The following is a 57,671-nucleotide window of genomic DNA, read 5'->3' as shown; positions in this document are numbered from 1 at the left end:
CAGCTGCCCGTGAAAGGCGCCGACGCCTCGCAGGCCGGGCGGCGAAACCTGCTCTACGGCAAACCCGTCGTGGAAAGGTCGGGGGAGGTCAACGCCTCCGAGAGGGCCGAGTGCGCCACCGACGAGGACGTATCCACCAAGTGGTGCGATTACAGCGATGCTAAACCCAAGCTGCTGGGGGTGGATCTCGGACGGGAGACCACGATCCGGGGTTGGTATGTCATGCACGCTGCGCTCGAAGCCCTGGACTACATCACAAAGGAGTACTCCCTGCAGGTGCGCCGGAGCCCCGGCGAAGAGTGGAAAACGGTGGACACGGTTTACGACAACACGGCCCTCGAAACCGACAGGGTTCTTCCGCAGCCCGTAACCGCCCGATACGTGAGGCTCGTGGTCTCAAAACCTGACCAAAGCGAAGGAAATACCGCCAGAATCTATGAATTCGAGGTGTATTGAGAATCAAAACAAAACTACACTAGAAAGTTGATCAAAAACAAGTTCCGGGAACTTACCTGCCCGGCACCTCGACCTTCTGGCCGGAAAAACTTGAGTCACCTAATTATAAACCTTTTACTAACCACCAAATCAAAATGCCTATGTTCAAGAGATCTACCCAAAAGAGTGGGAGAACCGCTCTTTCCAGGTCTTTGCATTCCCTGATTGCACTGGGACTTACCAGTACAATGGGAATATCGGAAGCTTTTGCAAATGAAACCAACAAACAGTCTGCAGGCACTGCTACAGCTGTCCGAACCGACATCCAAAGCAAGAAAATGGTCAAAATCAGCGGTAACGTCATGTCGTCGGACAACCAGCCCCTGGTCGGTGTAACCGTCATCGTGGAAGGCACTGTCTTGGGCACCACCACAGGGCTCGACGGGGATTATACATTGAGTGTCCCTGCCGGGAGCGTCGTAACCTTCTCACTATTGGGCTACGAAACAAAAAAGTTCTCAGCCGATGCCCCAGCCCAACTGCGGTTCGTCACCCTCTATGAAGCAGCGACCAACATCGACGATGTAGTAGTAGTCGGATTCGGCACCCAAAAGAAAGAAAGTCTCGTGAGTTCCATCACCACCATCAGCCCTAAAGAACTGAAAGGCCCCACCAGCAATCTCACCACCATGCTCGCCGGCCGCATCCCGGGCATGATCTCCTACCAGCGCAGCGGCGAACCCGGCCAGGACAACGCACAGTTCTTCATCCGCGGTATCGGTTCATTCGGCACCGGTAAGGTCGACCCATTGATCCTGATTGACGGCATCGAATCGTCATCGACCGACTTGGCACGCCTGCAACCCGACGATATCGCCACATTCTCAATCCTCAAGGATGCCACCGCCGCCGCCGTATACGGAGCCCGCGGTGCCAATGGGGTAGTCCTCGTCAACACGAAGAGCGGCGAGGAGGGAGCTACGCGCTTCACCTTCCGCGCCGAAAACTCCATCTCGTCCAACACCCGCAATTTCAGGCTTGCAGATAACATCACCTACATGGAACTGGCCAACGAGGCTGCGTTCACCCGCAACCCCCTTTCGCCGCTGACCTATTCACTGAGCAAGATCGAAAACACCCGCAAAGGAGCAAACCCGATTCTTTATCCCAACAACAACTGGATCAAACAAATGATCAAGGATTACACGATGAACCAGCGTTTTAATGCCAGTCTGGCAGGCGGCGGTAAAGTCGCCAGGTATTACATATCGGGCACCTTCAACATCGACAATGGTGTACTCAGAAACAACGATGCCAACAACTTCAACAACAATGTCAAACTGAAGAATTACTCCATCCGCAGTAATACCGACATCAACCTCACGAAATCGACCGTAGCAAAGGTGCGCGTATACGGCCAGTTCGATGACTACACAGGGCCAATCGGAGGAGGATCCCAGATCTTCAACTCAGCCCTCCTAGCCAACCCCGTGGCTTTTCCTGCCTACTACCCGTCGAGCTATTCGCCCAACACCTCGCACATCATGTTCGGTAGCGCGCTAGTTCCCAATTCCACAAATACCCTCTATGTCAACCCTTATGCACAAATGATTTCCGGCTACCAAACATACAGTAGTTCGACGATTATGGCGCAGCTTGAGTTGGAACAGGATTTCAGTTTCCTGACCGAGGGTCTCTCGGCGCGGGTTATGGGCTACACCCAACGTTACAGCTATTTCTCCTCCAGCCGCCAATACAACCCGTTTTACTATCAGGCAACCGCCACCGACGACGGTGTCCAATTAAGGTGCCTCAACCCGGGCGGCGACGGATCCATCGGAACCACTGGCACCGAATACCTAAACTATACTCCGGGAGAGAAAAAACTGAACACGGTTTTTTATGGGGAAGCTGCAATCAACTACAACCGCACCTTCGCTGAAAAACACGCGGTTGGGGGCATGCTCATCGGTACGATACGACACTCCGTCACGGGCGACGCAGCCACATTGGAGGCTTCGCTGCCCTCACGTAACCTAGGCCTTTCCGGGCGCTTCTCCTATGCGTACGATTCGAGATACTTCTTGGAATTCAACTTCGGATACAACGGTTCGGAGCGTTTCGCCCAGCATAACCGCTGGGGCTTCTTCCCTTCGGTCGGGGCCGGCTGGACAATCTCCAACGAACCATTTTTCGAATCTGCCAAAGACATAGTGAGAAACCTCAAGATCAGGGCTTCCTACGGCCTGGTCGGCAACGATCAGATCGGCGATGTGAACGACCGCTTTTTCTACATGTCAAACGTGAATCTCAACGATTCGAACCGGGGACATTCTTTCGGCGACAATTCTCCTTACACGACTAAACCAGGCGTATCGATCTCACGTTACGCAAACTACAAGATCGGCTGGGAAGAATCGCGCCAGCTGAACGTCGGCCTGGACGTAGGGCTCTGGGATCTGACTCTTATGGTGGACGTCTACCAGCAAAAACGCTCGAACATCCTGCTCACGCGCTCCTATGTCCCCAGCACGATGGGTCTGCAAACCAACGGTTCGGCAAACGTAGGTAAAGCCGAGACCAAGGGCATCGACATTTCGCTTGATTACGCCAAATTCTTCAGTAACGGCTTTTGGACACAGGTAAGGGGCACCTTTACCTTCGCCACGAGCAAGATAACGAGATACGATGAACCCGCCTATGCAGCCAACGAGTACTACCGAAGCGTCGTGGGGCAACGCATCGGTCAGCCCTATGGCTATATTGCCGAGCGCCTCTTCATCGACGATGACGAGGTGGCCAACTCGCCGCTGCAAACTTTCGGAGAATACGAGGCTGGCGATATCAAATACCGCGACATCAACGGCGACGGACAAATCACCGAAGCTGACAAAGTACCTATCGGACACCCCACCACACCCGAAATCAACTATGGATTCGGTGCGACCATGGGGTACAAGGGATTCGATTTCAGTTTCTATTTCCAGGGATCCGGTCGCTCTTCGATCTTCATCGACGCAGATGCCTGCGCACCCTTCATCGACCGGGGCAATGGTCTGCAGAGCGGCCTGCTGAAAGTTATCGCCAACGACCATTGGTCCGAAGATAATCGCAATTCCTATGCATTCTGGCCACGCTTGAGTGATAAAACGCGGGCCAACAATAACCAAACCTCTACCTGGTGGATGAGAAACGGAGCATTCCTCCGTCTCAAATCAATTGAAATTGGCTACAATCTGCCCGATAAGGTTGCCCTCAAGATCGGCCTGAAAGGCCTGCGCGTATATGCAAACTGTTCGAACCTGTTTTCGATCAGCCAGTTCAAACTTTGGGATCCCGAAATGGGCGGAAGTGGCCTTGGCTACCCAGTACAGAGAACTTACAATATCGGTTTGAACATTACCCTTTAAGAATAAGTTAACCGTATCAAGATCAATCCGAATATGAAACAAATATCGAATATAAAAATTATTTCCATCACGGTTCTACTAACTGTAGGATCGCTGTTCTCGTCCTGTAATTATCTGGACATTGTGCCCGACGACGTAGCCACGATAGACCACGCTTTCGCGAGCGAGATCGAAGCGGAAAAATACCTGTATACCTGCTACTCCTTCCTGCCCGACCTTGCAAATCTGGCGGCCAACCCGTCCCTCGTAGCGGGCGACGAGATATGGATGGCATATCCCCGTTTACAACCCCAGGCATACACATGGGATTACATCGCACGCAACATGCAAAATTCCAACGACCCCATAGCCAACTATTGGGACGGATCGATGGAGGGACAACCCTACTTCATGGCGATTCGCGAATGCAACACTTTCCTCGAAAACGTGTCGGACATGAGCAAGGTCAAAGACTTAACGCTGGACAAGCGCAGTCGCTGGCTGGCTGAGGTTAAATTCCTGAAAGCCTACTATCACTTCTTCTTGTTGCGCATGTATGGCCCCATTCCCATCGTCGACAAGAACCTCCCCATCTCGGCCACGGCCGAAGAAATGCAGATCAAGCGCCAACCCGTCGACGAGTGTGTGCAATACATATCGGATCTACTCGACGAATCCTATGCAGACCTGCCGACCTCCATCCGCGTGAAGGGTGAGTATGGGCGAATCGACAAGGCAATCAACCGCGCATTAAAGGCAAAGTTATTACTGATGGCCGCAAGCCCGTTGTTCAACGGCAACCCGGACTACGCCAACTTCAAGGACGAAGAAGGTAATCCCTATTTCAATCCTGTCGAAGACGCCACAAAATGGGAAAAAGCAGCTGAAGCGGCCAAACAGGCCATCGACGATGCTACCAACGCTAGCCACGACTTATTCTACTTCGACCAGTCAATGTCTGGGTTCAAACTCTCAGAAACAAGCCTTATTCAGATGAGCATCCGGCATGCGGTCTGCGAAAGGTGGAACAAGGAGATCGTCTGGGGACTGTCCGACAGCCGTGCGACCACCATGCAGAATTATTGCATGCCGCGCCTGACAAATGAAATGACACTGACCCTCTGCTATGCGGCATTGGCCCCTACCCTCAAGATCGCCCAACAGTTTTACACCAAGAACGGCGTGCCCATCGAGGAGGACAAGACACTCGATTTTTCAACTATCAACGAACTGCGGACAGCCACCGACGACGAGGTTTACAATTTTGATGTACGTTTTGAAACAGCCCGTCTGAATTTCGACCGGGAAAACCGTTTCTATGCCTGCATGGGTTTCGACGGCGGCAAATGGCTGATGTCCGACATCGCATCCCGAAACGACGCCGAGGCCTATGTGGTCAAGGCAAAAAAGAACCAGCTTGCGGCAGGCAATCCCCTGGGACTCCACTCTGAGTCGGGCTATTTCATCAAGAAACTGGTACATTGGGACTCTTCATTCACCAACACGAACAATGCCATCAAAGAGTACCCGTGGCCAGCGATCCGCCTGGCCGACGTATACCTGATGTACGCCGAGGCGCTGAACGAATGGCAGGGCCCCGTAGACGACGTACACGAATACGTCAACCGTGTCCGCAAACGCGCCGGTCTGGAGTCCGTAGCCTATTCCTGGACGAACTTCTCCAAGAACCCGGCCAAGCCGACCACCAAAGAAGGCATGCGTGAGATTATCCGCCGCGAGCGTCTCAACGAGCTATGTTTCGAGGGCAGCCGCCTGTGGGATCTCCGGCGATGGAAAACCGCAGCGACTGAATTGAACAATCCGATCACCGGCTGGGACATCAACCAGACGGAGGCGATCGACTACTATCAAGTTCGCACCCTTTTCCAGCAGAAATTCGTCATTCCCCGCGACTACCTCTGGCCAATCAAAGATTACCAGCTGACCGTCAACCCCGCCTTGCGCCAGAATCCAGGATGGTAAAAAACATCAAAATACGTTTTATCATGAAAAAGATCATAACATACTGCATCATATTCCTTCTTCCCGCCTTCTTATCTGCCTGCGCAGACGACAAGACTGGGCCGATGGAAAACAACACGACCCAGCCGGGCGAGGTGAGCAACGTGCTGGTTGAGAACATGGCCGGCAAGGTCGCTATATCCTACACCCTGCCCAAAGACCAGGATCTGCTTTATGTCAAGGCCGTCTACCAGCTCCATTCGGGAGCCACACGCGAGGTCAAAGCCTCATACTACACCGACCGGATGGTACTTGACGGATTCCGGGATGCCAAGGAGTATGAAATACAGCTCTACGCCGTCAACCGGAGCGAAGTCGCTTCAAACCCCGTAACGGTAAAAGTTTATCCTCTCGAAAACCCGATTTGGGGCGTACGCCGGTCGATGGAGATCTCAGGCGACTTCTCCGGGGTCAATATCCAGGCCAACAATCCCGACCGGTATGAGGTGTCCATCGAACTGATCATCCAGGACACCACTGGCAAGTGGCGCCAACTCGAAAGCATCCACTCCTCCGCGGCCAAGATCAACCGCACGCAGCGAGGGCTGGATACATTGCAATACAAAGTAGGAGCCACCGTTCGAGATCGCTTCTTGAACTATACCGACACCTTGTATACCGACATCGTGCCGCTTTACGAGCAACTGCTCGATAAATCAAAATTCTCGGAACGTACAATGCCTGGCGATGCCGCCATCCAGGATCCACAAAACCTGCTCAATGTCGGCAAGATATGGGACGGCGACGCCAGCTATACCGCTCCGTACCGTCTAGTAACGCAGGCCAGCGACTCCCCACAATGGATTACGTTCGACATGGGGCAGACCGCCCGGCTAAGCCGTCTGAAACTCTGGAACTACGGCGCCGATCCCAACGGAGTGCGGTGGTTCTACTATCAGGGCCACATGCGTTATTTCCAGGTGTGGGGCACCCTCGAGCCCAACCCCGACGGCAGTTGGGATAACTGGACGTTACTCGGCGATTTCGAAGTCGTAAAACCCTCGGGGCTACCTGCGGGCGAGGAGTCGAACGAAGACTTTGAGGCCGGGGTTGCAGGCTTCGATTTTAACTTCGACTACGGCCCCCAAGTCAGGTACATTCGGATAAAGAACCTTGAGAACTGGGAAGGCACCTACTGGTTCGAGATCAAAGAGATTTCCCTATACGGCGATCCGCGTTGATTAATTAACTGACAAAAACGACCAATTAAAATGAAAATACATCTGATATACAAGCTATTATTTCTATCCGCGTTTACCATTATGGTATCGGCGGGCTGCACGGATATGAACGAATATACCAAATTCCTGGAAGGCGGTGAGATCGAATACACGGGTAAAATAGACACTGTAGCTGTGTTGGCCGGTGACGGACGTGTTGCCGTGACGGGCAGGTTTGGTTCCGACCCCAAGGTAGTGAATTGCCGCATATACTGGAACCTGCGTGCCGACTGGGTCGAGGTACCGGTCGATTTGAGCCAGAGCAACCAGCTATATAAAATAATCGAACTGCCAGAGAACAGTTACAGTTTCGAGATCATGACCTACGACAAGCTGGGCAATAGCTCCATCCCGGTAACTGCGACGGGCTCTTCCTACGGCGATTCCTACAAATCGAGCCTCTCTAACCGGCTGATCAATTCGGCCAAGGAGGAGGAGGCCGACGACGGTACGGTCAACGCCGTCATCGAATGGCGGGCCATCGACACATCCCGGGGCGTCTATGCGTCAGAGGTAACTTACACCGATACCGATGGCATCAGCCATACCGTCAGCGTTCCTGTAACAGAAACCACCACCACGCTTCCTCGCTATAAAAGCGGTACGGATATTACCCACATATCCCTCTACAAACCCACCACAGATTGCCTAGACATCTTTTATTCGCCGAGCACTACTTATGTGGCCGTAGCCCCTGAAGCAGAGCTGAAGGAACTGGACAAAACGATGTTCTCCGTCCTGACGCTACCCGGCGACGCCACACCGGCTGCCGGAGTTCTCGGCCTCGAAAAGATCTGGGACGGCATCACGCAGGAAGATTGGACGCAGCGTTTCGTCTCGAACGGCACCGACCCTGCAACACCACAGTGGGTAACCTTCGACACGGGACAAACGGTCAAACTGACCTCGCTCAAACTTTGGAATTACGGCGACGACGGCACGACGCCCGGCGTCCGATTACACTACGCCCCAATACACATGCAGCACTTCCAAATATGGGGTTCGCGCGAACCGAAGGCCGACGGCAGTTGGGACAGCTGGACGTTGCTTGGCGACTTTATAGTCACCAAGCCTTCGGGATCACCCGTTGGGGTCGAGACTGAGGAGGATCGAGCCAAGGGAGTAGCTGGATTCGACTTCGAGTTCACAGGCGAACAGCCCAAGGTACGCTACATCCGGATCAAGAACCTCGGTAACTGGGACGGTCAGACCTACACGTTTGACATTGAGGAGATCTCACTGACCGGCTGGGTATATTAAACGGCCCTTTCTATTTCAATGCATTCGAGCCGGCGGGTATTCCCTGTGAATATCCGCCGGTGCGAATCCGCACGACAAACCTTAATAAATTCCAATTACGCCATCTGCCTATGACTACCTACAAATTCGCCGCAACGCCTACCCGCCTGCAATCCGTAGGCGGACTCCTGAGAAAAGTTGCCCTGTTACTCCTCATTCTACCGCTAGGAGTCTTTCAGGGGTGCGAAAAGGACTCCGACACCCCGCCCGAAACCGATAAACCAACACCTCCTTCGGGGACATATTCGGTGAGAATCGGCGCATCGAACCAAAACCTGCCTGGCCCGGGAACGCTCACATTGGAATATTCCGATTTCCTTTCGGGAGGAGACCTTAATCGCGCCGTCGACAACAATCTCGGCACGAAGCTGATCCTTCCGCACGACAAGTTTTACATCTTGTGGAAAGGTGACAGCGGCTTTGTAGCCAACAGCTACTACCTGACTTCCGCCGACGATTCACCGCAAAGTGACCCCAAAACATGGACGCTCTCAGCCTCCATAGATGGCACCTCGTGGATCGTACTGGATACCCGAACAGATCAGACATTCACTGAAAGAAAAACCACGCTTGAATTCCCGATACCAGAGGATGATACGGCCTACATATACTACAAACTGGAAATAGTATCCAATAACGGGAGTGCTAACACCCAAATTGCCGAATGGGGCATCCGTTACTTGGCGGACATCAATAGCCCCACCAGCATTACCGTCAATTCGAACAAAAACATGCCTGGTTCAGGACAACTCTCCGTCGCTTATTCCGACGCCCCTGAAGCCCACAGCCTGGATAAGCTAATCGACGACATGAAATCGACCAGCTTCCTCACTTACCATGATGAATTCGACATCACATGGACGGGCGACGCGGAAACGGCGGTAACGGTTTACTCCCTGATGTCGTCAGTTAACAAACCGGAGAACGACCCCAAATCATGGACACTTTACGGTTCCATCGACGGCGAGGCGTGGACGGCACTCCATACCCAGAAGAATTACACATTCATCGCCCGGAAACAGAAAAAATGGTTCCGGCTAGACAACACGACCGCTTACAAATACTACAAGCTAAGCATCGAGGCAAACAACGGCGGAGGTTTCACCGAAATAGCTGAAATGCAACTTCTGAACATCGACATGGACATTTCATTGATCCTGGCGAAGGCTAAGGCCCATACCAGCGAAGGAGCGCTCACGGCGATGGGACATTTCTTCAATTTCCGAGCAAATACCCCCACCACCGCCGAAGAGCGGGCTTGGTTGGGCGACCCCGCACAGGAACCAACCGGTGAGCGATGCAACGTCCCGAACGACTACCCGCCCCTGATCAATTTCGAAGTCGACCTCTACCCATTCGGGAAACCGATGATGGCCGATGCCAACCAGCGTGGCATCGGTGACTGCTGCGCCATCGCAACCTTTTCGGCGCTGGCCTACTGCTATCCCGACTTCATTCAGAGCATCATCACTGACAATGGTGACGACACCTATACCGTAAAGATGTATGATCCCAACCGGGAGCGTATCGACGTATGTGTGAGCAATAAATTCTGGGCAGGCGACCCAAGCTACCTCTCCGCTGCAGCCGGCAAGGGAGCTACCCAAGCCACTTGGGCCACCGTGCTTGAAAAAGCACTGATGAAATACCGCGAAGTCTACTACGGCAACCCGAATCTGGGCGGCATCGGCACGCCCGATGTCGCACCTCCCTTCACGGGTTGTGGATATGGCTACGCCTACAATTTCAACTCGGCGGTGCTGACACCCGAAGACTGGCACAGGCTGGTTCAAGTATTGCTCATCGAGGGGCATTATTTGGTAGGCGGATTCTGGGTGCCCAACATTCCGCTGGGTGGTGGCGTATCGATAACCGGCCATGCATTCGCCTTCATGCACTCGACCGATCCTACCGCACTCTTCGCTATGCGCAATCCGTGGGGCAACGGTGATGCCGACGGACTACTAACTATGCCCTCCGGCAATACGGTGCTCACAGCACAAACCAACGTTTGGATATTCGAACCAGGCGAAGTAGTCTCGGAATTCGGCATCGGCGTCATCGACGGGTACAGCTACCCCTACGACCTGTAACACCAGTCAAACCAAGTCCGCAGGGAACAAACGCCCGTTTCTTGCGAACTTGGCTTGGCAAATTCCCTGTTTCCCTGTAACTTTATACCCTAAAATACAAATTCCGCATGAAGCAAAAAATGGCTCTCGTCTACTGTCTCCTGGCGTGCCTCATCCTGTCGGGCGCAGCCGAAGCTAAACAAACCAATTCCCCGGTCTACAAAGACCCCGGCCAGCCTATCGAAGAACGGATCAAAGACCTAATATCGCGCATGACCGTCGAAGAGAAAGTCTGGCAGTTGAGCCAATACCCTGTAGGAATCAACGACAACGACAACAATATTATCGACGTCGTAAAAAACATCCCGGCAGAACTGGGTGCCATTCTGTACCTAAACACCACTCCTGCCGTCCGCAACCGGATACAGCGCCGGGCAATGGAGGAGTCACGCCTCGGCATACCAATGATCTTCGGCTACGATGTCATACACGGATTCCGTACCATCTACCCGATTTCGCTGGCACAGGCATGTTCCTGGAACCCGACACTGGTCAGTCAAGCCTGCGCCATAGCCGCCCAGGAAGCCAGGATGTCGGGTGTCGACTGGACTTTTTCACCCATGATCGATGTGTCGCGCGACGGACGCTGGGGACGGGTAGCAGAAGGCTATGGTGAAGACCCTTACACTAACGCCATTTTTACCGTGGCATCGGTGCGAGGCTACCAAGGCGACAACATGGCCGACGGACATCAGATCGCCGCCTGCCTGAAGCACTATGTCGGGTATGGTGCCTCGGAGGGAGGCCGTGACTACGTCTATACCGAAATCTCGCCGCAGACCCTGTGGGATACCTACATGCCTCCTTACGAGGCCGGAGTAAAAGCGGGCGCCGCGACCCTGATGAGCTGCTTCAACAACGTCAGTGGAATCCCGGGCACAGGCAATCGTTATCTGCTGACCGACATCCTGAAAAAAAGGTGGGGCCACGACGGGTTCGTCGTTTCCGATTGGGCAGCCATCACGCAGTTGGTTCCGCAAGGCTACGCATCAGACAAAAAGGATGCAACCCTAAAAGCTTTTAATGCAGGCGTCGAGCTAGATCTCGGCAACAGTTGCTACGACAGCCATCTGCTCGAACTGATCAACGAAGGCAAAATCTCCATGCAACGGCTCAACGACGCAGTGGCACGTGTACTGCGCATAAAGTTCCGGCTTGGGTTGTTTGAAAACCCCTACATTCCCGTCACCACGGACGAAGAACGCTTTATGCTGCCCACAAGCCTAGCGACAGCAGAACGGCTGGCCGAGGAGTCAATGGTATTACTTAAAAATGAAGGCGAGATATTACCACTGCAAGATGCGGCACGAATCGCCGTCGTGGGGCCTATGGCTCGTGAAAAATGGGATTTGCTGGGCTCCTGGCCTGGCCACGGTTCTGGCGAGCACGTCGTAAGCATCTACGAAGGGCTTGAAAAGGAGTTTGCGGACAAGGCCGAACTGCTGTACGCACGAGGCTGCGATTTCGAGAACGGAGACACTTCAGGTTATGCCGAAGCTGTGGCACGTGCCTCTGAAGCAGACATCGTACTAGTCTGTCTCGGTGAGAAACGGCAGTGGAGCGGCGAAAACGCATCACGATCTTCGCTGGCGCTACCCTCCGTGCAGGAAGAACTCGTATCCGAGCTGGCAAAGACCGGCAAACCGATCGTACTGATACTCTCCAACGGCCGACCGCTCGAACTGCGCCGATTGGAACCCGCCTGCCAAGCCATTGTCGAGATGTGGCAACCAGGGCTGCGCGGAGGTAATGCCCTTGCCGGCATCCTTTCGGGACGGGTGAACCCTTCTGGCAAACTTGCCATGACCTTCCCTTACAGCACGGGGCAAATCCCGATCTATTACAACCGACGGCCAAGCGCGCGTCCCAACCAAGGGCAATACCAAGACATCCCTGCAGAGCCGCTTTACGCCTTCGGCCACGGGCTGAGTTATACAGAATTCACCTACAGCGAACCGACGATCCCCACAGGCCGCCACGCCGTAAAACGCACGGAGAAGTTGACCGTCGAGATCGAGGTTTCGAACACGGGCAGCCGCGACGGATACGAAACCGTACATTGGTTCATCATGGATCCCGTCTGTTCGGTCACGCGCCCAGTAAAAGAACTTAAATACTTCGACAAACAGCTGATCCGCACCGGGGAGACAAAAACCTTCCGTTTCGAGATTGACCCTCTGCGCGACCTGAGTTTCGTCGACGGGCAGGGCAACCAGTTCCTGGAATCAGGCGACTACTATGTGAAGGTAAAGGACAAACAGCTTAAAATAGAGATCACCGATTAATACCGTCCTTCCCATCGACATGCTCGACAGAAAGGCAGCGGCTTAACCAAACCACGCTATGAAAAAACATTTTTACGGGCTATGCCTGCTGGCGGCCATCACGATAGTACCTTGCACAACCTTTTCCCGGGGTTCTCTCACCGGCAAGAAGCTGTCCGCAGGCTTCCGGATACCGCCTCCTTCAATCCAAACAACGGTGTATTGGTACTGGGTCGCAGACCACATCTCAGAAGAAGGCATCATCAAAGATCTGTATGCCATGAAAAAGGCTGGGATCAACCGAGCTTTCATCGGTAACATCGGATATAAAGAGGTTCCGCTTCCGGGCGGACAAGTAAAATTCAGGACAGAAGCATGGTGGAAGGCGCTGCATACGGCGCTCAAAACTGCATCCAAACTCGACATCGAAATAGGTATCTTCAATGGGCCGGGTTGGAGCCAGGCCGGAGGCCCCTGGGTTATACCCGACGAGGCAATGCGTTATTTGGCTTCCGTCACCGCAAAAGTGACGGGAGGGAAAAGGGTCGAACTCGAACTGCCGAAACCGGGGGACAATTTCCGTGATGTGAAAGTAATCGCCTTCCCCGATCCGACCGACCGTGGCGAGCTACTGAATAGCACCAACTGCACGGTCACCGCCACCCCTGGGATAAGTGACGCTACGTACTTGATCGACGGGGATATGACCACCGAAGCTATGCTCGTCTCCGATGAGCAGCGGGAAGTCAGCATAAACTTTACAGCAGACAAGCCTTTCACAATCCGCTCCATAAAACTTTTTCCTGTACATCGGCACATGAACGTCCCAGTCCGAATCGAGGTGAAGGAAGGCGGCGATTACCGCCCGCTGGCCGAGACGCAGGTCGACCGTTACAACTCCGAGAACATCGTTGGGTTCGACCCATTCGCCCCCATAGCAATCGCTGTACCTGAAACAACCGCCACGGAATTCCGGATCGTGATTTCCCAAGCAAGTCCGAATGTCGGTTTCAAAGATATAGCCCTCTCATCAGTGCCCCTAGTGGAAAGGTACCCGGAAAAATCGCTAGCAAAAATGTACCAGCAACCCTTGCCCTACTGGCACGATTACATGTGGCGGGAACAGCCGTATGCCAAGGATTCAACCGCCTGCGTCCCAGCCAGTCAGGTTTTGGACATATCCGGCTGCTTGAACGGTGATAGGCTGGTCTGGAATGCCCCAGCGGGGAACTGGACGATCATGCGCACCGGCATGATGCCCACTGGGGTGAAAAACTCCGCATCCAGTCCCGAAGGCTCCGGGCTCGAAGTGGATAAGATGAGTAAGCAACATGTCGCCTCGCATTTCGAGTCTTACATGGCAGAAATACACCGACGCATTCCTGCCGAAGACCGGAAGACATGGAAAGTCATCGTACAAGACAGCTATGAAACCGGCGGGCAGAATTTCACCGACGAATTCATCGAAGAATTCAGGATGCGTTACGGCTACGATCCCGTACCATTCCTGCCGGTCTACCAAGGTATTGTCGTAGAAAACGAAGATATCTCTAACAGGTTCCTGTGGGATCTACGCCGACTCATTGCGGACAAAGTTGCTTACGATTACGTAGGCGGCATGCGTGAAATCAGCCACAAGTACGGATTGACCACCTGGCTCGAAAACTACGGACACTGGGGATTCCCTGCAGAATTTCTGCAATACGGCGGACAATCTGACGAAGTGGGCGGCGAGTTCTGGGCCGAAGGACATCTCGGCAGCATCGAGAACCGCGCCGCATCGTCGTGCGCCCATATATACGGTAAGACTAAGGTCTCATCAGAATCATTCACCTCGAGCTGGAATCCCTTTGCAAGACATCCGGCCGGCATCAAACGACGCGCAGACCGCTTCTTCTCCGAGGGTGTGAACAATTCCCTGCTACACGTCTATATCCACCAACCCTATGAGAAAAAACCCGGCCTCAATGCATGGTTCGGCACCGAATTCAACCGTAATAACATCTGGTTCTCGCATATGGATCTGTTCTCGGCTTATCTCAAGCGAGTGAATTTCATGCTCCAACAGGGAGTGAACATTGCTGACGTCGCCTATTTCATCGGCGAAGACACCCCAAAGATGACAGGCATAAACGAGCCAGAACTACCGACCGGATACCAGTTCGACTACATTAATGCCGAAGTTATCAAAACACGTCTGTCCGTACGAGACAATATGCTGACCTTGCCGGACGGCACGCAATACAAGATTCTCGTCCTGCCTCCGGTAAAGACCATGCGTCCAGAACTTCTTGCCAAGATCGCATCACTGGTAGAAGAGGGAGCCATCGTGTTAGGCCCTGCGCCCGAACGCTCGCCCAGCTACGAAAATTACCCACATGCCGACCACGAGGTCGCACAGCTTGCAGAGCGACTGTGGAGTGGCATCGACGGTAAAAATGTAAAATACAAACGTGTCGGCAAAGGAATGGTGATCAATGGCATGAGCCTCACCGAAGCCTTTGCGCTGACGGGTTGCCCCCCTGACTGCAAGATTGCAGACAGCGATCCTGTGCTGTACGGGCACCGCACGGCGGGACAAACGGAAATCTATTTCCTGACTAACCAAAGCGATCGGCAGATAACCATATCACCCGAGTTCCGAGTAAGGTCGAAGCAACCGGAATTGTGGGAACCTGTATCGGGAATCACCCGAAAACTCGCCGCCTACACCCAAACTGGTATCGGCACCATCGTTCCGCTGCAACTGGCTCCCAACGAAAGCGTTTTCATTGTTTTCCGTAATAAAACGACCAGAAACGGAGAGCAAAGAGTTGAGGCAAACTACCCGAAACTGCAGGCGATCGCCGAACCGGATATCCCGTGGACAGTACATTTCGAAAAGGAGCATCACGGGCCGGAGCAGCTGACCCTGAGAACACCAATCGATCTCTCCAAATCGCCGCACTCCGACGTACGCCACTATTCAGGCAAAATCACTTACCGTTCGGGGTTCAGCCTGAATAAAATACCTCCGGGTCGTATCTACCTCGACATACACGAAATACACGTCATGGCCAAGGTATGGATCAACGGCAAATATGCCGGTGGGGTTTGGACTCCGCCCTACCGCATAGACATAACCGACCTGATACACAAAGGTGTCAACAGGGTCGAAGTCGAAGTGGTCAATACGTGGGTCAACCGTCTGATCGGCGACGCCCAGCTACCAGAAGCGGAACGGACGACCTGGACTTTTATCAACCAATGGGGCCCGGATTCGAACCTTCCGCCGTCAGGACTGGTGGGCCCCGTCGTAATCGGGAACATCCGCTATTGACCGATGGCGACAAACAGATCAAAACAAACACGAAAATTCCGTAAAACGCATAAAAACATTATAGAGCATGCGAAAGACATACCTGCTTTCCACCGTTTTGGTGGCCATGGCTCTGGGCACAAACTGTCACATCGCGGGTACCCACCCGAGCATATCCTTCGAACCGGAGAAAAGATCGCTTGACGGCTGTAAAAAGATTGTTTTCGACGCGCCGTCCGGGAATGCCGTCCGAGGCTACTGGCTCGTGAATACGGCTCATCCCGAAGACGATCCCCGCAATTGGTCGCTCTGGGGTTCGGACAACGAGAAAAAATGGGTCAAGATCGACCAACGCCTCGACCAAACCTTCTGGGCACGCTACACGGAAAGGGAATATGCAGTTCAGCTCCCCGGGAAATACAGTAAATACGCATTCATCATCGAAACCGTCTCGGGAGACACACTCACCACGCGGGGATCACACGGATTCCGGTTTTTCGACAGCAATCCCCACGAAGGATGGGAGGATTTCACATATCCTGACGTGGTGTTTCATTACAGCTCACCCCATACGGACGGTTCGCGCATTTATCGGGAAACGATAACCGATCCAGAATCCTATATCCGCTATCATGCCCGCAAAGTTTGTGAAATCCTCTTCTGGACGGACGACAACCCGGAAAACCGAAACAGAATCGACCGAATAACTTATGAACTGAAGGACTACGACGGCATCTCTGCCAAAAGTGGCGAGGCACCCGACATATTCATCAGCTTCAGCACTCGGTACATCGAACGCACCGCCCGGAATTCAATCCTCGAATTTTGCGACGAAACCAGAGGTATCCTCTACCACGAACTCACCCACGGTTATCAGCATCAACCCAAAGGGTGCGGGAGATATGACGGACAATCGGAGTACTGGGCCGCCATCGAAGGCATGGCCGATGCCGTGAGGATCGACGCAGGCTTCCACAAGCAGCGTCGCCCCGACCCCGACGGGAATTGGATGCAGGGCTACACGACCACTGGTTTTTTCCTACAATGGTTTCGGACAAAAGACCCCGATGCTCTGCGCAAGTTCCACGATACGATGCGCACTCTATACCCGTGGAGTTTCGACGCAGGGGTCAAAGCCGTCTTCGGCAAGGATACTACTATCCAAGAATTGTGGGATGAATACGCCCAGTTTATAAGGGAAAACCCCGGCTACCACCACTATACCGAACGTTAGTTATCACCAGGCCGCTGCCGCATGCCCAGTAAAAATCCATCAGCCCCGGCGAACTCCGGTTCCCGTCATCCTCAACCGAATCAATTTTTACTAATTTTAAGCCCATGAAATTCAAATTTTATCCCTTTTGACACTGCTTCTGGCAATTGTATTCCCATTGCATGCAGAAATCAAACCCGCCACCATTTTTGGCTCCAACATGGTACTTCAGCGTGGTGAACCCGTCAAAGTATGGGGCACCGCCACGCGCAATGAAAAGGTACTTCTACTTTTTAACGGTCAAAGCCTCGGCACGAAGGCGGACAAAAACGGCAGGTGGAGCGTAACACTAGCGCCGATGGAAGCCGGCGGCCCCTACACCATGACGATTCGCGGAAAAGACAACACCCTCGAATACAGTAACGTGCTTGTCGGCGAGGTCTGGCTCTGCAGCGGACAGTCCAACATGGAGTGGACACCGGCACAAGGTCTCGACAACCTCCAACAAGAGGTCACTGCAGCCGACTACCCCCAAATACGTAGTTTCACCGTCAAGAAGGCGATGTCGGCCGACCCACAGGAGGATCTTTCCGGGAAATGGGAAGTCTGCTCACCAGAAACCGTTCCTCATTTCACCGCCGTAGGCTATTTCTTCGCTCGCAAGTTATGGCAGGAATTGGGTATCCCCATCGGCATCATCAATTCGTCATGGGGCGGGACTGATATTGAGGTCTGGACAAGCCCAGAATCCTACGAAGCCCTCGAAGGCAAAGTCGCAACCCGCGGGTATAACCCTGCTTTCAAACGGGTATTGCGCGACATGACACGTGTTACGGGCGAGCCAAGGCAGGCGGAGTATGCCTCAGCATTCAACAACGACCCGGCACTTGCAGCCCGATGGTACGACGACCCGGGTGACCTGTCGCAATGGTCAACGATGGCCGTCCCTCAAGAGTGGGTTACCACGCCGCTCGGTATGTCCGACGGGCACGTATGGTTCCGTTACGAACTCAACCTCCCCGAAGAGGCAGCAGGCAAACCTGCGAAACTATCACTGGGTATGATCGACGACAACGACATCACTTGGGTCAATGGCGTCGAGGTCGGGCGCATCAACGGTCATACCTACCTGCGCAACTATGACATCGGCGAGGGCATCCTGAAAGGCGGCCATAACACGCTCACTGTCCGAATAACTGATATCGGCGGTGGTGGCGGCTTCTGGAGTGACCCGGAAGAACTTTCCCTGCATGTCGCGGGGAAATCCTACCCACTGGCCGGAGAGTGGCAATACAAAGGCTCCGTCCTCAATACCGACTACGGAATCGTCGCCCACAATCCCAATGTCTACTATTCAACACTCTACAACTCAATGATAAATCCTCTCGTCGGATTCCGCATCAAAGGTACGATCTGGTATCAGGGCGAAAACAATGTCTGGAATGCGCTCAGCTACCGCACCCTGTTTCCCAACCTGATCCGGAACTGGCGTAACAAATGGGGCTACGATTTCCCGTTTTATTGGGTGCAACTGGCCGATTTCATGGCAGAAGACACTCTCCCGGCCGAAAGCCAGTGGGCCGAACTGCGCGAAGCGCAAACTATGACTCTCTCGCAACCCCGTACCGGGCAGGCCGTGATCATCGACATCGGCAATGCCAACGACATACACCCGCGCAACAAGCAGGATGTCGGATTACGGCTCGCACTCCAGGCATTGCATGAGGAGTATGGCCACACGGGGACGGTGTGCTCGGGTCCGACATTCATTTCGGCACGCTTCGTAGACGGGCATACCGAGGTGACGTTTGACACCCCGGCCTCCAAGCTGATCGTACGCGACAAATATGGGTACATCCGAGGCTTCGCTGTGGCTGGGGAAGATCGCATCTTCCATTGGGCTAAAGCATGGATCGAAGATGGCAAGGTCATCGTAAAAAGCGATGCCGTCACCGTGCCCGTAGCGTTACGCTATGCATGGGCCAATAACCCACAGTCCAACCTGTTCAACGCTGCCGGACTTCCTGCCGGGCCATTCCGTACGGATGATTGGCCGGGAATCACCCAATAAGAGTCGCGAAATAAACCACGGCCACTCGGGATCGACATATAGACATAAACAACAAAGAGAGCAATCCGCTCTCTTTGTATTACTTCCTCTCCAAAACTGCGGCACCCTTTTGTGTCGGCGGCACGGAGTAGGAACGCAGCACGAGCGCCACGCCGACAAAGATCACCAACGCGAAGACCACCGTATCGGCATGCAGCTTGTCCAGCCCCATCCCGACCGAAATGGCGATCGCCAGCACGGGCTGCAGGTAGGTGTAGATGCTCGACACCGTGGCCGGTACGCTCTTGAGCGCATAGTTCAGCATCAGGTTCGGCAGATAGGTCGGCACCGTCAGCACGAAGAGCGTCGGGAAAAGCGCATGGCCGGCTATGGCGGCATAGTCGGTGTGGATGATCTCCTTCAGCCCGAAGGGCAGCGCAACGACGGCCGCCACGCAGTATACCCAGCGCAGCACGGTGGTGATGCGGTACCTGGCAACCAGGGCTTTGAACCACACCATGTACAGCGACGTGGCGCAGGCGCACAGCATGATCATCACGTTGCCCCAGACATGCGAATGCTGGTGCGACGACGACGCACCCGTCAGCACCACGGCCACGGCGCCGGCCATGCCGAGCACCAGCCCCGAGACCTTGAGCTTCGTGAAGCGATCCATGCCCAGCAATACGGAGAGCAGCAGCACCAGCAGCGGGACGATGGTGTCGATGATCGATCCGTCGATGGGCGAAGTCATCGAAAGTCCGTACATGATGAATACCTTGCGCAGCACTCCGATCAGCAGCGCGGCGCCGATCAGCTTGCGGATGTCGGCGCGCGAGACCCGTTCGGCCTTCTGCCACAGCAGCGGCACGAGCGAAAAAAGCGCCGTGACGACCAGCGATCCCGCCACCATGGCCATCGGGTGGACATAGTGCGGCAATACGATGTTGTAAAACGGGTAGTCCATGGCCCATACGATATTGCATATCAGCAGGGCGATGTGGGGTTTGAATCTGCTCATTCCGTCTCGGGGTTTACCCTGCGGAAAACAAAAACAGTGCCTTTCCGTTCGGAAGGGCACTGTCATTATACCGGTGGCGGCCATTTCTCACCAGCTGTCGCGCGGCACTTCGAACGAACCGGGCGATGCCCCCGGCAGCTCTTTCCCCCGGTAATAGACTTTCCATGCGTCTTTCCCGTATCCTTCCCCGAGTTCTTCGAACGTTTGTGCCGAGGCGCCCTTCACCTCCCCGCCCATGTAAAATACCTTCCAGGCATCCTTTCCATACCCGTCTCCGAGACTCTCGAAGGTCATCGCCGACGCCCCGTCCACCTTCCGGCCACGGTAATACACCGTCCAGCTGTCCTTCGAGTAACCGCCGCCCAACCTTTCGCCCGACAACGCGCTCCCGTCATCCCGCTCCCCGTAGTGGTAGGTATGCCAGATGTCTTTCCCTATCCCGTTCCCGAGGCTCTCGAACGACGAAGCCGATGCCCCTTCGACCTTCCGGCCGCGGAAAAACACCGTCCAGTTGTCCTTACCGTACCCGCCGCCGAGATCCGTGAACGACGATGCCGAAGCACCCTTCACCTTCCGGCCCTCGTAATACACCGTCCAGTTGTCCTTCGAGTAACCCCCGTGCCGTCTCTCCCGGCCGGGCTGCGACGCCCGAACCTCCTCGGGAGCAGGGTTCCCCAGGCTATGCGGAACACCCGCGAAAACGGCAAACAACGAAAACAGGGATAAAATCAGCTTTTTCATCAGGCGCGGGTATTGATTTATTAAAAGACGCGAAATTTACCGAGTTATTGCCCCGCATCCAGGAAATCGGCGGTAAACTTTCCCGGGGTGAGGCGAAAAGCCCAGCCCTCCGTCTCAACCCGCCGCACCTGCTCCCATATTGTTTACCGCTCCCGTCCTGCCACCGATTCCGTCCCGCCTCTCACCGTCTCATTCCCGTCACTCCAATACTGTCCCCCTTACCCTGTTCCTCTCCCGTCATGCCGCCGTTTCCCGTCCCGCCGTTCCCTATCCCGTTCCCGACCCATCTCCGATTCCGTCCCGCTTTTCCCCGTCCTGCACCCGTCCTGCCTCCGATTTCAGCACAGCCTTTTCCCAATCTCCTTACCTTGCCCCGGCCCCGCCCATCTCCTTTCCCTGCCTACCGCCGCTCCTCCTCTCCCACATTTTCCGCCGCAGTCCTTCACCGCTCCCGGCCTATCCTTCGCCCAAGTCTATCCGCACCCCGCCCCGCAATCCTTTTCCCAACCGCGACCAACTGCCCCACCTTTCCCCGCGCCCACAAAAAAAGAACCGCAGGCGCAATGCCTGCGGTTCTTTCGATATATCGGCGGACGGCTGCACCGTCCCTCCGTGCGGGAATTACTCCTCGGCCTTCTCTTCCTTGGCAGCCTTCTTGGCGTTCTTCGCCTCGGCAGCCTCCATGGCGCTCTTCAGCGCGGCCAGACCTGCGATGTCGCCCAGCGTCGTCTTCTCGACCGAAGCGTTGATCTTCTTCACGGTCGACTTCGTAGCATCGGCGGCGGCACGCTTCTCAGCCTTCTCGGCTGCCACTTCGGCACGCTTGGCCTCCTCATACGTACGCAGGTGCGAAAGGGTGATGCGCTTGGTAGCCTTCGAGAACTCGAGCACCTTGAAGTCGAGCTTGTCGCCCACCTTCGGCGTCGTGCCATCCTCTTTGGTGAGCTGGCGTGCGGGGCAGAAGCCCTCCACGTTCTCGCCCAGTGCGACGACTGCGCCCTTGTCGGTCATCTCGGTGATCGTACCCTCGTGGATGCTGTCTACCGAGAACTGGTTCTCGAACTCGTTCCAGGGGTTCTCCTCAAGCTGCTTGTGGCCCAGCGACAGACGGCGGTTCTCCTTGTCGATCTCGAGCACCACGACGTCGATGTCAGCGCCCACCGACGTGAATTCGCCGGGGTGCTTTACCTTCTTCGTCCAGCTCAGGTCGGAAATGTGGATCAGGCCGTCGATACCCTCCTCGATCTCAACGAAGATACCGAAGTTGGTAAAGTTGCGCACCTTGGCCGTGCACTTCGTGCCGACGGGATACTTGGTTTCGATATTTTCCCAGGGATCGGGCGTAAGCTGCTTGATGCCCAGCGACATCTTGCGCTCCTCGCGGTCGAGCGTCAGGATGACGGCCTCGACTTCGTCGCCGACCTTCATGAACTCCTGCGCCGAGCGCAGGTGCTGGCTCCACGACATCTCCGACACGTGGATCAGTCCCTCAACACCGGGGGCGATCTCCACGAATGCGCCGTAGTCGGCCATCACGACCACGCGGCCCTTGACCTTGTCGCCGACCTTGAGGTTCTGGTCGAGCGCCTCCCACGGATGCGGGGTGAGCTGCTTCAGGCCCAGTGCGATACGCTTCTTGGCGTCGTCGAAATCGAGAATAACGACCTGGATCTTCTGGTCGAGCGCCACGATCTCTTCGGGGTGGTTCACGCGGCCCCACGAGAGGTCGGTGATATGGATCAGGCCGTCCACACCGCCCAGGTCGACGAATACGCCGTACGAGGTGATGTTCTTGACGGTACCCTCGAGGATCTGGCCCTTCTCGAGTTTCGACATGATAACCTGCTTCTGCGCTTCGAGTTCGGCCTCGATGAGCGCCTTGTGCGAAACGACCACGTTGCGGAACTCCTGGTTGATTTTCACCACCTTGAACTCCATGGTCTTGTCCACGTATACATCGTAGTCGCGGATGGGCTTCACGTCGATCTGCGAACCGGGCAGGAACGCCTCGATGCCGAATACGTCGACGATCATACCGCCCTTGGTGCGGCACTTGATGTAACCCTTGATGATTTCGTCCTTCTCGAGGGCCTCGTTCACACGATCCCACGATTTGAGCTGACGTGCCTTCTTGTGCGAAAGAACCAGCTGTCCGCCCTTGTCCTCGGCCGACTCGACATAGACCTCGATCTTGTCGCCGACCTTCAGGTCGGGGTTGTAACGGAACTCGGAAACGGGAATGACGCCCTCGCTCTTGTAGCCGATGTTCACGAGAACCTCGCGCTTGGTAATGCCCGTAACGGTACCTTCCACGACCTCGCCGACGTTGACGTTCGAAAGCGTCTTGTCGTAAGCCTCTGCGATCTCCTCCTTGGGATGGTCATAGACTCCCAGGTCGTTTTCATACGCGTTCCAGTCGAAATTCTCGTTCGTGACTACATTTTTCGTTTCTTCCATGATGGAAATTCTTTTTGCGATACAATCGCTCGTTAAATGATTAATAATTAAACTCGTAGCCCCCGCCTACGCGCCTTATGCGCATACGTGAGGGCTACAAAGGTAACGGTTTTTTGCGAATCTGCAAAAAATCAGGCGGTTATTTGCGTCCCGCGGAAGCCTCCGGGCGTCGTCCGCGGCGCCTATTTGCGCACCACCCGCTGCCGCGGGGTGTTGTCGATCTTCAGCGGGCTGTCGTCCCTGAGCCCTTCGAGCAGGATGTCGGCCACCTTCTCGTCGGTGATTTCCCCGCCGGTATATTCCATATCCTTGTAATTCCGGTAGATATAGTCGCTCACGGCGACCTTGTACTTCCGCCCCTCGCGCAGCTTCGGGAACTGCACGTCAAGGGCGTTGTCCGCCGCATCGGTGACGATCACATAGGGCGTGGTCGAAATCAGGTCGATGCGGTGCGCCTCCTTGGCGTTCACCGGGTCGTTGTACTTCGACACGATCATGCGGCGCATCTGGGCGGGCGTCATCTCCATCTCGGCGACCAGCGTTCCGAACGGCTCCAGCCCGTATACCTTCGCCGCGCTCACCCCGCCCGCGGGGATCGAATCGAGGCGCACGCCGCCGATGTGGTAGAAACCGACGTCGGCATCGGCCTCGTCGGCTACCGCCGCAGCCATCCAGTTGGCAAGCCCCCACTTGTCGGCGGCATTGCCGAACCGCCCGACGGGTCTGTTCAGCTCCGGGTCGGCATAGTAAGCCTCGACCTGTTTCTGGTAGAGGATATCCGGCTCGTAATCGGCGAGCGGGACGATCCGGTAATCGACCCCTGCGACCTTATTCCCCTTCATCCGTACGGTCGTCACGCCGATGTTCCGCAGGTCTTTGCCCGTCTGGGTCAGCAGCGTGCCGCCGATCAGCGTATCGACCTCCTCATGCGTATGCCCGCCGATCACCACGTCGTACTGCGACGGGCCACGGCCCAGCAGTTCCGCATCGCGGTCGTCGCCCATATGCGACACGAGCACCAGCACGTCGCACTCCGGCCGCAGCTCCGCGGCATATTCGAGGGCCATCGCCTGCGGGTCGGGAAACTCCAGCCCCGCGAAACTCGATTCATTGCCCGCCGGATGCCCCGGCCCCTCGTAGTTGGTCACCACACCGACGAACCCGATCCGGATCCCGTCCCGGTCGATGACCGTATAGGGCGGCAGCCGGGGAAATGTGCAGGTGTCGCTCACCACGTTGGCGCAGACCACCTCGAAGTCCATGCTGTCGATCATCCGCCCCAGGAACGCCTGCCCGTGGTCGAATTCATGGTTGCCCAGCGTCGCCACGTCATACCCCAGTTCGTTCATCAGGGCGATCATCGGCATACCGGGCGTCGGCGCCATGTCCACATAGGCATTCCCCGTCCAGCGGTCGCCGGCATCGACCAGCACCACCAGTTGGGCCGTATCGCGGCACGCCTCGACGGCCGACGCCAGCCGCGGGAAATTCTGTATCTTTGCGTGCATGTCGTTCGTCGACAGCAATACGAGCGTCCTTTCGCGGGGTGCGCAGGCCGCGGCGAGCGCCGCAACGGCGACCAGCCCCATCCTCAGTATTCCTTTCATAACACAGGTTTTAGTTTGTCAAAGTTATAAATTATTCATATCTTTACATGTTTTCAAGCCTGAAAATCTTATGACAAATATCATCGAAATCATATGCGAAAACCTCGGCGGCACGGTCGAGGTGCCGATGGGCACCCCGCTTTCCGAGGTCGCAAAGCGGGTCGCGCCGGGGCCCTACCCGTTCCTTGCCGCCCTGGTCAACAACCGCATCAAGGAACTGTATTACAAAATATATACCCCGGTGACCGTCCGTTTCGTGGACATCACCTCCTTCGCCGGCATCCGCGTCTACCAGCGCACGTCGTGGTTCATCCTGCAGAAAGCCGCCCGCGACCTCTTTCCGGGCAAGACGCTCCACATCCGCCATTCGATGGGGCAGAACGGCTTTTACTGCGAGATCGAGGGCATCGACGAATTCACGCCCGGGCTGGCCGAGGCACTCGAAGGGCACATGCGCGACCTGGTGGCGCAAGACCTGCCGATCAGCCGCATGAAGATCCTCACGAGCGAAGTCCGCGCCCGCTATGCAGCCCAGGGCCTCACCGACAAGATCGCCCTGCTGGACACCCGCCCGCGGCTTTACAGCGACCTCTATACGCTCGGCGACACCGACGGTTATTTCTACGGCGCGCTGGCGCCCTCGACAGGGTTCGTCGACCTGTTCGGCATCGAACCCTACTACAACGGGTTCTACCTCGCCCTGCCGCTGCGCACGGCGCCCGACCGGCTCAACACCAACGTCGAACAGGAAAAGATGTTCGGCATCTTCCAGGAATACCAGTCCTGGGTGCGGATCATGGGCGTGCCCACCGTGGGCGCCGTCAACTCCAAGGTGCTCGCGGGCGACGCGGGCGGCATGATCAAACTGGCCGAAGCGTTCCACGAACGCAAGTTCGCATGGGTCGCCGACACGATCTACGACGCCAACATCTCGCGCGGCGTACGCATGGTGCTGATCTCGGGCCCCTCGTCGAGCGGCAAGACCACCTCGGCCAAACGGCTGGGCATCCAGCTCGGGGTACTGGGGCTGCAGCCGGTGCTGATCTCGCTCGACGACTATTTCGTCGACCGCGAAAAGACCCCGCGCGACGCCGACGGCGATTACGACTACGAGGCGCTCGAAGCCATCGACCTCGACCTGTTCAACGACCACCTCTGCCGCCTGATGCGCGGCGAAAGCGTCGACATCCCGCGCTACGACTTCATCACGGGTCGCCGCACGTGGCACAACAACCCGCTGACGCTCGACGAGCGTTCGATCCTGATCGTCGAGGGCATCCACGGGCTCAACCCGCGCCTCACCCCGAGCGTCCCCGAAGCGCAGAAATTCCGCATCTACATCTCGTGCTTCACGTCGGTGGCGATGGACAACCTCTCGCGCATCGCCACGACCGACAACCGCCTGCTGCGCCGCCTCACGCGCGACTATACGCAACGCGGCGCAGATGCCGTGGCGACGCTTTCGCGCTGGGGCTCCGTCCGCCGCGGCGAGGAGAAGCACATCTTCCCCTATCAGGAAAACGCCGACGTCATGCTCAACTCGTCGCTTTTCTACGAAATCTCGGTGTTGCGCCCCTATGCTGAAAAGATCCTCCGCGAAGTTCCCGACACGGTACCCGAGTACGACGAGGCGCGGCGCATGCTGAAGTTCCTGAAAAACTTCACCCCCATCCCGCCCGACGAGATCCCGCCCACGTCGATCATCCGGGAATTCATCGGCGGCAGCAGTTTCAAGTACTGACCCCGGAAAGCCCCGCCGGACTCCCCGCCCCGTACCCCGCCGATGCCGGGACACCGCCCGGCAGGATGCGGCGCCGCATGCGGCCTGCGGCGGAAAATATAAGCCCGGCAGGCGCTTGCGGTCTTCGTAAAAATAGTATTTTTGCATGGGAATTACGCGCCGCCCGGCGCATCCGACGACAATAACCAATTGATGATAACTATGTTCGACAAGTTTTCCGAACGCCACATCGGCGTCAGCAACGAAAAAGACCTCAAAGCCATGCTCGAAGTGATCGGCGCAAAGTCGGTCGACGAACTGATCTCGCAGGTCATTCCCCAGTCCATCCGGCTCAAGAAGCCGCTCGCACTGCCGGCCGAAGGGATGAGCGAATACGAATTCGCCGCCCACATCCGCTCGCTGGCCGACCGCAACCGTTGCCTCAGATCGTTCATCGGCATGGGCTACTACCCCTGTGCCGTCCCGGCCGCCATCGTGCGCAACGTCTTCGAGAACCCCGCCTGGTACACCTCCTACACGCCCTACCAGGCCGAGATCTCGCAGGGCCGCCTCGAGGCGCTGCTGAACTTCCAAACCGCCGTGATCTCGCTCACGGGCATGGAGATCGGCAACTGCTCGCTCCTGGACGAGGGCACGGCCGCCGCCGAAGCCATGCTGATGATGTTCGCGCTGCGCTCGCGCGAAGCGGTCAGGGAAGGTCGCAACCAGCTCTTCGTCGACCGCAACATCTTCCCGCAGACGCTCGACGTGCTGCTCACGCGCAGCGAACCGTTCGGCATCGAACTGATCGTCGACGAATACGACGAATACAGCTTCACGGGCAAGGAGTTCGGCGCCATCGTCCAGTACCCGGCCGCCAACGGCGCCGTGCGCGACTATACGGACTTCACGGCCGCGGCACATGCCAAGGGCGTGCTGGTCACGGCTGCCGCCGACCTGCTTTCGCTGGCGCTGCTCAAATCCCCCGGCGAGTGGGGTGCCGACATCGCCGTCGGCTCGACGCAACGCCTGGGCACCCCGATGGGCTTCGGCGGCCCCGGCGCAGGCTACATGGCCACGCGCGAGGCCTACAAGCGCAACATGCCCGGCCGCATCATCGGCGTCTCGGTCGACCGCCTCGGCAACAAGGCGCTGCGCATGGCGCTCCAGATGCGCGAACAGCACATCAAGCGCGAACGCGCCACGTCGAACATTTGCACCGCCTCGGCGCTGATGGCCTCGATGGTAGGCTTCTACTGCGTCTACAACGGCCCCGAGGGGCTGAAACGCGCCGCCGACACGGCCCACCTGGCCGCCGCAACGGTCGCCGACGCACTCCAGGCGATGGATTACAAACTCGCCGCCGCAGACTTCTTCGACACGCTCGAAGTCTCGGCCGAAGCCGCCGTCGTGCAGTCGCTGGCACTCGAAAGCGGCATCAACTTCTACTACCCCACCGAAGGCTCAGTGCGCATGTCGTTCGACGAGGTGACCACCCCCGAAGAGGTCGCCGAGGTAATACGCATCTTCGCCGCCGCCAAAGGCAGGAAAGCCAAGGCCGTAAAGCCCGTCACCGAAAGCCGCGTGCCGGCCGCCCTGCGCCGCCGCACGGCCTACCTCTCGGAGGCGGTCTTCAACACCTACCGCTCGGAAAGCGACCTGATGCGCTACATCAAGAAGCTCGAACTGAGGGACATCTCGCTCGCCAATTCGATGATCTCTTTAGGTTCGTGCACCATGAAGCTCAACGCCGCGGCGCTCATGCAGCCGCTCTCGCTGGCGGGCTTCCAGATGATGCACCCCTTCGCCCCGGCCGACCAGGCCGAAGGTTACATGCAGTTAATCACGGAGTTGGAAAACGACCTGGCGACGATCACGGGCTTCGCGGCCTGCTCCCTGCAACCCAACTCGGGCGCTGCGGGCGAATACGCCGGGCTGATGGTGATCCGCGCCTACCACCAGAGCCGCGGACAGGGCTACCGCAACGTGGTGCTGATCCCGGCCTCGGCCCACGGCACCAACCCCGCGTCGGCCGCCATGGCCGGCATGAAGATCGTCACGGTGGCCTGTGACGACAAGGGCAACATCGACGTCGAAGACCTCAAGGCCAAGGCCGGGGAATACAGTTCGGAGCTGTGCGGGCTGATGGTCACCTACCCCTCGACGCACGGCGTGTTCGAGAGCCGCATCCGCGAGATCGTGGACGCCGTGCACGACGCAGGCGGGCAGGTCTACATGGACGGCGCCAACATGAACGCACAGGTGGGGCTGACCAACCCCGGCTACATCGGCGCCGACGTCTGCCACCTCAACCTGCACAAGACCTTCGCCATGCCCCACGGGGGCGGCGGCCCGGGCGTGGGCCCGATCTGCGTCGCCGAGCACCTCAGGGCATTCCTCCCCTCGCATCCGGTTATGCCGACGGGCGGCGACGAGGGCATCACGGCCGTGGCGTCGGCCCCCTGGGGCTCCGCCATGCTGCTGCCCATAACCTACGGTTATATCAAGATGCTGGGTGGAAACGGGCTGCGCCGCGCCACCGAAATGGCGATCGTCAATGCCAACTACATGTCCTCGGCGCTGGCACCGGAATACCGCACCTATTATTCGGGCGAGACCGGCCGCGTGGGACACGAGATGATCCTCGACCTGACCTCTTTCAAGAAGGACTACAACATCGACTGCGGCGACATCGCCCACCGCCTGATGGACTACGGCTTCCATGCCCCGACGCTCTCGTTCCCCGTGCACGAGACGCTGATGGTCGAACCGACCGAATCGGAACCGAAGGCCGAGATGGATCGCTTCATCGAAGCGCTGGTGAGCATCAAGCGCGAATGCGAAGCCGCCGCGGGGCAGGCCGACAACGTGGTCGCCAACGCGCCGCACACCGCCGTCGAGATCGCCGGCGAATGGACGCATCCCTACACCCGCGCCGAGGCGGCATTCCCGCTCGCATGGGTGCGCGAAGCGAAGTTCTTCCCCTACGTGACCAAGATCGACAACGGCTACGGCGACCGCAACCTCTGCTGCCGCAACTGCGAATAAGAGACAAAACAGGGCGGAGTAAGGTGCTCCGCCCTGCCTGTTTCATACCGGCACAAGCCCCGGAGGGATGGCGTATGTAAACCCGGCATCGTTTTTTCAAAAAAATATTATATCTTTGTTCCATATCGTTTAATCGTCTGCCTATGAATTAAAAGCACGCATCGAGTGCGCACATTTTAGACATATTCGGAAAAAGCGTTTAGCTTGCATCTGGTTCATGAAACTTCGACACTTTCACAAACCACCCAGAGTAAAGCAATAAACGCTCACGTTTCACGGCGTGGGCTTTACTTGTTTATTTGGTGGTTAGGTAGTCGAAGACCTCATGAACCGATAACACAGTTTTGTCCGCGCTTTTTTTATGTACGTACGGAACCGGAAACGAGGACAAATCAACCAAATAAAAAAAAGAAACCCATGAAAAAATTCTTATTTCTCCTGCTGCTGTTCGGTTCGTTCTCGGTATTGGCAGGAAATCCCGCATGCCGCGTTTACGGCAGCAAAAACAATACGGTCGCCACATTGACACGGACAAATGTCACTTCCGACTCGCGCGCCGTTCTCGGCGGACAAGTCCAGCTGACAAAAACAGAGTCCGAGGACATCACGATCATCGTGGAAGTCTGGGACGGAAACCGGGACATAGGACGAACGACAGTAACAATCCCCGCCGGAGCATCATACGCCGGCTTTTCCATGACCCGTGACAATAACGGTATAGAACCCAACAAGACCTACCAACTGGCTATTTCCAGCGCGACCTGTCAATAGAAACCAGCCGAAGTCGATATGAACCTGAAAATTTCGAAGACGGCACGGATCGCCGTCCTGCTGGCGGTGCTGGCCGCACTTATGACGTCGTGCGGAAGCATCTCGGCCTTGTACAGAGACCCCGATTTCCAAAAGGGGTTCCGGGCCGGATGGAACAGCACAGCACCGGAAGAATATCGCTACTGACAGATCCGCATTCGAGGGGGGGGGCTAAGCCTTCCCCTCTTTTCGGCCCCTTTCCCGGAACCCGGTTTCGGGCCCGAAGAGGCGGATTTATCCCTTTTCAGATCCGTTTTCCAGCCTTGCGGCACAATTATTTCATACGATTATTTGGCAACTCGTCCCGAAGTGCGTATCTTTGTCCAATTCTCCGCGAAAGAAGGAATCGCGCTGCAAACGATTATTTATCAACTCATAATATTACAACATGAAAGTAGAACAGAACAAAATGGTCGGCGTGGACTACAAGCTCACCGTCGACGGACAAATCGCAGACCAGTCGCGTCCGGGACAGCCGCTCGAATTCATCTTCGGGACAGGCATGCTGCTTCCCAAATTCGAGGAAGCAATCCTGGGCAAGGAGATCGGCGAGGCCGTCTCGTTCACCCTCGAGCCCAAGGACGGCTACGGCGAGGTGATCGCCGATGCCATCGTAGACCTGCCGAAAAATATATTCATGGTCGACGGCAAACTGGCCGAAGACATCCTCTTCGTGGGTTCGCAGGTGCCGATGAGCGACAACCAGGGCAACCGCATGATGGGTATCGTCAAGGAAGTCGGTGACGAAACCGTGAAGATGGACTTCAACCACCCGATGGCGGGCAAGACGCTCAATTTCGACGTCGAAGTCGTGTCGGTACGCGACGTAACGCCCGAAGACCTGCAGGGCGGCTGTTCATGCGGCGACTGCGGAGACGACTGCGGCGGCGGTTGCGACCACGGAAACGGCCACTGCGACTGCCACTGACGAACACGAAGCGGGACTGGAAAGCCCCGCTTTTTTAAACCCTGATCCTGTACGGCTATGACCCTGACCCAACTTACGACGATGATCGGCAGCGGCACCGTCCACGACCTGTCGGGGCGGAAGGTGGAAAACGTCGATTTCAAAAGCTGCCTGCGGAACGCAACCTCAGGCGAAGCCGGCTCGCGGCTTCGCCTTTGCCGCCGTATCCTGCCCTCCGGCATCCCCGTCCCTATCCCCGGCAACCCCATCCGCAACCAATAACCCGTGTTTACGCTGCGACAATACCTCACGACACTGGCCGACACCCACGGATTGACAAAAACCCTGGGCGGCATGGAGGTATGCCGTGACAGCCGGGGCCGCATGTGTTACACCGTAGGCAACAGCGCCATCGTCTTCCGTGTCCGCCACGAAGGACGCATCCGCTCGCTGCGCTGCTACATGCACCCGCCGCGCCACCTGGCGGAAATTTACGGCGAGCGGCTGCTGCCCCAGGAGCTGTACCTCTACGATTCGCCCCGGAGCGGGGTTTGGGTCGACGTCGTGCTGGGCGACTGGATCGAGGGAACGACGCTCCACGAAGCAGTCGCAGAAGCGGCCGCGGCAGAAGACACAGCACGGCTGCGGCAACTGGCCGCGGCGTTCGACCGCCTGGCCGCAGGGCTTACGTCGGACGACTGGGCGCACGGAGACCTCAAGCCCGAAAATATCGTCGTGGATCCCTCGGGGAGGCTGCACCTGATCGACCTCGATGCCATGTACCTGCCGGCATTCGCCGGAGAGGCGAGCCCCGAACTGGGTACCGCGGCCTTCCAACACCCCGCACGGACGATCCGCGACTTCAATGCCTCGCTCGACGACTATCCCGCGGCGCTGATCTCGACGGCCCTCCATGCGCTGGCGCTCGACCCTGCCCTGTACGTACGCTACCCCGATGCCGACGGGCTGCTCTTCTCGCCGCAGCAGATCCGCACCGACGAGGCGCTCCGCGAGGCCATCGCGCTTTTCGAAGGCGAGGGGCTGGCCGTGCAGTACCGCATCGCGCGGTTGCTGTATGCACCCACGCCCCGTTTGTTCGGGCTGCCGGAGTTGCTGGCATGCGCAGCACGGGCTGGCGGGCCGCCGTCCGGCGGGAACGAAGGCGCAGAGACAACCGGAAATACATGCGGGGACAAAAGCGGCGGCACGGACGGCGTCACAGGCAGGGATCTTGTTCGGAATACAGGGCGCGGCACGGACAAACGCCTGGGCGGGAAGACCGGCGGTGAGTCGTTTGCGGACATGGGCGGCGGCGCACGGAACGACGGCACGGAAACTTTCCCGGAACTGTTCGTCGGGAACGGCCTGTGGGGTTACAGGACACCGGAGCAGATCGTCATACCTCCGCTCTACGACTGCGGGTTCGACTTTACCGAAGGGCTTGCCGCCGTCAGGCTGGGCAAAACCTGGCATTATATCGACACCGAAGGGCATACCCGGATTCGATGCCCGGGGTGCGAAGCCGTAAAGCCCTTCCGCAACGGCCGTGCGGAGGTCATCCGTGACGGCAGGCGGCTGGAAATCGACCGCGCAGGGCGCGAACAGGAATCCGGTTCGGCGGTTTCAGCATGCCGCAGCATATAATTACGGACAAGGCATTTGCATACCATCGCACACGGCCCCGACAGGCATGCGCAGACACACGGCCGCCGGAAGGTTTCGCTGCAGTTCACCCGACCGGGCAAAAATCCATTCCAGATAAAAAAAAATTTTTCATTTTTGCAGAAAAACGAGAATTTCAATTACAATCCGGCATCGCGACCATATCCGGGGCGAACAATCCGTCGATAATCCGCAGTGGAAACCGTTATTTCGTGATTTCGAGGCATTTCAGCGGCAGATACAACCTTACGCGAAAAAACCTATATTTGCCATGAGTTAACCCTTACAAACCATTTGCGTATTTATGAAAAATTTTCCTGTTCTGCTGAAGTTCATCGCAGGATGCGGCCTGCTGGCACTGGCCGCCTGCGACGACAAAGATCCCTCAGGCGGAGATAACCCGCCCCAGACCGAGTTTACAATCACTGCAACTGCAATCACCCCGCGCGGAGCCACGGTATCCGTCTCGCCCAAAAACCAGACAGGAGCCTACTATTTCGACGTCGTTTCCGATAAGGTGCTCCGGGAAAATTACGGCGGGGACTTCGAGGCCTGTTTCAAAAGCGGCCTGCAACAATACATAGACCGCTATGCGGCAACCCTCACGCCCGAAGAGGTGCTGACGGCTATAAGCAGCACCGGCGACGCCTCCTATACCTACCAATGGCTGGGAGACAATACCAAATACTACATCCTGGCGGCAGGCATCACTACTGCGGAACCCGGGACGACGACCGAAGTGGAATACAGCGAATTCGAAACGCTGCCCCTCATCAAAAACGAATTCACGTTTTCGGACATCACCCCGACCGACCTTTCGGTAAAAGCCACGGTCTCATCGGCCGACCCGGAACTGCGGTACGTCACCTATCTGGTCGAAAAAGAGGAGTTCGACGCTACGGGGCTCTCTCCCGAAGCCTATGTCGACAAAACGAACCAGGAACTGATCGCCTATGCCACAGGGCTGGGAGTCACATTAGAAGATGCCATCGAGGCGATGTCGGAAAGCGGCGTCAGCGAATTCAGCCAGAACAAACTCGCCCCGGCAGTAGATTTCCTGCTGATCGCAGCAGGCATCAATTCCGAAGGCTATGTAATTACGGAATGCGCCAGCCGGGAAGTCCGGACGGCCGATCCCCGGAAATCGGACATGACCTTCGAATTCCAGGTCAGCGACCTTTCGCCTACGGGTGCCGTGATCAAATACATCCCTTCCGTAAAAAACGACCGTTACTTCTACGATATCGCCGAGAGCAAAGAGCTCGAAGGACTTACCGACGAGCAGATCATGGCCAAACGAATCGAACTCGCAGGCAGCTATATCGGGTTCTACACCACGTATGACGATTACGAGAACGACATGAGAAGCTACCTCGACCCCGATACGGAATACGTCGCCCTGGCATTCGGATATATCTCTTACATCACGACCGGACTATTCCGTTCGGAACCGTTCAGCACACCCGCATCCCAGTACGGACAGGATTTCGGCGAATGTACATCCGGATATTACGGCGACCGGTACCAGACGGGCAAGGACAACTGGCGTCTGGCGCTCGTCGCCGCCGACAAGTCTTATACGCTCTCGCTCAACTGTCTCGCCGACGCCGTGACGGGCGCCGCCGCCGGCATCCCGGCCGGAGAATACACGTTCTCGGCCGACGGGGCGCAGGGAGCCTTCTCGATCCTGCCCGACGGATCGAACGTCACCAACAAAAGCGACCAAAGCAGCAGTGCCGTAAAATCAGGTAAACTGACCGTCGCCTATGAAGGTTCTGCCTGCATCATCGCGGCCGACATCACCGACAGCGAAGGGAACAACGTCAAAGGCAGCTTCCGGGGCAGCGTCGCCGCAACCGACTATGCAGCCTATCCTGCCATCGGGCAGATCGTCTCGGCACAGGTCTCCTTCTACGGCGGGGGCAACTGGTTCATCAACCTCTATGATTATCCGCTGGAGGGCAGCAGCAGTTACCGGCTTACGTTCGATCTTTATGTTTCGACCGAGACATCTCCCTCGGCCGCAGGCGGACTGCCCGAAGGAACTTATGATGTGGTCGCGACAGGACTGGGCATCCGCAGCAACAAGGACACCAAGGTGGAATTCGCCAGCAAGCAGCTATGCACCATAGAAAGCGGGCAGATGACCGTCGCGCGCAACGGGGACGAATATACGATCTCGTTCAAGGGTTCATGCCCGCTGACGGACATCGACATCAGCTACACCGGGGCACTGAAAGTCAACGACCTGACCAGATCGGCACCCGCAAAAAATGCCGGTGAAGGCATTGGGGCGAAAATGCCCGGAACCGGCAGTCCCATGACGAAGAAACAGTCCGCGACGGCATCCCGCGAAGAGCTCTGCAAACCCCGCACGCGGATACCGGACAACGGCGTCGGCCTGCGGCATTTCGACCTCTGACCCATAAAAAATCAAAAAAAATCCGGCTGCTTTCCCAGGCAGCCGGATTTTTCATCGGGAGGCTCCGGGGAAGGGCGCGCATCGCCCGGCATGCGAAAAACAGCGGGATATATGTTTTTTGCGGACAATTCGTTATATTTGCATCTGCTTAATACGATTGTAATGCCCCAATTCAGAAATTTGACACCGGCGGAAATCGCCGCGGTCGAGTCGCTCGGCTCCTCGGCCGAAGCGTGGTCGCAAGTGTCGGTCACCGACGATTTCACCCCCTTCCAGTTGCTGCAAAGCCACCTGGAAGGCAAGGTCGTGATCGGCTCCGGAGCACGCATCATCCGCTCACGGGTGTGCAACTACCACCTCGGCGAAGGGGCGCTCGTCGAAGGGGTCACGGCACTCGAATGCCGCCGCAGGAGCACGTTCGGGAACGGCGTGGGCGTGGCGACGATGAACGAATGCGGCGGGCGCACGGTGAAGATTTACGACCGCCTTTCGGCGCAGGCAGCCTATCTGATGGCCGTCTACCGGCACCGCCCGCAGACCATGGCGGCCCTGGAAAAGATGGTCGACGACTATGCCGAAACCCGCGCCTCGCAGACGGGGAGCGTCGGCAAGGACAGCCGCATCGTCGGCGCCAGGTTCATCCGCGAAGTCCGCATCGGCGACAACGTCACCGTCGACGGCGCCTCCCTGCTCGAAAACGGCACGGTCTGCGACGGTGCGCACATCGGCGTGGATGTCAAGGCCTACGACTTCATCGCCGCGGAAAACGCCCGGATCGACAACGGCTCGATCGTCGAACGCTGTTTCGTGGGCGAAAGCTGCCGGCTGGACAAGGCCTTCACGGCGGCCGAATCGCTGTTTTTCGCCAATTCGCACTGCGAGAACGGCGAGGCCGCCTCGATCTTCGCGGGGCCCTACACCGTCTCGCACCACAAGTCGTCGCTGCTCATCGCGGGCATGTTCTCGTTTTTCAACGCGGGCAGCGGCTCGAACCAGAGCAACCACCTGTTCAAGAGCGGCGCCGTGCACCAGGCAGTGCACCTCAGGGGCTGCAAGTTCGCCAGCGGCGCCTACATCATGTCCCCTGCGCTGGAAGGGGCTTTCACGATGATCATGGGGCACCACTCGTTCCACCACGACACGTCGGCCTTCCCCTACTCATACCTGATCGAAAAGGAGGGGCGTTCGGTGCTCATGCCCGGGGCGAACCTCACCAGCTACGGCGCCGTGCGCGACATCGAGAAATGGCCGGCACGCGACCGCCGCACCATACGGCGCGACGTCATCAACTTCGAAGAATACAACCCTTATATCACCTCGGGAATGCTCAGGGCCGTGGATACGCTCCACGCGATCGCAGAGGAAGACCCCGACGCCCCGACGTACGTCCACCAGAAGGCGATCATCCGCGCGGCGGCCCTCAAACGGGGCATCGGACTCTACAACCGCTTCATCGTGGCGGCGCTGGGCGCGATGCTCGACCGGGGAGAATCGGCGGAACGCTACGACGGCAGCGGCCGCTGGCTCGACATCGCCGGGCAGTATATCACCAAACGCGAAGTCGAGGCCATCCTCGATGCCATAGACCACGGCGAACTGGCCTCGCCCGAAGAGGTGGACAACCGTTTCAGGGTCTTTTCCGTCCACTACGACGACTACGCCCACAGCTGGGCCGAAGGGGTCTACGCATCGCTGCTGGGACACATCCCGACCGTGGCGGAGATAGAAGAGGCCATCGCGGCGGGGCGCAACGCCCGCGCGACGATGCGCCGTACGACCGACGCCGACCGCGACCGCGACTGCTCGCTCGACATGGCGGTCAGCTACGGCCTCGACAGCGACGACGAAGGGGAAGTGCGCGACGACTACTACTCCGTCCGGGGACTTAAATAGACGCAACATGTATACACAGAGCATCACACGCAACCACCGCACGGCATTCATCCTGGCCATAGACGGCTCGGGGTCGATGGCCGAAAGCATCCTCTTCCGGGGACGCTGCATGACCAAGGCCGAAGCGGTTGCAACCATCACCAACGACCTGCTGTTCGAGCTTGTCGAACGGGCACGCCGCAGCGACGGCGTACGCGACTATTACGACATCGCCGTGGTCGGTTATTCGGGTGACGACGAGGTACGCTCGCTGCTGCCCGGAGGCGAGGATCTGGTGCCTGTCAGCGCCCTCGCGGCACAGGAGATGCCGGTGCACACGGAGGTGGTCGAACACCGGCTTCCCGACGGCAGCATCGCCCTGCGGGAGATTCCCGCACCGGCGTGGATCAAGCCCCTGTCGGCCGGGCAGACGCCGATGTGCGAGGCACTGCGCCGCGTGAGGGACATAGCCGCCGGATGGACTTCCCGCACGGCCAACGCCGAAAGTTTCCCTCCCGTGGTCTTCAACATCACCGACGGCGAGGCCACGGACTGCGACAACGAGGAGCTGCGCACGGTCTGCGACCAGATCAAGGCGCTGGGCACCGTCGACGGCAATGTTCTGTTGATCAATATCCATATCGCCGCCGGGGATACCGAACGTCCGGTATTCTTCCCCGAGGCGCACGAAGCCCGGTACACCAACCGGTATGCCTCGCTGCTCTACGACTGTTCGAGCGAAATGCCCGCGGTCTTCAACGAGGCCATCCGCGAAGCCAAGGGCCCGGGTGCGATCCCGCCCTTCCGCGGCATGAGCTACAACGCCTCGGCGGCCCAGCTGGTCGCCATGCTCAACATAGGTTCCATCAGCGTCAAAACCGAATAGAGATGATAGTGACCCTGCAACATTTCTCCCGGGCACTGCTGACGCCCGACCTGTCGCTGGCGACGCTCGCCGACGCCCGCCCCGTTACGGAACCCAACGGCATACCGCGCCTGGTGCGCACGACGCGTTTCGCCGAGGCGGAAGTCGAATGGCGGGGCGAGCGGTGGCTCGTCGCCATGCCCCTGAACCCGTCGGCCATGCCCCGGATCGAACGCACGGTCTCGGCGCTGCGCAAACTCAACACCGGCTACTTGGCGGAATGCCGCATACTGCCGGGCGAAATGCGCTGGCACGACGCCACGGGCGCGGAACGGCACACAGACCTGGTGTTGCAGCACCTGCCTGCGGGGTGGGAGTTCGCCGAAGCGCTGCTCGCCGAGGACAAGGCGACGCTGCTCGCGGCGCTCGACACATTGCAGGCGGCGCTCGGGGAGCTGGAATTCACACACAACAACCTCAAGGAAACGAACCTCCGCTGGCACCGGGGACGGTTCGTCCCGATACGCTATTACGATGCCCGCATCGGCACGGCGGAGCTCGGCACGGGTGACAGGGAGGCATTCGCCGCACTCCGGCACAGGATCGCCGAGGCACCCGCGCCCCGCCAGACGGCCAACGACGTCACAGCACCCTACAACCCGCTGCGCAGCCTGACCGGGCACCGCTGGACGAGCCACGTATTCGAAGGGCTGGTGTGCGTGGAGGACGACAACGGATTCGGGTTCGTGGATACGGACAACAACCCGGTGATCCCGGCGCAGTTCGTCTGGGCGGGCGATTTCCGCGAAGGCCGCGCCGAGGTACAGACGCAGACGGGGATGGGGCTGATCGACCGCCGGGGCTGTTACGTCATACCTCCCGAATACGAAATCGTCGACTACGACCCCGCCGCCAGCGTGGTGCATGTGCGCAACAACGGGCACTGGGCGCTGTTCGACTACCTGGGACGCCGCCTCACGGAGTTCCGGACGGAAGTCCCGGAGCCCTGCGGGCCTGAAATTTGCAGGTGACAACGGCAATATTAGATATTTCGCTGTTATCGGCGCCTTCCGGCTGCATTGGCAAACCCGGCCCAGAGGGGCGCTGCCCGGCACAACCGGAAAAGGCGACCGGCGGGACTTCGGAGCATATAATCACAATAACAAATACAAAAAATTACAAGTCATGGAAGAAACGATCAAATGCCTGATTATCGGCAGCGGCCCCGCAGGATACACGGCCGCCATCTATACGTCGCGTGCAAACCTCCGGCCCGTACTCTACGAGGGCATCGAACCGGGCGGGCAGCTCACGACGACGACCGACGTGGAGAATTTCCCGGGCTACCCCGACGGGGTCAGCGGCCAGCAGATGATGGCCGACATGCGGCGCCAGGCCGAGCGCTTCGGCGCCGAGATCCGCACGGGCACCGCCACGCGCGTAGACCTCTCGTCGCGGCCGTTCCACGTGGTGATCGACGGCCAGACGGAGATCAGGGCCGAAACCCTGATCATCGCCACGGGCGCCTCGGCCAGATACCTGGGGCTCCCCTCGGAGACGAAATTCCGCGGCATGGGCGTGAGCGCCTGCGCCACCTGCGACGGCTTCTTCTACCGCAAAAAGGACGTAGCCGTGGTCGGCGGCGGCGACACCGCCTGCGAGGAGGCCACCTACCTCGCCTCGATCTGCCGCAAGGTCTACATGATCGTGCGCAAACCCCACCTGCGCGCCTCGAAGGCGATGCAGCAGCGGGTGTTCAGCACCCCCAACATCGAGGTGATATTCAACCACAACACCGCCGAGGTATTGGGCGACGAGTCGGGCGTGACGGGCGCACTGCTGCGCTGCAACGACGGCAAGGAGGTGAAGATCGACATCTCGGGCTTCTTCCTGGCCATTGGGCACCACCCCAACACGGAGTTGTTCCGCGACCAGTTGCAGCTCGACGCCGAAGGCTACATCAAGGTCGAACCGGGCACGTCGATAACCAACATCGAAGGCGTCTTCGCCGCGGGCGACGTCCGCGACCCGCACTACCGGCAGGCCGTCACGGCGGCCGCTTCGGGCTGCATCGCGGCCATCGACTGCGAGCGTTTCCTGTTAAGCCGGGCCAACTAAAAACGCATGAGTTTCAGCGTCACCATACTGGGGTCTTCCTCCGCGAAGCCCACCCTGAGCCGGCACCCGTCGGCGCAGGTGGTCAACGTGCACGAGCAGTACTACCTGGTCGATGCGGGCGAAGGGGTACAGCAACAGTTGATCCGTTACGGCATCAACCCGCTCAGGCTGCGTGCCGTGTTCATCTCGCACCTGCACGGCGACCATGTATTCGGGCTGTTCCCGCTGATCTCGACGCTGGCGCTCTACGGCCGCAAGACCCCGCTGCGGGTATTCGCACCGGCACCGATGGGCGAGATTCTGGCCTGCCACCTCAAATATTTCGACAGCGAACTGCCCTACCCGGTCGTATGGACGGAGGTCGACACGACCAAGCATGCGCTGCTGATGGAAAACCGTACGCTGGAGGTGTGGAGCATACCGCTGCGCCACCGCGTGCCGACGGCGGGGTTCCTTTTCCGCGAAAAGGAGCCGGCGCTGAACGTCGACAAGTTCAAGATTACGAAATACGGGCTTTCGGTCGCACAGATCACCGCCGCAAAGCGGGGCGAGGACGTCACGCTCTCCACGGGGGAGGTGATCCCCAACGGGGAACTGACCTACCGTCCCTACGCCCCCCGGTCGTACGCCTACCTGTCGGACACCAACTTTTCGGCCAAGGCCGCAGCGCTGGCCGCAGGCGCCGATCTGATGTACCACGAGGCGACCTACGCCGCGGCGGAGCAGAAGGCGGCCCGGGAGCGCGGACACTCGACGACGGCCGACGCGGCCAAGGCAGCCCTGAAAGCCGGGGCGAAGCGGCTGGTGATCGGGCATTACTCGTCGCGCTACAAGGATGAAAACATGCTGGTCGAAGAGGCCCGTGCGATCTTCCCCGAAACCTACCCCGCCACCGAAGGGGTGACGTTCACCTTAGAAAAACAACGATGACAAAAGCCGACATACAACTCGTCCGCGCGCTGGCCGGCAAACGCGGGCGCACGGAGCACGGACTGTTCGTCGCCGAAGGGGAGAAACTCATCGGCGAGCTGCGCACGTCGCACCTCGGGGTACGCAAGATATTCGCCCTGGAGGGCCTGTTCGCAGGGCCGGAAGTCGAGGTCGTCGGCACGAAGGAGATGGAGCGGCTGTCGCTGCTGAAAACAGCCTCCAACTCGCTGGCGCTGGTCGAAATACCGCATTACGGACTGGATATGCGGGCTCTCGCGGGACGGCTGACGCTGGCGCTCGACGACGTCCAGAACCCGGGCAACCTGGGCACGATCGTCCGGCTGGCCGACTGGTTCGGCATCACGGACATCGTCTGCTCGGAGGCCTCGGCCGACTGTTTCAACCCCAAGGTCGTGCAGGCCACGATGGGCGCCATACTCCGCGTCAGGGTGCACTACACCGACCTGGGAGGGTTCCTGCGCCGAGCCGCGGACGCCGGGCTGCCGGTGTGCGGGACTTTCCTGGAGGGGGAGAACATCTACGGGGCATCGCTCCCGGAGGCGGGGATCGTCGTCATGGGCAACGAGGGGCGCGGCATTTCGGACGCCGCGGCCGCGACCGTCACCCGCAAATTGTTCATCCCGCCTTACCCGGCCGACCGGCGGGGTTCGGAATCGCTCAATGTGGCGATGGCGACGGGGATCGTCTGCGCCGAATTCCGGCGGCAGGCAGGCACCGGGGGCCCGGGACAGGCGCGGAGGAGTAAAAAATAGGCAGGGAGAAGCCGCAAACAGGCGGCGGGAAGGCGTGCCAGCCCGGTTTCATCATCGTATTTCAGCTGTTATCCGCCGAATAAAGTCGATTACACCCGCTTATCGGAGCATGGCACCGGAAGCAACGGGCAGGAGGTCGCCGCACTCACACCGGGTCGGCACACCGTTCGCGCAGGCCGGCAACCATGCTGCGTACGGCTTCCAGAGCTTCGGCACACCGCTCGGGCGGCAGGAGTCGCGCCGCATCGAGCCGTTCGATGCTCCGCAGGAGGCACTCCACGGCATAGCGCATTTCGTCCAGCTCGACCCCCGAGGCGGCCGCAAGGTCGGTAGCAGCCAGCCGTGTCACCGCGGAGCGGGCGCAGAGTTCGAAATCCACGACCAGGGCATTGCATTTGCGGCGGTCGTAGGGCGGAATCCAAAGGGTCTCGAACATCAGCCGGAAAACCGCGGCGACCAGGGCCGGGTTGTTTTTCCGCGTAATTTTTTTTGCGCAAGGTTCCATCTTTCAGAGCTGTTGCTCCGGAAAAAAGCGCGGGCAAAGATACCGAATCCACCATCGAGGTATTGGACGACCTGTAACGTAGAATGCGGCCAATGCCCACGCCGAAAAACAGCGAGAGCATCAACCTTCGTTCCTTACGCTACACGAAAGTGTCCAATTTCCGATGGTAAGAAAAAAGCCGATGCGCCTTTATCCGAATATGTCGGCAACCCTAACAGGCTGCATAAGACAAAGGTAGGAAAAATAAGCCCATCCGCAAAACATTCCGGGCCGCAGGAATGCAAAATTTCATTTAAATTCGATCCGGCGCATTGCCAATTCTGAATAATATGTATCTTTGTAAGTTGAAATATATGTATCTATGTCTGAATACAAACTCAAAATAGGCATCACGCAGGGAGACCCGAACGGCATCGGCTGGGAGGTGATCCTCAAGGCCCTTTCCGACCCGCGCATGACGGAGCTCTTCACGCCCGTCGTCTACGGTTCGCCAGCGGCGGCGGCCTATTACCGAAATACGCTGGGCGACACCGAACCGGTGGCGTTCAACACCGTGCCCGCGGCACGCGACGCCCGCCGCGGCAAGGCCAACCTCATCGTATGCGGGGAGGCCGGGCAGCCGGAGCCGGGCAAGGCATCGCCCCAGGCCGGACGCGCTGCGGTCGAAGCGCTGCGCACGGCGACGCAGGATTTGAAGGAAGGGACGCTCGACGCCATCGTCACGGCACCCTTCAACAAGGAGAGCGTACAGGGCGAGGATTTCAGCTACACGGGCCACACCGAATTCTTCGGGGCGGAGCTGGGCGGGGAGCCGATGATGATCCTGTGCAGCGACGTGCTGCGCGTGGGGCTGGTCACCAAGCACATCCCCGTGTCGGAGATCAGCCGCAGCATTTCCAAGGAGAAGATCGTGCGCGACCTGCACACGCTGCGCCGCTCGCTCATCGAGGATTTCGGCATCGTCGAGCCGCGCATCGCCGTGATGGCGCTCAACCCCCACGCCGGGGACGGCGGGCTGCTCGGACACGAGGAACAGGAGATCATCCGCCCGGCCATCGTCGAGGCATTCAGACAAGGCGTGCTGGCATTCGGCCCCTTTGCGGCCGACGGGCTGTTCGCCGGGGGCGGATACGCCAAGTACGACGGCATCCTGGCCATGTACCACGACCAGGGGCTGGCGCCCTTCAAGACGCTCTCGCCCGATGGCGTGAACTTCACGGCGGGGCTCGCCAAGGTACGCACGTCGCCCGACCACGGCACGGCCTACGACATCGCGGGGCAGGACAAGGCCGATGCGCAGTCGATGAGGTCGGCGATCTACGCCGCCATCGACATCGTGGAGCACCGCCGCGCCTGGACGGAATGGAGCCGCAACCCGTTGCAGCGCGCCGAACGCGAGAAAGGCGGACGCGACATCTCGGTCAAAGACCTGCCGCAGACCGAACGGGAGGATTAGTATGACGCCGCAAAAAAAGATCCGCATCGGGGTCGGGTTCGTGGCCATATGGGTATTGCTCGGAGGAGCATGGCTCTGCGATTACTTTTTCGGCGACACGGAGTTCTGGAAGCTGGCATCCGGGGAACTGACCGTACTGCTGGGTATCGGCGCCGGGACGGCGATGATCCGGGAAGGGCGCCGCGGGCAGGAGGCTGTAAACGCTGCGGCCAAAGATGCGGGAGCCGGGAAACAGGCGGCCGAAGAAACACGAACCGGAGAGACACAGACCGGGAACACGGCGGCCAAAGACGCGGGGATTGCAGGGCCGGCGGTCGGAGAAACACAGGCCGGAGAAACACAGGCCGGAAACACGACGGGCAAAGGCACGGCAGCACGCACAGCGCGGCAGCCGGAAGAGAAAAAACGATAAACACCGGACAACCCGGAAGCGTATTCCGTCTCGTAATTGTGGAAGCGCCGAAGGCCCCGAAAACTTAACTTTATAATTTTTTTATGATCAAAATCACTTTTCCCGACGGTTCGGTGAGGGAGTTCGCCAAAGGGACGACTGCCTTCCAAATCGCAGAGAGCATCAGCCCTCGTTTAGCTGCTGACTCCCTGGCGGCCTCGGTAAACGGCGCAACCGTGGACATGATGCGCCCGATCGAGGAGGACGCCTCGGTCAAATTCTACAAATGGGAGGACGAAGAGGGCAAGCACGCCTTCTGGCACACCTCGTCCCACCTGCTGGCCGAAGCCCTCGAGGCACTCTACCCGGGCATCAAGTTCGGTATCGGCCCGGCCATCGAAAACGGCTTCTACTACGACGTCGATTCGCCGACGCCGATCACCGAGGCCGACCTGCCCAAAATCGAGCAGAAGATGCAGGAGCTTTCCCGCAACAAGGAGCAGCTCGTCCGCCGCGAAGTCCCCAAGGCCGAAGCACTCAAGACCTTCACCGAGAAGGGCGACCAGTACAAGGTAGAACTGATTACGGACTTGCAGGACGGCACCATCTCATTCTATACCAACGGTGCGTTCACCGACCTCTGCCGGGGGCCGCACATCCCCAACACGGGCTACATCAAGGCCCTGAAACTGACTTCGGTAGCCGGGGCATACTGGCGCGGCAACGAGAAGAACAAGATGCTGACCCGCATCTACGGCATCTCGTTCCCCAAGAAGTCGATGCTCGACGAATACCTCGTGATGATGGAGGAGGCCAAGAAGCGCGACCACCGCAAGCTGGGCAAAGACCTCGAACTGTTCTGTTTCTCGCAGCGCGTGGGACAGGGCCTGCCCCTGTGGCTGCCCAAGGGCGCCGCACTGCGCGACCGTCTGGAGCAGTTCCTGCGGGGCGTGCAGAAGGAATACGGCTACCAGCAGGTGATTACCCCGCATATCGGCAACAAGGAATTGTACGTGACCTCGGGCCACTACGCCAAATACGGCAAGGACTCGTTCCAGCCTATCCACACTCCGATCGAAGGCGAGGAATACCTGCTCAAGCCGATGAACTGCCCGCACCACTGCGAGATCTACCGTTCGAAGCCCCGCTCGTACAAGGAGCTGCCCGTCCGCCTGGCGGAGTTCGGGACCGTCTACCGCTACGAGCAGTCGGGCGAGCTGCACGGGCTGACGCGCGTGCGCGGGTTCACGCAGGACGACGCGCACCTGTTCGTACGTCCCGACCAGCTGCTCGAAGAGTTCGAGCGCGTGATCGACATCGTGCTTTACATCTTCAAGACGCTGAAGTTCGACAACTATACGGCACAGATTTCGCTCCGCGACCCCAATAACAAGGAGAAGTACATCGGTTCGGACGAGAACTGGGAGAAGGCTGAAAGCGCCATCATGCAGGCAGCCAGGGAGAAAGGGCTCACGACCGTCGTGGAGCTGGGCGAAGCCGCATTCTACGGCCCGAAGCTGGACTTCATGGTCAAGGATGCCATCGGCCGCAAATGGCAGCTGGGCACCATCCAGGTGGACTACAACCTGCCGGAGCGTTTCGACCTGACGTACAAGGGCGCCGACGACAAACTGCACCGCCCGATCATGATCCACCGTGCGCCGTTCGGCTCGATGGAGCGTTTCGTGGCCGTGCTGCTCGAGCACACGGGCGGTAAGTTCCCGCTGTGGCTCTCGCCCCAGCAGGTCGTGGTACTCCCGATCTCGGAGAAGTTCAACGATTATGCGCAGAAGGTGGCCGAATACCTGAACCGCAACGACGTCCGCACCGAAGTCGACGACCGCAACGAGAAAATCGGCCGCAAAATCCGCGACAACGAACTGAAACGCGTCCCCTACCTGCTGATCGTCGGCGAGAAGGAGGAGGCCGAGGGCCTCGTATCCGTCCGTGCACAAGGCGAGGGCGACAAGGGCCAGATGACGATGGAAGCGTTCCGCGACCTGATCACCGGGCTGGTCAAAGAGGAGATCGACGCCAACAAACTGGAAAAGAAATAAAAGAACACATTATTAACTTAACTAATACGTACAACTATCGCAGCACCGAAACCATTCCCGCCGAGGCCGTTTACCCCCGGGAATAACAGACCGAAACCGGCAGCCAATGCCAACAACCGCTTCGGGCGCCGTCCGCCCGTCAAGGAGAACCCCCACCGGATCAACAACGAGATCACGGCTCCGGAAGTGCGTGTGGTCGGCGACAACGTCGGCCAGCCGCAGGTTCTGCCGATCCGCGATGCGCTCAAACTCGCCGACGAACTGGAACTCGACCTGATCGAGATCTCTCCGAAGGCCGAGCCCCCCGTATGCCGCATCGACGATTACCAGAAATTCCTTTACCAGCAAAAGAAGAAAGCCAAGGAACTGAAGGCCAATCAGACGAAAGTGGTCGTGAAGGAGATCCGCTTCGGGCCCCAGACCGACGACCACGACTACAATTTCAAACTCAAGCACGCGCAGAACTTCCTCAAGGAGGGGGCCAAAGTCAAGGCTTACGTCTTCTTCCGCGGCCGTTCGATCGTCTTCAAGGAGCAGGGCGAAATCCTGCTGCTGCGCTTCGCAACCGACCTCGAGGAGGTGGCCAAAGTGGAGATGATGCCCAAGCTCGACGGCAAGAAGATGAACATGATGCTTGCGCCGAAAAGCAAGAAGTAAGGTCTTGGCGGCGGCCGGACACCGCCGCGCAGAATTCATAACGATCCGTAATCGGAGCCCGGAAAAGGCTCCGGTTATGGATTTTTTGTTTCATCGCAGGGCTGGACAGCATGGGGAAGCGGGTGAGGAAGCGGCTGCCAGGGATGGCTCGGAGGGATGATAGGGGACAGGAGGACGACGGGGACGGCAGTGCCGAAAATTATTTTGACCGGAACGCCGATTTTGCGTACCTTTGCAGGGATGATAACTCCCGACGACATATTCCGCATCACGGATGAAGCGGCTTTCGAAGCGGCGGCGCTGGAGGTATTCCGGCGCCAGGCTGCGGAATGCGCGCCCTACCGCGAGTATCTGTCCCTGATCGGCGTACAGCCCGGGGAGGTGCGGACGGCGGATGCGATCCCCTACCTGCCGATCGGGCTGTTCAAGACCCACGAAGTGTATTGCGGCGGCACGGAGCCCGAAGCGGTCTTCACCTCGTCGGCCACCACCGGCATGACCTCGTCGCGCCACCCGATGCGCTCGCTGGCGCTCTACGAACAGGCGTTCCGCGCTTCGTTCCGGACGTTCTACGGCGAACCTGCACGGTGGAGCCTCTATGCACTGCTGCCCAACTACCTGCGGCGCAAAGGCTCGTCGCTGGTCTACATGGCCGACCGGCTGATCGCCGACTGCGGCTCGGGCGGCTTTTACCTCGACGACTACGAAGCCCTGCTGGAGGCGATGCGCCGCGACCCCAAGCCCAAGATCCTGCTGGGCGTAAGCTATGCGCTCTGGGATTTGGCGGAGCGTTACGCCCCGAAGCTGGACGACACGGTCGTCATGGAGACGGGCGGCATGAAGGGATACCGCGAGGAGATCCCCAAAGCGGAATTCCACAAAATCCTGTGCGACGCATTCGGAGTAGACAGGATACACTCCGAATACGGCATGGCGGAACTCACATCGCAGGCCTACTCGCAGGGCGGGAACATCTTCCGCTGCCCGGCCTGGATGCGGGTCGCGGCACGCGACGTGAACGATCCGTTCGACCGCCTGCCGGCAGGCTCCCGCGGCGGGCTGGACATCGCCGACCTGGCTTCGTGGTGGTCATGCGCCTTCATCCAGACCCAGGACGTAGGGCGCGTGGCTGCCGACGGAGCGTTCGAGGTAGAAGGACGCATCGACCACAGCGACATCAGGGGTTGCAACCTGCTGGTGCAATAATTTACATGCAAAGCTCCCGGCCACAGTCCGCGGGCCGGTGTCCTTCGCGGGACTCCGGCAGCAGCGACCGACAAGAGGGGGAAGGGCATTGACACAGACCGACAAAAAAGAGAGATAGCGATGAAAACAGTAGCATTCGTCCCCTTACGCCTCAACAGCCAGCGGGTAGCGGGCAAAAACCTCCGCCTGCTGGGCGGCGAACCGCTGATGTGCCATATCCTGCGGACGCTCGCCGACATCGGGGAGATCAACGAGGTGTACGCCTATTGCAGCGACGAACGCATCTGCGAATACCTGCCCCGAGGCGTGCGTTTCCTGCGCCGCAGCCCCGGCCTCGACCGTGATACGACGCTCGGGCGGGAGATCTACGACAGTTTCACGGCCGACGTCGAGGCCGACCTCTACGTGCTGGCGCACGCCACCTCGCCGTTCATCCGCGCGCAGACCGTGGCGGACGCCCTGCGGCACGTGCGGTCGGGGGAATACGATTCGGCGTTCAGCGCCGAGAAGATACAGACCTTCGCCTGGTTCGAAGGCCGGCCGCTCAACTATGCGCTGGACGACATCCCCCGCACGCAGACCATAGAGCCGGTCTATATAGAAACCAGCGCATTTTTCATTTTCCCGCGCACGCTCTGGTGCGGCCGCGGGCGCCGCATCGGGGAGAAGCCCTACATGGCCGTCGTCGACCGCATCGAAGGGTTGGACATCGACAACCCCGAGGATTTCACGATGGCCGAGATCATCGCGGCAAGCCGGCGGCTGGGGTGACGGGAGCGGATGGCAAGCGAAAAAGAAATTTGCAGCGTCCGAAAACACGGATCGAGAAACGGAAATGCTGCAATCTGGGTGATTATGCGGCGTCCGGCTATTCGCGACAAAGAAAATATAATTTAAGACCTGTGACAACTTATTTCCCGGATAATGAAAGCGACCCGAAAAGAGGTCGCTTTCATATTTTCTAAAGAGAGGTAAATTCTCCCGGTTTTGTTCTATCTTATTTCTCAGTTCAGTTTCTTCAAATGCAAGTCCCGGAATTCGACCGTCCCGTTTTTCACGAAAAAGAACACGTCCCGTCCCTTGGATTCGGGCAACCGGTTGACCACGCACCGGCGGCCGCCGATGCAGACGTCGATCATGTCTTCGCGGACGACGATATCGAGTGAAAGCTTCTTATCTAGCCCCGTCACGCCTTCGATCCGCAGATTATGCAACAGCACCATACGTTTCAATGCATTCAGTTCCAGTTTATAACCCCGATCCGCATTGTCTTTGGCCCGGATAAAAAGTCCGGCTTCATCGTACGATGACCGGGGATCCACAGTCATCGTCAACCGGTAGCTCGCGGGAAGATCCGTAAGGAAAGCACTTTGTGTTCCATCCGGCGCAGCCAGTTCGAATGCATCGTCTTTCAGGATAGGAGTACGATCCCCGAAAGAGCGGAACAGGGAAACAGGTATCGGTTCGGCAGACGGGAGCGCCTCTTCGAGGAACCGCGTATAGAGCATCCCGTCGCGCCCTTGGAAAACTTCGCGGAGCAACAGGTTGCCACCGAAATTCCGCCCCCCGTGATCCCGACCGTCCCCACGCCAGGGTATGAAAGCTGCGGCGACCCGGCGCCCGTCCTTCAACGGTGCCGTTTTGTATACATTGGCCCATCCCTCTACGAAAGCCTGGGAAGATGGGTATTCCCACGGGCCGAACGGTTTTTTCGAACGGACATAATAGGTATCGCCCCCGACGCTATACAGGAGATAATACCACCCCTTCCAAAGGAAATAATCGCTGCATTCGGGCACTCCGACCTGTCCGGTAAGTACAGGATCCACCTCACGCCATGTTTTCAGGTCTTCCGAAACGAGATGCACCAAACATCCTCCGAACCCGGACAACGGAATATTCTTTTCATAACTCGAAATGAAAAGGTGATAGGCTCCGTCTTCCCCGCGAAATACCTTGGGATCACGGAAATTCCGGGATTCATACCGTTCCGGCGTAATGAAAAACGGATTGGGAGTTTGCTTTTCAAAGTTGAATCCCCCGTCATGGCTGACTGCGAAGCTCAATTGCTCGTGCACACCCGCATCATCTTTCACACGCGTAGAATAGAATGCATAAACCGCGCTGTCAACGTCTATGACAGATCCCGTGCAAATCGACTTTTCCCAGTCGTTGTCAATCCCCAAGGCCACGGGATAATGTTTCCAATGCACCATATCTTCCGATGTACTCAGCGCCCACTGATGTCCGCCCAAACCGCCAAGTCCGGCATGATGGCCTTCATCGATAAGCCAATAAAGATAAAATGTACCGCGATAATCGAAAGGCATGCAATCGCCGACAAAAAGGTGGGATTCCGCGGGTTTGAAATATTGAATACGGTCGACAGGCTGCACCGAGGGGTCGTAGTCGCGTACCTGCGCTACGGCCAGATGCAGTGAAGCCAACGGAATAAGTGCCAATAATTTTTTCATTGCCATCATTATTTATTATTTGTGTAAATCGGTTCCGGAAGCGAATAAAGCGCAGCTTCATCCGCCGAAGCCGTGAGTGCCGCAGAAGTCAGATCCCCATACCAGAATACCGTTGACGAGTAATCGACTTTGCCTCCGTCCCAGCTGATGAGTTCGAACTCGAATTTCAGACTCTTATCGAACGGTATCGCATCCAGCCCGCGGACACGGACGAACGTGTTATAGCCGCGCGAAGCCTCGTCATCCTCACGGGGTGCCCCGCCGAACGGAAAATGGTACACATGGATCGGGGCATAGGTGGTATTGTAATAATCCTCCGTCCCGCATCCGAAATGCGAGGGGAACGATTCGCCATCGACCCAGATATGTTCATCGCCTTCGCCGTACCAGCGCGGGCACCAGTTATAAAGCGAAAGCACATCGCCTTTGAATACCCCCCGCCCGGACAACGAGGCCATGTCGTAGTCGAGCCCTTTGTTGGTTTCCAGGCCGTTTTCCTGCCGCCACGAAGCATGGAAATAGAGCGTATTGTCGTACCACTTCCACGGGGATACATTGGCGGACAGCGTCGCTTTTGCATCATAGGAGGTGATATTCTCGAGTTCGACGCGTGCAGAGCTGCGATAAGGCATCACGAAACGGAGGATTACCCGCCCCTGGCCATCGGCAGCCATATAATAATTATCGACCCGCGGAGCCCCCATTCCGGCGCCGGAGAGATCGGACAACGGAACCCGGACGGTCTGCGTGTCGTCGAAATCCATCCGCACGATGATACCGCGCATAAGCTGCCCGTAAGTCCCGGGGGTAAATCCGCCGATATCGACCATGAGCGTACGCACGGCATTTTCGCCTGCGGGAAGGTCTAATCCCAATTTTCCACCCGCAGGTAACGTTCCCTCGGTCTGGATGCCGTTTTCCGCGCAGCTGACCGGATTCTCCAGCCTCCGGCCGGCTTCGGCTGCTTTCGCCCGGAGTTTGCGAGCCTCTTCCACCGTAAATGTCCGCACTTTCGTCCCCGGAGCATAAGTCCGGTAATTGACATGGTAGACATAGCCGCGGTTCAGATCGTCGACCGTGATTTTACACCGCCTGGCATAGGGGATCGGGTAATAGAAGGATGCTCCCTGGAAGCGGGGATAATGCTCGTGCATATAGATCATTCCCGAGGGAATTTCCACGGGGAATTTGGAAATATCGAAACTTGGGATTACAATACTGGGATGCTGCTCCCCGTCGAAATAGAACCGCAGGTTAGCCGTACCGGCCCCACCGGTCGTAATGATACGTGTAATGGCTCCGGGACCCTGCTCGTCGAAAAGCACGCGTTCAACCCGGCCGTCGTTGGCTTCATAGCGTTCGAATCCGGCCCAGTCGTCATTGGCATGCCACCACGGGGTTCCCGGAAGCAGTGACCGGCGATCGTAACTCGTCAGTTGACGAGCCTCATAATAAGGCTCCGGGAAACACGCATCGGCCTGGGGATCGCCCATTTCATCCATCAGGGAGGAGAGAGTGACCCAGCCTTCGGAATCGGCCGAAGAATATTTTTGCAGAGCGTTGCAGCCCCCAAGGCACAGGCCAAACAGGAAAACAACTGTGATACGGAAGTTTCTTTTTATCATTTTCGTTTCAGGTTTAAAGCATGATTACATCATCAACATAATAACGGCACACAATCCGAACAGGACGGCACCCGCGAGGTTCACCAGATAACCGCGGCGCAAGGAGGTTCGCTTCGACACGGCGCCGATCAGGTAAGGCAAGACGCTCGCCCCCAACAATCCGGTCGCAAAGGTTATCCCGAAGGCCGTTCCATGAAATGCGGGATCAACCCGGGAAAACATATAGCCGAAAATATTGGGGCAGACCGAACCCATTGCAAGTCCGAGCACGACAACCCCTACTGCAGCCACAATACGATTCTTCAAAAGGGTCATAACCACCAATGTCACGATGGCGATAAGAGCCAGTATCAACAACACCATCGGGGTATTAGCCGGAGTGACGAATGTCGCGGTCACCAGACGCGAGACCATAACGGCTATGAAGAAAAGGGATAATACCCGGTTTGCCAGTTTATCCGCAGCGCCCAGCCGGGACATATAGGTATTGGCCCAGGCACTTACTCCGTTTTCGACGCCAGCCCCGAAAAAGTTGGTAACCAAGGCTATGAGAAAAAACGAACTGGTGAGGACTGCCGGAAGATCCCCGAAGTTGAAATGCGAATCGATGACGGGATATTCGGCCAGACTCGCCAATACAGCAGCCCCCAGCAGTAGCCCCGCAAAAAAAAGCACGGTCGCCCTGTAACCGAAACGCTGCAACGAGCCGGTAAGGAAAAACGAAACAAAGAAAGCCCCTACCCCGTAAAATCCGTTCCCGAGGTTGGTCGCAGCAGCGGCGTTGCCACCACCGAACAACACCAGCGGCAACAACGTATTGCCAACCGAGATGATACACATGGCCCCCACACTCAGCAAGACGTAAACCGATAGATATTGTCCGTATCGGCGGCAAAATGCCAGCAGCAACAGAGCCGCAGCAGTAAACCCAAACCCGAAGCGGGCGACCAGAGCATGTCCCAGAAGGTCTATGGAGGCCGAAAGCACAATGACACCCACTGCTCCTGCGAACATGAAGCCCGAAAAGAGAATACCCGCCTTCGAATCGTCCACCCGCAGGCGTTCGGCGATATCGTGCTTGAGTCCTACGAGCAGAGAAATAAGCGCTCCGTAGACCGCCAGACACAAAATAGCAATTAACTGAATCATTTTAGGTCGTAGTTTTATGGTTTTTTCGAGGCTTCGACGGCCAATACCAAAGCCGCCATATCGCCGATATGTTCACCCAGTCCGGCCGGCACAATCCGGCACTTCGCAGCGGAAAAGCCGATCGCCTCCCGGTGTACCACCTCCAGCATATAAGGCTCGATCAGATCACGAGACCGGCCGAAAATACTGCCCAGAATGATTACCTCGGGGTTCAGTACGTCGATAATCAGCGCAAGTCCGCGCCCCAGATAGCTGGCCACCGTCCGGTAAACCTCCCGTGCGGTTTCATCGCCGGCATAGGCAGCCTCGGCGATCGATTTGGCCGTCACGGCGGGCAGCTCGTCGAGGCTGCCGCAATATGCGGTCTTGGCCCCCATCTGGATACGTTGGCGAGCCATCGTCTGCCCCACCTGCGCAATACCGCCGCCACTGCACCAGCCTTCGAAGGAACCCTCCTTACCGAACCCCACAGGCCCATGCCCGGACAGGCGCAGGTGTCCCACCTCGCCGGCAAGATCGCACGTACCCGAATAAAGGCGTCCGTCGAGGATGAGCCCGGCACCCATTCCCGTACCAAAGGTAAAAAATACTACGTTATCATAGCCTTTTCCTGCGCCATATTTCCACTCAGCCATGGCACACGCGTTCGCGTCGTTCTGGACAAAAGCTTTGATTCCCAGACGTTTTTCGGTCATTTCGACAATCGGCACGTTGTCCCATCCCGGCAGGTTCGGCGGTGAAAGTATAATGCCGTTGCGGCTGTCGAGCGGCCCCCCGCAGCTGATACCTATACCTGCAATCTGCGACAGCTGCAAGCCATTTTTGTGCAAAAGTTCTTCCGTACTGCTATAAATCGCAGTAAGGGAGGCTTCCGGGCCCTTTTTTGTCGGGAAGACAATCTTCTCGACAATGTTTACCTGCCCCGAGGCATCCGTTTCGCCCAGGATAGTCGCACATTTTGTCCCGCCGATATCAAATCCAATGAGTTTCATAATTAATCAAAATATTGAGGCCGGAGGCAGTATGCAAAAACCTGCCTCCGGCATGTTCTATTTAATCTTTACAATTTCTGTATAGATACGTTCATCGACACCATGTATCTTCAGTCCGATACGGGCATAAAGGACGGGGTACTTGTCAACGATCTCCTTGATATTCACAGAAATGTTGTTCACCCCCTCGGCCGGCTGTTCGAAATTGGAAGTTACTACTGAACGGCCGCCACGGTCATCTACGAAACGGGTTTTACCGACAAAGAGCGTCATCGCCTCAATTGCCTTGCCCCCGGCAATGCTTTTCACGGAACAAACTCCGTTGAGCGTATTGCCCGAAAGCGTGATATTCGAATTCCGGAGCAGGTAATACGGCACCACTTCAAAATCGAGCTGCTTACCACCCTTAATCGTAAATTCCACGGGTTGACAATCATCGGTCCAAGGGCCATTGCCCGGACGCGGTACGAACCGGTACTCTCCTGGAAAAATCCGGGCGGCAAAGGTACCTTCCTGCGCAATTGCAACCTCAATTTTATCACCCAGTTCATAACTATCCTGCTCCAGGTCGAATTTGATGGATCCGTGCCGCAACTGGAGCGGTTCCCCCTGATAAGTGACCCGTCCGGAAAATTGCGCTTCCGGTTCATCGTAATTATCCAACCCGCAGCCTTGCATCAGCCATGCACCTGCCAGCAATACGGTTGCCTTCATTATTTTTTTCATAACTATTCTTCCTTTAAAATTACTGATAGGGATTCTTTACCAGTTTCGGATTGTTATTCATCCATCCCTGGTCTATGAAATTATAATAATTCTTCAACTGGAAATAAAGCGGATAACGGGTCATCTCACATTTGATCTTCTCATAGACCCATTTGCCGTCCCGCGCATCGCCGGGCATGTTCACCTTATACGGGAACAACGCATAATGTACGGCACGGGGATTATCAGCCTGTCCATCCCAGATTTCATGGGCCATTCGCCAGCGTTTCAGATCCCAGAATCGATGGTTCTCGAAGGCGAGCTCCACCCGACGTTCATGCACGATATCCTCGAATGTCAACCGGTCGAGCTTGCCAATACCGGCACGGTCGCGAAGATCATTGACATAACCGAGTATTTCAGACCGTGAAACTTCGGGTAATTCGAGACCCGCTTCCGCAGCAATGAGCAATATTTCGGCATAGCGAAAACGCACGAACCACATATCGCCTCCCTGGCGTGTCGAAGATTGTTTTTTCGTGTCGAGGAACTTGCGGATCCCGAACCCCGATTTGTTCCGGTGATTGTCGTTATTGAGCAATGGGCCATTAATACTGGTGATAAGGTTACCCTCATCGTCCTTACTTCCCGACACGCCGATTTCCTTTTCCCAGACGCCGTTTCTTAAAGCAATCCGCCCGGCCTGAAAAACGATCTCCTGCTCCTTGAATTCCGCCCCCGGATAGATTACCGTTCCCCACAAGCGCGCATCCTTGTTCTTGAAAAGATCTTGTGCACGGTCGTAAAATATATATCCGTCCGCATCCGATGTACGAAGGGTTCCGTCCCGGTCATCGACATATTCGTAATCCTCGACCAAATTCAGGATCGGCGTGAGATGTGCCGACTCTTCATCTTCGGCTACCGACGTCGGGATATTATGGTAGGAAAACGCCGTCGTATTACCCGGATAATAATGATCGAGCGTCCAGATCACCTCGGGATTATTCGTCTTCGAAGTCAGGGCTTCATAGAAGTTGGCCTGTTTATCGGTATTGTTCCGATACAAATCATACCCGCCTTCGGCGATAATCTCCTTGGCCGTTTTGTAGGCTATGTCGTAATAATACGAAGCCTTATCAGCCGGAATGCCGACCTCGCCGCCATCTGTTTTTATCTGCGGCGTTTTCAAGGCATTATACTTGGCAATGGAGGCAGCATAGAGGGCGGCACGTGCTTTCAACGCCAGCGCCGTCCACTTCGAGGCACGTGCGGCATTCTTTGTATGTTCGGGCTTCAGGTAATTCCGGGCAATGTCTTCGCATTCGGAGATGATATAATCGTAAAGCTCCGCCTCCGTCGAACGGGCATATTGCAACGCCGTGACATCCATACCCGATGAATAGGAGAACACTTCATCGCCGACAATCGGCATACCACCCAGGCAACGGCACATATTGAAATAGGTCCAGGCTCGCAGAAAACGCACTTCCCCCTCCAGGTTATTCCGTTCGGCAACCTCCATTTGGGTGGCTGTCGTACGCAATCCCTGCAGGAACTGGTTGATGTTACGTATCAGGCCATAGTCGTAGACCCGGAAATGGTCGTCGCCGAACCCGTTCCACTGCTGCGGCGCACCATTCGACCAACAAGCCTCATCCCCATAGATATGGGCCATATCGTCATCGACGGACGGCCCCCAATTGACGCGCCCGTACAGGTTCGCCAACGCCGCAAGGGTCATTTTATCGTCTTTGAACACGTCGTCATTGGGAATAATCCCCTCGGCTTCGCGATCCAGAAACCCGTTACATCCCACAAGCAACACGACGGACAGGGCTACTGACAAATATTTATGGATACTTTTCATAGCAATGCAAGTTTAGAAGGTTAATTTAATGCCGGCCCCGTACATGCGGTTAGTCGGATAGTTCAAACCGGCTTCACTCGTAATTTCGGGATCGATATCCAGATCATTGAGGTTATCGATCGAGAAAAGATTCTGTCCGAACAAATAGGCTCTGAGCTTAGTGATCCCCACTTTGCGGAACCATTTTCGGGGAAAAGTATACCCCAGCTCGAAATTTTTGAGTTTCAAATAAGCCACATTCGTATACCAAAAATCACTCGTCCAATAGTTGCTGTGGTTGGTGTTTCCTTCAAGTGCCGTAGGATACTT

General features: G+C 57.5%; 42 protein-coding genes (2 of these 42 running past the window's edge). 30 read left to right on the top strand and 12 right to left on the bottom strand.

The annotated features are described in order from the left end of the window. From NQ559_RS08885 to NQ559_RS08840, 10 genes are all read left to right on the top strand, one after another. A protein-coding gene (locus NQ559_RS08885; protein WP_026318141.1) for a beta-sandwich domain-containing protein crosses the window boundary here: on the top strand, positions 1 to 456 show its 3' end. 3,138 nt of this gene lie to the left of the window's left edge; only the last 456 of its 3,594 coding nucleotides appear in the window; its start codon lies beyond the left edge, outside the window; the stop codon is at positions 454 to 456. Between the two features lie 140 nt (positions 457 to 596). Next, entirely contained in the window at positions 597 to 3,845 is a 3,249-nt protein-coding gene (locus tag NQ559_RS08880) for a SusC/RagA family TonB-linked outer membrane protein (protein WP_244393629.1), read from the top strand. Between the two features lie 33 nt (positions 3,846 to 3,878). Continuing rightward, on the top strand, positions 3,879 to 5,807 hold the full coding sequence (locus NQ559_RS08875; protein ID WP_026318403.1) for a RagB/SusD family nutrient uptake outer membrane protein: 1,929 nt from the start codon (positions 3,879 to 3,881) through the stop codon (positions 5,805 to 5,807). A gap of 23 nt (positions 5,808 to 5,830) precedes the next feature. After that, positions 5,831 to 7,027, top strand: a complete 1,197-nt coding sequence (locus NQ559_RS08870) for a DUF5000 domain-containing lipoprotein (RefSeq protein ID WP_018696087.1) — start codon at positions 5,831 to 5,833, stop codon at positions 7,025 to 7,027. Between the two features lie 30 nt (positions 7,028 to 7,057). Then, positions 7,058 to 8,326, top strand: coding sequence for a DUF4998 domain-containing protein (locus NQ559_RS08865; RefSeq protein ID WP_018696088.1), 1,269 nt, complete (start codon positions 7,058 to 7,060; stop codon positions 8,324 to 8,326). 770 nt (positions 8,327 to 9,096) lie between these two features. Further along, positions 9,097 to 10,458, top strand: coding sequence for a discoidin domain-containing protein (locus NQ559_RS08860; RefSeq protein ID WP_154654031.1), 1,362 nt, complete (start codon positions 9,097 to 9,099; stop codon positions 10,456 to 10,458). Positions 10,459 to 10,565: 107 nt separating this feature from the next. After that, a complete protein-coding gene (locus NQ559_RS08855; protein ID WP_018696090.1) occupies positions 10,566 to 12,782 on the top strand; it encodes a glycoside hydrolase family 3 N-terminal domain-containing protein in 2,217 nt (738 codons plus the stop codon). Between the two features lie 58 nt (positions 12,783 to 12,840). Beyond that, on the top strand, positions 12,841 to 16,080 hold the full coding sequence (locus NQ559_RS08850) for a glycosyl hydrolase (RefSeq protein WP_018696091.1): 3,240 nt from the start codon (positions 12,841 to 12,843) through the stop codon (positions 16,078 to 16,080). A gap of 67 nt (positions 16,081 to 16,147) precedes the next feature. Continuing rightward, positions 16,148 to 17,293 carry a basic secretory protein-like protein gene (locus NQ559_RS08845; RefSeq protein WP_018696092.1) on the top strand — a complete coding sequence of 382 codons (1,146 nt, stop codon included), beginning with the start codon at positions 16,148 to 16,150 and terminating at the stop codon, positions 17,291 to 17,293. Between the two features lie 361 nt (positions 17,294 to 17,654). Continuing rightward, on the top strand, positions 17,655 to 19,343 hold the full coding sequence (locus tag NQ559_RS08840; protein ID WP_244061895.1) for a sialate O-acetylesterase: 1,689 nt from the start codon (positions 17,655 to 17,657) through the stop codon (positions 19,341 to 19,343). Between the two features lie 79 nt (positions 19,344 to 19,422). Here NQ559_RS08840 and NQ559_RS08835 read toward each other — a convergent pair whose 3' ends face one another. The 4 genes from NQ559_RS08835 to NQ559_RS08820 form a co-directional block, all read right to left on the bottom strand. Further along, positions 19,423 to 20,343: a DMT family transporter gene (locus tag NQ559_RS08835; protein ID WP_018696094.1), complete on the bottom strand. Its 921-nt coding sequence runs from the start codon at positions 20,341 to 20,343 to the stop codon at positions 19,423 to 19,425. A gap of 87 nt (positions 20,344 to 20,430) precedes the next feature. Continuing rightward, a complete protein-coding gene (locus NQ559_RS08830; protein ID WP_018696095.1) occupies positions 20,431 to 21,084 on the bottom strand; it encodes a DKNYY domain-containing protein in 654 nt (217 codons plus the stop codon). Positions 21,085 to 21,705: 621 nt separating this feature from the next. Further along, positions 21,706 to 23,541, bottom strand: coding sequence for a 30S ribosomal protein S1 (rpsA, locus tag NQ559_RS08825; protein ID WP_018696096.1), 1,836 nt, complete (start codon positions 23,539 to 23,541; stop codon positions 21,706 to 21,708). A 182-nt stretch (positions 23,542 to 23,723) separates the two neighbouring features. Further along, on the bottom strand, positions 23,724 to 25,148 hold the full coding sequence (locus tag NQ559_RS08820) for a bifunctional metallophosphatase/5'-nucleotidase (protein WP_018696097.1): 1,425 nt from the start codon (positions 25,146 to 25,148) through the stop codon (positions 23,724 to 23,726). Positions 25,149 to 25,218: 70 nt separating this feature from the next. Here NQ559_RS08820 and NQ559_RS08815 point away from each other — a divergent pair, with 70 nt between their 5' ends. The 14 genes from NQ559_RS08815 to NQ559_RS08750 all read left to right on the top strand — a co-directional run bounded on the left by NQ559_RS08815 (position 25,219) and on the right by NQ559_RS08750 (position 42,275). Beyond that, positions 25,219 to 26,889, top strand: coding sequence for a nucleoside kinase (locus tag NQ559_RS08815; protein WP_018696098.1), 1,671 nt, complete (start codon positions 25,219 to 25,221; stop codon positions 26,887 to 26,889). Positions 26,890 to 27,090: 201 nt separating this feature from the next. Continuing rightward, entirely contained in the window at positions 27,091 to 29,916 is a 2,826-nt protein-coding gene (gene gcvP, locus NQ559_RS08810) for an aminomethyl-transferring glycine dehydrogenase (protein WP_018696099.1), read from the top strand. Between the two features lie 417 nt (positions 29,917 to 30,333). Then, positions 30,334 to 30,687 carry a hypothetical protein gene (locus NQ559_RS08805; protein WP_018696100.1) on the top strand — a complete coding sequence of 118 codons (354 nt, stop codon included), beginning with the start codon at positions 30,334 to 30,336 and terminating at the stop codon, positions 30,685 to 30,687. A gap of 18 nt (positions 30,688 to 30,705) precedes the next feature. Further along, the gene (locus tag NQ559_RS08800) at positions 30,706 to 30,873 is read left to right on the top strand and encodes a hypothetical protein (protein ID WP_018696101.1); all 168 of its coding nucleotides are present in this window, start codon (positions 30,706 to 30,708) and stop codon (positions 30,871 to 30,873) included. Between the two features lie 241 nt (positions 30,874 to 31,114). Continuing rightward, positions 31,115 to 31,654: an FKBP-type peptidyl-prolyl cis-trans isomerase gene (locus NQ559_RS08795; protein WP_018696102.1), complete on the top strand. Its 540-nt coding sequence runs from the start codon at positions 31,115 to 31,117 to the stop codon at positions 31,652 to 31,654. A gap of 57 nt (positions 31,655 to 31,711) precedes the next feature. Further along, complete coding sequence (locus NQ559_RS08790; RefSeq protein WP_018696103.1) at positions 31,712 to 31,915, top strand: hypothetical protein; 204 nt, start codon at positions 31,712 to 31,714, stop codon at positions 31,913 to 31,915. Between the two features lie 3 nt (positions 31,916 to 31,918). After that, positions 31,919 to 33,277: a WG repeat-containing protein gene (locus tag NQ559_RS08785; RefSeq protein ID WP_026318405.1), complete on the top strand. Its 1,359-nt coding sequence runs from the start codon at positions 31,919 to 31,921 to the stop codon at positions 33,275 to 33,277. A 322-nt stretch (positions 33,278 to 33,599) separates the two neighbouring features. Then, the gene (locus NQ559_RS08780; protein ID WP_018696105.1) at positions 33,600 to 35,717 is read left to right on the top strand and encodes a hypothetical protein; all 2,118 of its coding nucleotides are present in this window, start codon (positions 33,600 to 33,602) and stop codon (positions 35,715 to 35,717) included. A 162-nt stretch (positions 35,718 to 35,879) separates the two neighbouring features. Then, positions 35,880 to 37,610 (top strand): DUF4954 family protein, encoded by a 1,731-nt coding sequence (locus NQ559_RS08775; protein ID WP_026318406.1) that lies wholly within the window; start codon positions 35,880 to 35,882, stop codon positions 37,608 to 37,610. A 7-nt stretch (positions 37,611 to 37,617) separates the two neighbouring features. Then, on the top strand, positions 37,618 to 38,475 hold the full coding sequence (locus NQ559_RS08770; protein ID WP_018696107.1) for a vWA domain-containing protein: 858 nt from the start codon (positions 37,618 to 37,620) through the stop codon (positions 38,473 to 38,475). Between the two features lie 2 nt (positions 38,476 to 38,477). Continuing rightward, a complete protein-coding gene (locus NQ559_RS08765; protein ID WP_018696108.1) occupies positions 38,478 to 39,485 on the top strand; it encodes a WG repeat-containing protein in 1,008 nt (335 codons plus the stop codon). Between the two features lie 154 nt (positions 39,486 to 39,639). Beyond that, positions 39,640 to 40,572: a thioredoxin-disulfide reductase gene (gene trxB / locus NQ559_RS08760; protein ID WP_018696109.1), complete on the top strand. Its 933-nt coding sequence runs from the start codon at positions 39,640 to 39,642 to the stop codon at positions 40,570 to 40,572. A 6-nt stretch (positions 40,573 to 40,578) separates the two neighbouring features. Further along, complete coding sequence (locus NQ559_RS08755; RefSeq protein WP_018696110.1) at positions 40,579 to 41,502, top strand: ribonuclease Z; 924 nt, start codon at positions 40,579 to 40,581, stop codon at positions 41,500 to 41,502. Then, positions 41,499 to 42,275: an RNA methyltransferase gene (locus NQ559_RS08750; RefSeq protein WP_018696111.1), complete on the top strand. Its 777-nt coding sequence runs from the start codon at positions 41,499 to 41,501 to the stop codon at positions 42,273 to 42,275. Before NQ559_RS08755 ends, NQ559_RS08750 begins: the two co-directional genes overlap by 4 nt. 145 nt (positions 42,276 to 42,420) lie before the next feature. Here NQ559_RS08750 and NQ559_RS08745 read toward each other — a convergent pair whose 3' ends face one another. After that, the gene (locus NQ559_RS08745; protein WP_018696112.1) at positions 42,421 to 42,780 is read right to left on the bottom strand and encodes a hypothetical protein; all 360 of its coding nucleotides are present in this window, start codon (positions 42,778 to 42,780) and stop codon (positions 42,421 to 42,423) included. Between the two features lie 361 nt (positions 42,781 to 43,141). Here NQ559_RS08745 and pdxA point away from each other — a divergent pair, with 361 nt between their 5' ends. From pdxA to NQ559_RS08715, 6 genes are all read left to right on the top strand, one after another. After that, positions 43,142 to 44,236: a 4-hydroxythreonine-4-phosphate dehydrogenase PdxA gene (gene pdxA, locus NQ559_RS08740; RefSeq protein ID WP_018696113.1), complete on the top strand. Its 1,095-nt coding sequence runs from the start codon at positions 43,142 to 43,144 to the stop codon at positions 44,234 to 44,236. Position 44,237: 1 nt separating this feature from the next. Then, complete coding sequence (locus NQ559_RS08735; protein ID WP_018696114.1) at positions 44,238 to 44,648, top strand: hypothetical protein; 411 nt, start codon at positions 44,238 to 44,240, stop codon at positions 44,646 to 44,648. A gap of 83 nt (positions 44,649 to 44,731) precedes the next feature. Next, complete coding sequence (gene thrS, locus NQ559_RS08730) at positions 44,732 to 46,684, top strand: threonine--tRNA ligase (protein WP_018696115.1); 1,953 nt, start codon at positions 44,732 to 44,734, stop codon at positions 46,682 to 46,684. 36 nt (positions 46,685 to 46,720) lie between these two features. Further along, the gene (gene infC, locus NQ559_RS08725) at positions 46,721 to 47,341 is read left to right on the top strand and encodes a translation initiation factor IF-3 (protein ID WP_083923849.1); all 621 of its coding nucleotides are present in this window, start codon (positions 46,721 to 46,723) and stop codon (positions 47,339 to 47,341) included. 240 nt (positions 47,342 to 47,581) lie between these two features. Then, complete coding sequence (locus tag NQ559_RS08720; RefSeq protein ID WP_026318408.1) at positions 47,582 to 48,547, top strand: long-chain-fatty-acid--protein ligase; 966 nt, start codon at positions 47,582 to 47,584, stop codon at positions 48,545 to 48,547. 120 nt (positions 48,548 to 48,667) lie between these two features. Further along, entirely contained in the window at positions 48,668 to 49,318 is a 651-nt protein-coding gene (locus NQ559_RS08715) for an acylneuraminate cytidylyltransferase family protein (RefSeq protein ID WP_018696118.1), read from the top strand. Positions 49,319 to 49,551: 233 nt separating this feature from the next. Here NQ559_RS08715 and NQ559_RS08710 read toward each other — a convergent pair whose 3' ends face one another. The 7 genes in view from NQ559_RS08710 to NQ559_RS08680 are tightly spaced (at most 57 nt apart) and all read right to left on the bottom strand, a layout consistent with a single transcriptional unit that may run on beyond the window. Further along, positions 49,552 to 51,021 (bottom strand): family 43 glycosylhydrolase, encoded by a 1,470-nt coding sequence (locus NQ559_RS08710; RefSeq protein ID WP_026318409.1) that lies wholly within the window; start codon positions 51,019 to 51,021, stop codon positions 49,552 to 49,554. A gap of 8 nt (positions 51,022 to 51,029) precedes the next feature. Next, positions 51,030 to 52,646 (bottom strand): glycoside hydrolase family 172 protein, encoded by a 1,617-nt coding sequence (locus tag NQ559_RS08705; protein WP_154654032.1) that lies wholly within the window; start codon positions 52,644 to 52,646, stop codon positions 51,030 to 51,032. 24 nt (positions 52,647 to 52,670) lie between these two features. Then, a complete protein-coding gene (locus tag NQ559_RS08700; RefSeq protein WP_018696122.1) occupies positions 52,671 to 53,795 on the bottom strand; it encodes an MFS transporter in 1,125 nt (374 codons plus the stop codon). 14 nt (positions 53,796 to 53,809) lie between these two features. Next, positions 53,810 to 54,787, bottom strand: coding sequence for an ROK family protein (locus tag NQ559_RS08695; RefSeq protein WP_018696123.1), 978 nt, complete (start codon positions 54,785 to 54,787; stop codon positions 53,810 to 53,812). A gap of 57 nt (positions 54,788 to 54,844) precedes the next feature. Then, complete coding sequence (locus NQ559_RS08690) at positions 54,845 to 55,513, bottom strand: DUF3823 domain-containing protein (RefSeq protein WP_083923850.1); 669 nt, start codon at positions 55,511 to 55,513, stop codon at positions 54,845 to 54,847. 19 nt (positions 55,514 to 55,532) lie between these two features. Further along, entirely contained in the window at positions 55,533 to 57,362 is a 1,830-nt protein-coding gene (locus NQ559_RS08685) for a RagB/SusD family nutrient uptake outer membrane protein (RefSeq protein ID WP_026318410.1), read from the bottom strand. Positions 57,363 to 57,374: 12 nt separating this feature from the next. Further along, on the bottom strand, positions 57,375 to 57,671 hold the end of the coding sequence (locus NQ559_RS08680) for a SusC/RagA family TonB-linked outer membrane protein (protein ID WP_083923851.1). The gene runs 2,850 nt beyond the window's last position; only the last 297 of its 3,147 coding nucleotides appear in the window; its start codon lies off the right edge, out of view; it ends in the stop codon at positions 57,375 to 57,377.

The sequence above is a fragment of the Alistipes onderdonkii genome, assembly GCF_025145285.1.
Taxonomy (GTDB): Bacteria; Bacteroidota; Bacteroidia; order Bacteroidales; family Rikenellaceae; genus Alistipes; species Alistipes onderdonkii.
This window is presented reverse-complemented; position numbering and strand designations above follow the sequence as displayed.

Excerpts from the sequence above, each read along its gene's own strand:
- NQ559_RS08880 (WP_244393629.1), top strand. The coding sequence starts at position 597 with ATGTTCAAGAGATCTACCCAAAAGAGTGGGAGAACCGCTCTTTCCAGG.
- NQ559_RS08875 (WP_026318403.1), top strand. The coding sequence starts at position 3,879 with ATGAAACAAATATCGAATATAAAAATTATTTCCATCACGGTTCTACTA.
- NQ559_RS08870 (WP_018696087.1), top strand. The coding sequence starts at position 5,831 with ATGAAAAAGATCATAACATACTGCATCATATTCCTTCTTCCCGCCTTC.
- NQ559_RS08865 (WP_018696088.1), top strand. The coding sequence starts at position 7,058 with ATGAAAATACATCTGATATACAAGCTATTATTTCTATCCGCGTTTACC.
- NQ559_RS08860 (WP_154654031.1), top strand. The coding sequence starts at position 9,097 with ATGCCTGGTTCAGGACAACTCTCCGTCGCTTATTCCGACGCCCCTGAA.
- NQ559_RS08855 (WP_018696090.1), top strand. The coding sequence starts at position 10,566 with ATGAAGCAAAAAATGGCTCTCGTCTACTGTCTCCTGGCGTGCCTCATC.
- NQ559_RS08850 (WP_018696091.1), top strand. The coding sequence starts at position 12,841 with ATGAAAAAACATTTTTACGGGCTATGCCTGCTGGCGGCCATCACGATA.
- NQ559_RS08845 (WP_018696092.1), top strand. The coding sequence starts at position 16,148 with ATGCGAAAGACATACCTGCTTTCCACCGTTTTGGTGGCCATGGCTCTG.
- NQ559_RS08840 (WP_244061895.1), top strand. The coding sequence starts at position 17,655 with ATGACGATTCGCGGAAAAGACAACACCCTCGAATACAGTAACGTGCTT.
- NQ559_RS08835 (WP_018696094.1), bottom strand. The coding sequence starts at position 20,343 with ATGAGCAGATTCAAACCCCACATCGCCCTGCTGATATGCAATATCGTA.
- NQ559_RS08830 (WP_018696095.1), bottom strand. The coding sequence starts at position 21,084 with ATGAAAAAGCTGATTTTATCCCTGTTTTCGTTGTTTGCCGTTTTCGCG.
- rpsA (WP_018696096.1), bottom strand. The coding sequence starts at position 23,541 with ATGGAAGAAACGAAAAATGTAGTCACGAACGAGAATTTCGACTGGAAC.
- NQ559_RS08820 (WP_018696097.1), bottom strand. The coding sequence starts at position 25,148 with ATGAAAGGAATACTGAGGATGGGGCTGGTCGCCGTTGCGGCGCTCGCC.
- NQ559_RS08815 (WP_018696098.1), top strand. The coding sequence starts at position 25,219 with ATGACAAATATCATCGAAATCATATGCGAAAACCTCGGCGGCACGGTC.
- gcvP (WP_018696099.1), top strand. The coding sequence starts at position 27,091 with ATGTTCGACAAGTTTTCCGAACGCCACATCGGCGTCAGCAACGAAAAA.
- NQ559_RS08805 (WP_018696100.1), top strand. The coding sequence starts at position 30,334 with ATGAAAAAATTCTTATTTCTCCTGCTGCTGTTCGGTTCGTTCTCGGTA.
- NQ559_RS08800 (WP_018696101.1), top strand. The coding sequence starts at position 30,706 with ATGAACCTGAAAATTTCGAAGACGGCACGGATCGCCGTCCTGCTGGCG.
- NQ559_RS08795 (WP_018696102.1), top strand. The coding sequence starts at position 31,115 with ATGAAAGTAGAACAGAACAAAATGGTCGGCGTGGACTACAAGCTCACC.
- NQ559_RS08790 (WP_018696103.1), top strand. The coding sequence starts at position 31,712 with ATGACCCTGACCCAACTTACGACGATGATCGGCAGCGGCACCGTCCAC.
- NQ559_RS08780 (WP_018696105.1), top strand. The coding sequence starts at position 33,600 with ATGAAAAATTTTCCTGTTCTGCTGAAGTTCATCGCAGGATGCGGCCTG.
- NQ559_RS08775 (WP_026318406.1), top strand. The coding sequence starts at position 35,880 with ATGCCCCAATTCAGAAATTTGACACCGGCGGAAATCGCCGCGGTCGAG.
- NQ559_RS08770 (WP_018696107.1), top strand. The coding sequence starts at position 37,618 with ATGTATACACAGAGCATCACACGCAACCACCGCACGGCATTCATCCTG.
- NQ559_RS08765 (WP_018696108.1), top strand. The coding sequence starts at position 38,478 with ATGATAGTGACCCTGCAACATTTCTCCCGGGCACTGCTGACGCCCGAC.
- trxB (WP_018696109.1), top strand. The coding sequence starts at position 39,640 with ATGGAAGAAACGATCAAATGCCTGATTATCGGCAGCGGCCCCGCAGGA.
- NQ559_RS08755 (WP_018696110.1), top strand. The coding sequence starts at position 40,579 with ATGAGTTTCAGCGTCACCATACTGGGGTCTTCCTCCGCGAAGCCCACC.
- NQ559_RS08750 (WP_018696111.1), top strand. The coding sequence starts at position 41,499 with ATGACAAAAGCCGACATACAACTCGTCCGCGCGCTGGCCGGCAAACGC.
- NQ559_RS08745 (WP_018696112.1), bottom strand. The coding sequence starts at position 42,780 with ATGGAACCTTGCGCAAAAAAAATTACGCGGAAAAACAACCCGGCCCTG.
- pdxA (WP_018696113.1), top strand. The coding sequence starts at position 43,142 with ATGTCTGAATACAAACTCAAAATAGGCATCACGCAGGGAGACCCGAAC.
- NQ559_RS08735 (WP_018696114.1), top strand. The coding sequence starts at position 44,238 with ATGACGCCGCAAAAAAAGATCCGCATCGGGGTCGGGTTCGTGGCCATA.
- thrS (WP_018696115.1), top strand. The coding sequence starts at position 44,732 with ATGATCAAAATCACTTTTCCCGACGGTTCGGTGAGGGAGTTCGCCAAA.
- NQ559_RS08720 (WP_026318408.1), top strand. The coding sequence starts at position 47,582 with ATGATAACTCCCGACGACATATTCCGCATCACGGATGAAGCGGCTTTC.
- NQ559_RS08715 (WP_018696118.1), top strand. The coding sequence starts at position 48,668 with ATGAAAACAGTAGCATTCGTCCCCTTACGCCTCAACAGCCAGCGGGTA.
- NQ559_RS08710 (WP_026318409.1), bottom strand. The coding sequence starts at position 51,021 with ATGAAAAAATTATTGGCACTTATTCCGTTGGCTTCACTGCATCTGGCC.
- NQ559_RS08705 (WP_154654032.1), bottom strand. The coding sequence starts at position 52,646 with ATGATAAAAAGAAACTTCCGTATCACAGTTGTTTTCCTGTTTGGCCTG.
- NQ559_RS08700 (WP_018696122.1), bottom strand. The coding sequence starts at position 53,795 with ATGATTCAGTTAATTGCTATTTTGTGTCTGGCGGTCTACGGAGCGCTT.
- NQ559_RS08695 (WP_018696123.1), bottom strand. The coding sequence starts at position 54,787 with ATGAAACTCATTGGATTTGATATCGGCGGGACAAAATGTGCGACTATC.
- NQ559_RS08690 (WP_083923850.1), bottom strand. The coding sequence starts at position 55,513 with ATGAAAAAAATAATGAAGGCAACCGTATTGCTGGCAGGTGCATGGCTG.
- NQ559_RS08685 (WP_026318410.1), bottom strand. The coding sequence starts at position 57,362 with ATGAAAAGTATCCATAAATATTTGTCAGTAGCCCTGTCCGTCGTGTTG.